Origin of the sequence: Sporosarcina sp. P18a (assembly GCF_002743135.1) — a bacterium.
In the GTDB taxonomy this organism is placed as follows: domain Bacteria; phylum Bacillota; class Bacilli; order Bacillales_A; family Planococcaceae; genus Sporosarcina.
In genome coordinates, this window is sequence record NZ_PDYQ01000001.1 from 518,314 (window position 1) to 575,984 (window position 57,671).

At 39.3% G+C, this 57,671-nt stretch carries 53 protein-coding genes and 3 pseudogenes (2 of these 56 only partly in view); 40 read left to right on the forward strand and 16 right to left on the reverse strand.

The window, feature by feature from the left end; all coding sequences use genetic code 11:
* The 3 genes from CSV75_RS02640 to CSV75_RS16520 form a co-directional block, all read left to right on the forward strand.
* On the forward strand, window positions 1-926 hold the 3' portion of the coding sequence (locus CSV75_RS02640) for an ATP-dependent nuclease (protein WP_099674636.1). It extends 991 nt beyond the left edge of the window; only the last 926 of its 1,917 coding nucleotides appear in the window; the start codon falls outside the window, past its left edge; its stop codon occupies window positions 924-926.
* Window positions 919-2,817 (forward strand): UvrD-helicase domain-containing protein, encoded by a 1,899-nt coding sequence (locus CSV75_RS02645; RefSeq protein ID WP_099674637.1) that lies wholly within the window; start codon window positions 919-921, stop codon window positions 2,815-2,817. The genes CSV75_RS02640 and CSV75_RS02645 overlap by 8 nt, the downstream gene beginning before the upstream one ends.
* Window positions 2,818-3,040: 223 nt before the next feature.
* The gene (locus CSV75_RS16520; protein WP_233191567.1) at window positions 3,041-3,529 is read left to right on the forward strand and encodes a hypothetical protein; all 489 of its coding nucleotides are present in this window, start codon (window positions 3,041-3,043) and stop codon (window positions 3,527-3,529) included.
* Window positions 3,530-4,165: 636 nt separating this feature from the next.
* On the opposite strand, the gene CSV75_RS02655 is transcribed toward CSV75_RS16520, so the two are convergent.
* The 3 genes and pseudogenes from CSV75_RS02655 to CSV75_RS02665 form a co-directional block, all read right to left on the reverse strand.
* The gene (locus CSV75_RS02655) at window positions 4,166-4,363 is read right to left on the reverse strand and encodes a hypothetical protein (RefSeq protein ID WP_099674638.1); all 198 of its coding nucleotides are present in this window, start codon (window positions 4,361-4,363) and stop codon (window positions 4,166-4,168) included.
* A pseudogene (locus tag CSV75_RS02660) lies at window positions 4,360-5,042 on the reverse strand (ATP-binding protein); the annotation flags it as partial. The gene CSV75_RS02655 and the pseudogene CSV75_RS02660, both read right to left, overlap by 4 nt.
* 68 nt (window positions 5,043-5,110) lie before the next feature.
* Window positions 5,111-5,587 (reverse strand): annotated as a pseudogene (locus tag CSV75_RS02665) (LysE/ArgO family amino acid transporter); the annotation flags it as partial.
* Between the two features lie 91 nt (window positions 5,588-5,678).
* Here CSV75_RS02665 and CSV75_RS16530 point away from each other — a divergent pair.
* The 3 genes and pseudogenes from CSV75_RS16530 to CSV75_RS02680 all read left to right on the forward strand — a co-directional run.
* A pseudogene (locus tag CSV75_RS16530) lies at window positions 5,679-5,810 on the forward strand (recombinase family protein); the annotation flags it as partial.
* A 156-nt stretch (window positions 5,811-5,966) separates the two neighbouring features.
* On the forward strand, window positions 5,967-7,076 hold the full coding sequence (locus CSV75_RS02675) for an amidase domain-containing protein (RefSeq protein WP_233191568.1): 1,110 nt from the start codon (window positions 5,967-5,969) through the stop codon (window positions 7,074-7,076).
* A gap of 90 nt (window positions 7,077-7,166) precedes the next feature.
* A complete protein-coding gene (locus tag CSV75_RS02680) occupies window positions 7,167-8,702 on the forward strand; it encodes an oligosaccharide flippase family protein (RefSeq protein WP_099674641.1) in 1,536 nt (511 codons plus the stop codon).
* 258 nt (window positions 8,703-8,960) lie between these two features.
* On the opposite strand, the gene CSV75_RS02685 is transcribed toward CSV75_RS02680, so the two are convergent.
* A complete protein-coding gene (locus tag CSV75_RS02685) occupies window positions 8,961-9,563 on the reverse strand; it encodes a LysE/ArgO family amino acid transporter (RefSeq protein WP_099674642.1) in 603 nt (200 codons plus the stop codon).
* A gap of 114 nt (window positions 9,564-9,677) precedes the next feature.
* Here CSV75_RS02685 and CSV75_RS02690 point away from each other — a divergent pair, with 114 nt between their 5' ends.
* From CSV75_RS02690 to CSV75_RS02705, 4 genes are all read left to right on the forward strand, one after another.
* Window positions 9,678-10,436 carry a hypothetical protein gene (locus CSV75_RS02690; protein WP_199171285.1) on the forward strand — a complete coding sequence of 253 codons (759 nt, stop codon included), beginning with the start codon at window positions 9,678-9,680 and terminating at the stop codon, window positions 10,434-10,436.
* A gap of 44 nt (window positions 10,437-10,480) precedes the next feature.
* Window positions 10,481-11,041, forward strand: coding sequence for a class I SAM-dependent methyltransferase (locus CSV75_RS02695; RefSeq protein WP_099674643.1), 561 nt, complete (start codon window positions 10,481-10,483; stop codon window positions 11,039-11,041).
* 69 nt (window positions 11,042-11,110) lie between these two features.
* Complete coding sequence (locus tag CSV75_RS02700; protein WP_099674644.1) at window positions 11,111-11,416, forward strand: TIGR04104 family putative zinc finger protein; 306 nt, start codon at window positions 11,111-11,113, stop codon at window positions 11,414-11,416.
* A 3-nt stretch (window positions 11,417-11,419) separates the two neighbouring features.
* Window positions 11,420-11,689: a hypothetical protein gene (locus CSV75_RS02705; RefSeq protein ID WP_233191569.1), complete on the forward strand. Its 270-nt coding sequence runs from the start codon at window positions 11,420-11,422 to the stop codon at window positions 11,687-11,689.
* A 564-nt stretch (window positions 11,690-12,253) separates the two neighbouring features.
* Here CSV75_RS02705 and CSV75_RS02710 read toward each other — a convergent pair.
* The 3 genes from CSV75_RS02710 to CSV75_RS02720 form a co-directional block, all read right to left on the reverse strand.
* Entirely contained in the window at window positions 12,254-12,460 is a 207-nt protein-coding gene (locus tag CSV75_RS02710; protein WP_199171286.1) for a tautomerase family protein, read from the reverse strand.
* Window positions 12,461-12,645: 185 nt separating this feature from the next.
* A complete protein-coding gene (locus CSV75_RS02715) occupies window positions 12,646-13,968 on the reverse strand; it encodes a helix-turn-helix domain-containing protein (RefSeq protein ID WP_099674646.1) in 1,323 nt (440 codons plus the stop codon).
* A 2-nt stretch (window positions 13,969-13,970) separates the two neighbouring features.
* Window positions 13,971-15,296, reverse strand: coding sequence for an amidohydrolase (locus CSV75_RS02720; RefSeq protein ID WP_099674647.1), 1,326 nt, complete (start codon window positions 15,294-15,296; stop codon window positions 13,971-13,973).
* 660 nt (window positions 15,297-15,956) lie between these two features.
* Here CSV75_RS02720 and CSV75_RS02725 point away from each other — a divergent pair.
* From CSV75_RS02725 to CSV75_RS02790, 13 genes are all read left to right on the forward strand, one after another.
* Window positions 15,957-17,132, forward strand: coding sequence for a flavin reductase (locus CSV75_RS02725; RefSeq protein ID WP_099674648.1), 1,176 nt, complete (start codon window positions 15,957-15,959; stop codon window positions 17,130-17,132).
* A gap of 37 nt (window positions 17,133-17,169) precedes the next feature.
* Complete coding sequence (locus CSV75_RS02730; protein ID WP_099629887.1) at window positions 17,170-18,630, forward strand: 4-hydroxyphenylacetate 3-hydroxylase family protein; 1,461 nt, start codon at window positions 17,170-17,172, stop codon at window positions 18,628-18,630.
* A gap of 71 nt (window positions 18,631-18,701) precedes the next feature.
* On the forward strand, window positions 18,702-19,277 hold the full coding sequence (locus CSV75_RS02735) for an FAD synthetase (RefSeq protein WP_099674649.1): 576 nt from the start codon (window positions 18,702-18,704) through the stop codon (window positions 19,275-19,277).
* Window positions 19,278-19,301: 24 nt separating this feature from the next.
* On the forward strand, window positions 19,302-19,754 hold the full coding sequence (locus CSV75_RS02740; RefSeq protein WP_099629889.1) for a RidA family protein: 453 nt from the start codon (window positions 19,302-19,304) through the stop codon (window positions 19,752-19,754).
* A 46-nt stretch (window positions 19,755-19,800) separates the two neighbouring features.
* Window positions 19,801-20,484, forward strand: a complete 684-nt coding sequence (locus CSV75_RS02745; RefSeq protein WP_099674650.1) for a DUF1028 domain-containing protein — start codon at window positions 19,801-19,803, stop codon at window positions 20,482-20,484.
* Window positions 20,485-20,900: 416 nt separating this feature from the next.
* Window positions 20,901-22,433 (forward strand): sodium:solute symporter family protein, encoded by a 1,533-nt coding sequence (locus CSV75_RS02755; protein WP_233191570.1) that lies wholly within the window; start codon window positions 20,901-20,903, stop codon window positions 22,431-22,433.
* A 12-nt stretch (window positions 22,434-22,445) separates the two neighbouring features.
* A complete protein-coding gene (locus CSV75_RS02760; RefSeq protein ID WP_233191571.1) occupies window positions 22,446-23,690 on the forward strand; it encodes a Zn-dependent hydrolase in 1,245 nt (414 codons plus the stop codon).
* A gap of 65 nt (window positions 23,691-23,755) precedes the next feature.
* Window positions 23,756-25,174, forward strand: a complete 1,419-nt coding sequence (locus CSV75_RS02765) for an aspartate ammonia-lyase (RefSeq protein ID WP_099674652.1) — start codon at window positions 23,756-23,758, stop codon at window positions 25,172-25,174.
* A gap of 330 nt (window positions 25,175-25,504) precedes the next feature.
* Window positions 25,505-26,665 (forward strand): ABC transporter substrate-binding protein, encoded by a 1,161-nt coding sequence (locus tag CSV75_RS02770; protein WP_099674653.1) that lies wholly within the window; start codon window positions 25,505-25,507, stop codon window positions 26,663-26,665.
* 11 nt (window positions 26,666-26,676) lie between these two features.
* Window positions 26,677-27,543: a branched-chain amino acid ABC transporter permease gene (locus CSV75_RS02775; protein WP_099674654.1), complete on the forward strand. Its 867-nt coding sequence runs from the start codon at window positions 26,677-26,679 to the stop codon at window positions 27,541-27,543.
* Between the two features lie 13 nt (window positions 27,544-27,556).
* Entirely contained in the window at window positions 27,557-28,597 is a 1,041-nt protein-coding gene (locus CSV75_RS02780) for a branched-chain amino acid ABC transporter permease (RefSeq protein WP_099674655.1), read from the forward strand.
* Window positions 28,590-29,384: an ABC transporter ATP-binding protein gene (locus CSV75_RS02785; RefSeq protein ID WP_099674656.1), complete on the forward strand. Its 795-nt coding sequence runs from the start codon at window positions 28,590-28,592 to the stop codon at window positions 29,382-29,384. The genes CSV75_RS02780 and CSV75_RS02785 overlap by 8 nt, the downstream gene beginning before the upstream one ends.
* Window positions 29,377-30,075, forward strand: a complete 699-nt coding sequence (locus tag CSV75_RS02790) for an ABC transporter ATP-binding protein (protein ID WP_099629898.1) — start codon at window positions 29,377-29,379, stop codon at window positions 30,073-30,075. The genes CSV75_RS02785 and CSV75_RS02790 overlap by 8 nt, the downstream gene beginning before the upstream one ends.
* A 314-nt stretch (window positions 30,076-30,389) precedes the next feature.
* On the opposite strand, the gene CSV75_RS02795 is transcribed toward CSV75_RS02790, so the two are convergent.
* The gene (locus CSV75_RS02795; RefSeq protein WP_099674657.1) at window positions 30,390-30,791 is read right to left on the reverse strand and encodes a DUF4181 domain-containing protein; all 402 of its coding nucleotides are present in this window, start codon (window positions 30,789-30,791) and stop codon (window positions 30,390-30,392) included.
* Window positions 30,792-31,307: 516 nt separating this feature from the next.
* Here CSV75_RS02795 and CSV75_RS02800 point away from each other — a divergent pair.
* The 3 genes from CSV75_RS02800 to CSV75_RS02810 are packed head-to-tail and all read left to right on the forward strand — an operon-like array spanning window position 31,308 to window position 33,869.
* Window positions 31,308-32,102: a conserved phage C-terminal domain-containing protein gene (locus tag CSV75_RS02800; RefSeq protein ID WP_099674658.1), complete on the forward strand. Its 795-nt coding sequence runs from the start codon at window positions 31,308-31,310 to the stop codon at window positions 32,100-32,102.
* Window positions 32,099-33,349 carry a replicative DNA helicase gene (locus tag CSV75_RS02805; protein ID WP_099674659.1) on the forward strand — a complete coding sequence of 417 codons (1,251 nt, stop codon included), beginning with the start codon at window positions 32,099-32,101 and terminating at the stop codon, window positions 33,347-33,349. Before CSV75_RS02800 ends, CSV75_RS02805 begins: the two co-directional genes overlap by 4 nt.
* A gap of 40 nt (window positions 33,350-33,389) precedes the next feature.
* Window positions 33,390-33,869, forward strand: a complete 480-nt coding sequence (locus CSV75_RS02810; RefSeq protein ID WP_099674660.1) for a hypothetical protein — start codon at window positions 33,390-33,392, stop codon at window positions 33,867-33,869.
* A gap of 193 nt (window positions 33,870-34,062) precedes the next feature.
* Here the strand turns inward: CSV75_RS02810 and CSV75_RS02815 are convergent, their stop codons facing one another.
* Genes CSV75_RS02815 through CSV75_RS02830 form a run of 4 tightly spaced genes read right to left on the reverse strand, consistent with a single transcriptional unit; the run spans window position 34,063 to window position 38,261 of the window.
* Window positions 34,063-35,184 (reverse strand): GerAB/ArcD/ProY family transporter, encoded by a 1,122-nt coding sequence (locus CSV75_RS02815; protein ID WP_099674661.1) that lies wholly within the window; start codon window positions 35,182-35,184, stop codon window positions 34,063-34,065.
* A gap of 35 nt (window positions 35,185-35,219) precedes the next feature.
* Entirely contained in the window at window positions 35,220-35,450 is a 231-nt protein-coding gene (locus tag CSV75_RS02820; protein ID WP_099674662.1) for a hypothetical protein, read from the reverse strand.
* 6 nt (window positions 35,451-35,456) lie between these two features.
* Window positions 35,457-36,647: a Ger(x)C family spore germination protein gene (locus CSV75_RS02825; RefSeq protein WP_099674663.1), complete on the reverse strand. Its 1,191-nt coding sequence runs from the start codon at window positions 36,645-36,647 to the stop codon at window positions 35,457-35,459.
* Between the two features lie 3 nt (window positions 36,648-36,650).
* Window positions 36,651-38,261, reverse strand: coding sequence for a spore germination protein (locus tag CSV75_RS02830; RefSeq protein ID WP_099674664.1), 1,611 nt, complete (start codon window positions 38,259-38,261; stop codon window positions 36,651-36,653).
* Window positions 38,262-38,799: 538 nt separating this feature from the next.
* On the opposite strand from CSV75_RS02830, the gene CSV75_RS02840 reads away from it, so the two are divergent.
* Window positions 38,800-40,047 carry an S-layer homology domain-containing protein gene (locus CSV75_RS02840; RefSeq protein WP_099674666.1) on the forward strand — a complete coding sequence of 416 codons (1,248 nt, stop codon included), beginning with the start codon at window positions 38,800-38,802 and terminating at the stop codon, window positions 40,045-40,047.
* A 159-nt stretch (window positions 40,048-40,206) separates the two neighbouring features.
* Here CSV75_RS02840 and CSV75_RS02845 read toward each other — a convergent pair whose 3' ends face one another.
* Genes CSV75_RS02845 through madL form a run of 3 tightly spaced genes read right to left on the reverse strand, consistent with a single transcriptional unit; the run spans window position 40,207 to window position 42,244 of the window.
* Window positions 40,207-41,007, reverse strand: coding sequence for a sulfite exporter TauE/SafE family protein (locus CSV75_RS02845; protein WP_158231576.1), 801 nt, complete (start codon window positions 41,005-41,007; stop codon window positions 40,207-40,209).
* Window positions 41,008-41,067: 60 nt separating this feature from the next.
* Window positions 41,068-41,832, reverse strand: coding sequence for a malonate transporter subunit MadM (gene madM / locus CSV75_RS02850; RefSeq protein ID WP_369802780.1), 765 nt, complete (start codon window positions 41,830-41,832; stop codon window positions 41,068-41,070).
* Window position 41,833: 1 nt separating this feature from the next.
* Complete coding sequence (gene madL / locus CSV75_RS02855) at window positions 41,834-42,244, reverse strand: malonate transporter subunit MadL (RefSeq protein WP_099674668.1); 411 nt, start codon at window positions 42,242-42,244, stop codon at window positions 41,834-41,836.
* Window positions 42,245-42,430: 186 nt separating this feature from the next.
* Here madL and CSV75_RS02860 point away from each other — a divergent pair, with 186 nt between their 5' ends.
* The 10 genes from CSV75_RS02860 (at window position 42,431) to CSV75_RS02905 (ending at window position 53,420) form a co-directional block, all read left to right on the forward strand.
* Window positions 42,431-43,081: a GntR family transcriptional regulator gene (locus CSV75_RS02860; RefSeq protein WP_099673905.1), complete on the forward strand. Its 651-nt coding sequence runs from the start codon at window positions 42,431-42,433 to the stop codon at window positions 43,079-43,081.
* Window positions 43,082-43,090: 9 nt separating this feature from the next.
* Window positions 43,091-44,017 (forward strand): ACP S-malonyltransferase, encoded by a 927-nt coding sequence (locus CSV75_RS02865; RefSeq protein WP_099674669.1) that lies wholly within the window; start codon window positions 43,091-43,093, stop codon window positions 44,015-44,017.
* Between the two features lie 2 nt (window positions 44,018-44,019).
* Window positions 44,020-45,666 carry a malonate decarboxylase subunit alpha gene (gene mdcA, locus CSV75_RS02870; RefSeq protein ID WP_099673907.1) on the forward strand — a complete coding sequence of 549 codons (1,647 nt, stop codon included), beginning with the start codon at window positions 44,020-44,022 and terminating at the stop codon, window positions 45,664-45,666.
* A gap of 14 nt (window positions 45,667-45,680) precedes the next feature.
* Window positions 45,681-46,535: a triphosphoribosyl-dephospho-CoA synthase gene (locus CSV75_RS02875; protein ID WP_099674670.1), complete on the forward strand. Its 855-nt coding sequence runs from the start codon at window positions 45,681-45,683 to the stop codon at window positions 46,533-46,535.
* Window positions 46,501-46,797 carry a malonate decarboxylase subunit delta gene (locus tag CSV75_RS02880; RefSeq protein WP_099673940.1) on the forward strand — a complete coding sequence of 99 codons (297 nt, stop codon included), beginning with the start codon at window positions 46,501-46,503 and terminating at the stop codon, window positions 46,795-46,797. The genes CSV75_RS02875 and CSV75_RS02880 overlap by 35 nt, the downstream gene beginning before the upstream one ends.
* On the forward strand, window positions 46,790-48,472 hold the full coding sequence (locus tag CSV75_RS02885; protein WP_099674671.1) for a biotin-independent malonate decarboxylase subunit beta: 1,683 nt from the start codon (window positions 46,790-46,792) through the stop codon (window positions 48,470-48,472). Before CSV75_RS02880 ends, CSV75_RS02885 begins: the two co-directional genes overlap by 8 nt.
* Complete coding sequence (locus tag CSV75_RS02890) at window positions 48,463-49,062, forward strand: malonate decarboxylase holo-ACP synthase (RefSeq protein ID WP_099674672.1); 600 nt, start codon at window positions 48,463-48,465, stop codon at window positions 49,060-49,062. Before CSV75_RS02885 ends, CSV75_RS02890 begins: the two co-directional genes overlap by 10 nt.
* Before the next feature lie 525 nt (window positions 49,063-49,587).
* Window positions 49,588-50,982: an S-layer homology domain-containing protein gene (locus CSV75_RS02895; RefSeq protein WP_158231578.1), complete on the forward strand. Its 1,395-nt coding sequence runs from the start codon at window positions 49,588-49,590 to the stop codon at window positions 50,980-50,982.
* 633 nt (window positions 50,983-51,615) lie between these two features.
* Window positions 51,616-52,686, forward strand: coding sequence for a pyridoxal-phosphate-dependent aminotransferase family protein (locus CSV75_RS02900; RefSeq protein WP_099674674.1), 1,071 nt, complete (start codon window positions 51,616-51,618; stop codon window positions 52,684-52,686).
* Between the two features lie 14 nt (window positions 52,687-52,700).
* Window positions 52,701-53,420, forward strand: a complete 720-nt coding sequence (locus CSV75_RS02905; protein ID WP_099674675.1) for a phosphocholine cytidylyltransferase family protein — start codon at window positions 52,701-52,703, stop codon at window positions 53,418-53,420.
* A gap of 88 nt (window positions 53,421-53,508) precedes the next feature.
* On the opposite strand, the gene CSV75_RS02910 is transcribed toward CSV75_RS02905, so the two are convergent.
* Window positions 53,509-54,309 (reverse strand): arylamine N-acetyltransferase family protein, encoded by an 801-nt coding sequence (locus CSV75_RS02910; protein WP_099674676.1) that lies wholly within the window; start codon window positions 54,307-54,309, stop codon window positions 53,509-53,511.
* A gap of 197 nt (window positions 54,310-54,506) precedes the next feature.
* Here CSV75_RS02910 and CSV75_RS02915 point away from each other — a divergent pair, with 197 nt between their 5' ends.
* The 3 genes from CSV75_RS02915 to CSV75_RS02925 form a co-directional block, all read left to right on the forward strand.
* Window positions 54,507-55,721, forward strand: coding sequence for an S-layer homology domain-containing protein (locus CSV75_RS02915; protein WP_099674677.1), 1,215 nt, complete (start codon window positions 54,507-54,509; stop codon window positions 55,719-55,721).
* Window positions 55,722-56,235: 514 nt separating this feature from the next.
* Complete coding sequence (locus tag CSV75_RS02920; RefSeq protein ID WP_099674678.1) at window positions 56,236-57,585, forward strand: S-layer homology domain-containing protein; 1,350 nt, start codon at window positions 56,236-56,238, stop codon at window positions 57,583-57,585.
* 69 nt (window positions 57,586-57,654) lie between these two features.
* Window positions 57,655-57,671 carry the start of a putative periplasmic lipoprotein gene (locus tag CSV75_RS02925; RefSeq protein ID WP_099674679.1) on the forward strand. 298 nt of this gene lie beyond the right edge of the window, so 17 of the gene's 315 nt are visible here — the first part of the coding sequence; it begins with the start codon at window positions 57,655-57,657; its stop codon lies off the right edge, out of view.

The window sequence follows — 57,671 nt, forward strand, 5'->3', positions numbered from 1 at the left end:
CTACATCAAACATACAATTAATTCTTACGACTCATAGTCCAGTATTGGCGTCAAAAATAAGTTTAAGTAATTTAATTGTATGTAAAAACGAAAATGCCCTACCAATGGGACCATTTCATACTGAGCTGGAACTAGGAGACTATCTTTTCTTGGAAAGATTTTTAGATTCTACAAAGGCTAATTTGTTTTTTGCAGAAGGTGTAATTTTAGTAGAAGGTGATGCTGAAAATCTTCTTATCCCCACTATAGCCCAAATAATAGACAAACCACTATCCAAGTATGGTGTTTCAATAGTTAACGTCGGTAACACAGCATTCCTTCGCTATTCAAGAGTATTTAAAAGGAGAAATCTGGGAGAAGGTATTTTAGATATTCCAGTTTCGTGTATAACGGACAATGACATCAAACCAGATATATATAAATCAGTTGAAAAAGATACCGAAACAAAGTCTGATTTGAATAGGATAAAGACAATTGACCAAAGGAGGAAAGAAAAAGAGGAAAGGATTCAAGGTCAGTTCGTAAAATTATTTATCTCCCCAGAGTGGACTCTTGAATACGATATCGCATTAGGAGGTTTGCAGAAAGAATTATTTACAGCAGTTCTACAAGCCGAGAAAATACAAAATAGTAATAGGTATGGATTAACAGAGAAAAAGATAAACGAAGTTGATCAAACAATTGAAAAACAATATGAAGAATGGACAATGAAAGGGACTTCCACTGAGGAAAAAGCATTCTATATTTATCATGACTTAATGCTTGAAAAAGGTATTTCAAAAGCTATTACTGCTCAGTGTTTAGCTGGGATTTTAAAAAATGCAGATAAAAATGAAATTCAGTCACGTATTTTAGGAGATAAGTATTTAGAGTACTTGGTCAATGCAATATCTTATGTAACAGTTGGGGCAGATAAAGATGATTAAAATAACTCAAGAAGATATACAGTATGCAGAAAGTTTATTGTTACCAAAAGGAAAAACATTCAATGAAGAAAGAAGAAATATTATAACGTGCTTAGAAACGAAGGATATTAAGGCTTGCCCAGGAAGCGGAAAAACAACAACATTATTAGCTAAGTTAGCGATAATTTCTAAAAAATTACCTCTTATTCATAATAGTGGTGTATGTGTTTTAACACATACAAACGTGGCAATCAATGAAATTAAGACAAAGCTCGGAGTGCATGGTTCAAAGCTTTTTAGTTACCCGAACAACTGTAGTACAATCCAGTCATTTGTAAATCAATATTTGGCTATACCTGCATATATAAATTTATATGAAAAACGTCCAGTTAGAATTGATGACGAGATTTATAATGAAACAATCTTAAAGGAATATTATAGCACTGTGCCTAGAAGAATTCGTTTCGGAGTTGAGAAAAGAGACCTTGATATCATCTATAAAATGAGGTTTAGCTTGGAGAATGGTGATTTGATTAATGGGATATACGGTAACTTGATTTACAAAAACAAAGAAACGGATACTTACAAATCTTTGCTCCAATTAAAACTGAAAATGCTTCGTCTTGGGGTCTTATGCTATGATGATGCTTATTTTCTGGCAAATATTTATTTGAAAAGATATCCTCAAATAAAAAAGGTTTTTTCAAAAAGGTTTTCGTATGTATTTATCGATGAAATGCAAGACACAATGAAACATCAAAATGATTTATTGACTAAGCTGTTCGATGAATCAGTAGTATTACAAAGAATCGGTGATCAGAATCAGTCTATTTATGATAATCATAATGCGGATGGTGCATGGAACATAAAAGAGGATTCCTTATCTATTTCTGATAGCAAACGTTTTTCACAGTCGATAGCTAATATTGTAAAAAATATCTGTGTCGCTCCTCAAGAATTGGAGGGGAATCCAAATATCAAGAACATTAAACCTACACTTATCGTTTTTAATAGAGAAGAAATAGACAGAGTTATCCCTTGCTTCGGGGATATGATTATTAGAAATGGATTACATAAAGAGGAAAAGACTATTTTTAAAGCAATTGGTTGGGTTACAAATACTCACCCACAGCATAACACTCTTTTAGACTATTGGAAGAATTTTAATAGAGGTATTAAACAAAGAATCGACTTCAATCATTTAAATTCCTATTTAACGTCCATTTCTACTGAAGATATAAATCAAAAAGGAGCCGCTTTATATAAACAATCTATTATTCGGGGGATATTGAAAGCTTTGAGATTAGTGGGAGAACGGGATGAGCAGAGTAGGTTTTTTACTGAAAAAACATTGCTCGACTTTTTGGAAAGGGAGCATAAAGAAACCTATGAAGAGTTGTTATCCAAACTAGCAAAATGGTGTTTATCTATTCAAAATGGCAAGGATGTATTTAAAGAGGTAAAAGAGTTTATTGAGCTAAACCTAAAAGAAGTATTTAATTGGAGTAGTACTAGCGAGTTGGTTGAATTTTTTGATATGGAATCAGAGAAACAAGAAATATCTACTCCTTTAAATCACAATACTTATACCTATAAAGAAATGGCAACAAATGTAAATATAGAATTAGATAGTATACATGGGGTGAAAGGGGAAACTCATACTGCTACACTTTATCTTGAAACTTTCTATTATAAATACGATGTAGCTAGGATATTAAATTATTTCAAAGGGATCCATGAACCTACAAATCAGAAGCGCACTTTACAAAACTTAAAGATGGCTTATGTTGGTCTAACAAGGCCTACACATTTGCTATGCGTTGCAGTACATCAGGAAACAATTACAGGCCATGAAGAAGATTTAAAAAAGGCTGGATGGAATATTGAATATGTAACAAAGTCAAGTGGATAAGGAATCAACGAGAACTGTCCTGAGTGCGAAAATAGCTATTATCGCACTCTTTATTTTCTTGAAAAACAATCAATAAGATAGATTGCTGCGGCGATTTTTTCTTGTTCGATAACTGTTAGATAATCAGTGGTGTTAAATTGATATGATAATTTGGTGGAGGGGTGTTAATGAATAGATGGTCCATTTCTACTTATCAGATATACTAAAACGAAGTAAATATAACTTGAATAGAACATTACTTATCCGTCATTCGTTGAAACATCAACGATTTATTAACGCATATCGTGATGGCTTTATACGCGAATATACGCAAAAACAATCACCTCATTTTTTTGATGGGTTCGATAAAGTGATTGTCTTTGCTGCGGATGAAGGTACTACAGCGAAGTATTTAAAATCGTATGAATTAAGACATGGTGAGATGCCGTCTATTTCACCAGATTGTTCACCATTTTTGCTAGAGCCGTATAAAGATGAAATTATGCATCCTTTATTCGAAATCGTTGAAGATCCATTAAAGCAATACGAAAATAAATTATTTATTGAATGGGGCAAGGCGGCTGTGAAATGGTATCAAAAAGGAATAAATGAAAAAATCATAACACAGCTAGTGAACACAAGTCAGTTTGTCTTTCCAGGCTACGAAAATGTCATATTAACGTATAACGAGCTGAAACAAATTATCGATGACCGTTCAACGTATGCGGATTAGCACATCGCCCTTAGCTCCATCAATGCGGTTTATCTAATCACGGATTGCTCTAGCGGAAAAAATTATATTGGCTCCTCATACAATAAAAACGGTTTACTTGGCCGTTGGGCGGAGTACGCGGCAACCATACATGGAGGTAATGAAGTATTTAAGCAGCTACTTGTACAAGATTCTAGTGTGCATTTACATTTTCAGTATACAATTTTAAAGGTACTACCGAAAGATATTACAGCAATAGAGGCAGTTGAGGTTGAAAATTTATTTAAACGAAAGTTGCAAACAATTCAGTTCGGATATAACCATAATTAAAGAAAAGAATGTGTAAGTGATTTATGAAGAAAATAAGGATTGGTTAAGATTATGAATAAGTAAAAAAGGGGATTTTTGTGTTAATAACGGGTTCGGTTGACGGGGAGAAAAATGCTATGGATAGTTGCAATGTCATGTTGATCGGCATATATTTTAACAGCAAATCAACAATATAAATAGCAAATAAAAACGCTCAGATCTGAGCGTTTTTTGAGCCACTGAATGCGGATAATAGAGCCAGTAAAAGCGGAAGCGAAAGCCACCAATCGGCTGAAGTGGTTGAAACAGCCCTAGAAACGAGGTTTCTAGGGCTGTTTGCGGTTCTTATCAAAGTAGTGAAGGATCTATTTCATCGTCTATAACGCGAATAGCCCATAACACTAGTTCATCCATATCTATTTCTTCTTCCACTACACCGATACAACGAGTTAGTAAACCAATTTCCACTTTTTCCATAACTTCATCTGGCAGATATCTGTGAAAAAAATAGGTAGCGATGCTATTTTCTACTTCCTCCGGAATCATACTCTAACCCCCAAACCATGACGTTCTCTCATCGAGATTTCCCCATCAACCAGAATTTTTAGTAATCATGCACAATGCGGTCGAGAATTGCGTCTGCTATCTGCGCCTGTCCTAACTTAGAGTGCCATCCCTCAAGTGAGAACTGAGAACAGAATATCGTGGATGTACGCTTTAATCTTGATTCGATGATTTCTAAGACGTGAAGGGCCTGCTCTTCAGAAAGCTCTGTCAGTAACCATTCATCCAAAATCAAGAGATCAATTTTCTTGTATTTTTGAATAATTTTACGGAAACTACCATCAGCTTCATATTTCGCTACAGCTAATTCATCCAATAATTCTGGCAATCGGATATACTTCACTTTATAAAATTGGCGACAGGCATGGATACCAAACGCATCGAATATCCAAGTTTTGCCATTACCTGATGCACCCATTAAAATAATGTTGTGATGATTCTGTAGATAATTCCCTGTAGCTAATTCTAAGATGAGACTCTTATCTAGTCGGCGATCTGGATGGTATTCAATGTCTTCAATGGCTGCCGTTGGATTTTCAAAAGTTGCCTGTTTAATCAATCGTTCCAATCGGTTAGATTTTCGACGATCGTATTCATAGTCAACCAACAGGTTGAAATGATCATCAAAATCCATTGCTTGATAATCTTTGTTCTGGCTCTCATGTCCGCATTCACTGGCTCAATCGTCCGCACTGGGTGGCTCAAAACTCCGCAGAGGTGGCTCAATTCTCATTCAATAATCAAAAGATAAATGGCAATTCCCCAAATAAACAAGGCCAAGCACTTATTTAGTATATTCATCAAGTTTCCTGTTGTATCCAGCTTTTTTAACACTGATCCTGCAATCATTAATCCGAAGAACCAACCCCAAGCTACTATAATACAACCGATTGTAAAATATACTTGTTCCTTTTCCACATATTTTAACGCGCTAGTTCCGATCACTCCTACTGTATCCAAGATGGCATGAGGATTTAATAAAGAAACGGATAAAGCAAACATAATTTGCTGACGGATGGGTAACGCGTTATTCGATTCATTTGCTTTTGGTTTTGTATTCCAAATGGAATGCCCCATATAAAGTAAAAATAATACTCCCACGAGGACTAAGCTAAATCGCAGCCATTCAAATTGCAAGACAATAGTAGATAGTCCAAATACAGCCAATATGATTAAAAAGTGTCCGTTAAAAGTACACTCTAACGATACATTAGTAAGCTGTGATTTATTAGGGTTTTAAGTGTACGATTCGTGTTGTATTATAATTGTCCTTCATAAAGAGATGAATTTATCTTAAATGATTATCGGTTATGCAAGAGTTAGCTCAAAAGATCAAAATTTGGCTAGACAAGTTAAGGCATTAGAAGAAATCGGTTGCGATAGGATTTTTTCTGAAAAACAATCTGGTAAAAACTTCACCTTTGCTCCGAGTATTTTCCGATATTTTCGGATCAAATATCGGAAAAACGGCTTGTTTCCATGTTTGATTAGGAAACGAATAATTTATATTGAAGTGAACCATCATAAGATCGATTGAAAAGTAGGGCACCATCAACAAATATAGGAAAATAAATAAAGAAAGGAGGTGTTTGGCTTGTTCCGCTTGGTTCTATTGTTCGGAATGACTTTATTAGTCGGGTTGATTTCATTGAATGCTTATGAAACTTTTGCTCAAGAGGATTACGACAAAAGGGAGGTTGATTCTTTCCTGACACAGTTGTTTGTTGATCGTAGTGCCTTCCTTGTCAATCGGCTTCCGGAATCCATTGATAAGTATTATATCCATACGGAGAAGGTAAGCCGCTACGCTTATCAAATGGAATTAAGACGTGGAAAGTACATCAATACTTGGGCAGATAAACGTGGCATACAGCTTATAGGAGCAGAACCCACCATTCGTATTACTCGTTTCAAAAAAAATGGGGATGAAGCGTATGTTTCCCTGATACAGATGGCCAAAATATCGTATGACTACAATACAGTTTATCCACCAACCCAATCCTTTGGTGTCGGTACGCGGCATGCTCTCACATTGAAGAAAATAGACGGTAATTGGATGGTATTAAAGGAATGGTATTTGGATCCGCTCGAAGAAAACTCAGAGTTAATAGCGGATTCACCAGTGGGCTTCCCCCATCTTTCTCCCGACAACGAAACTTCGCAGAATAAAGGGCGATATAATCGTGAACGAGCAGTGGCCTATGCCAATAAGTACGCGGGCCTAGCTTGGGGAGCCGGGAATAATAACCGTTACAATTTGAAATATATGGATTACACACCACTTGGCGGAGACTGTACCAACTTTGTATCCCAAGTTCTTGGCGACGAGGAGGAAGGCGGCGGCTTGCAGAAAACGTACAATTGGAGAAGTGGAAGTAAAGCATGGGTACAAACGGATGCTTTTGAACATTTCTTGCTCTCTTCTGGATATGGACGTTTGATTGCAAAGGGGACATTTACAGAAGTTACTGAATCAAGCGACCAACATCCACATGGAGCAATCTCAAGATTAAAGCCAGGTGACGTGATCGGCTACATGCTAGATGGAGATACGGACCATTTTTCGGTTGTGGTAGGGCAAGATGCTAACGGATATCCGTTAGTGAATTCCCATACTGCGGATCGGTATCGTGTACCGTTTGACCTCGGCTGGGATAAAACAACGAAATATATCCTCGTTCATATCAATGATTAATCGAAAAAGGTCTTGGTAAAAAGTCTCCGTAGTCTACCCCTGTGATATTGTTCATATAGTTATTAGGACAAGGTCACTTGAGGTGAAAAGATGAGACTGCCTACCTTTATTAAACAAACAGCGCTGCGTACTGGTGCTATATTTCTCGTTAAAGTCATCGGTCTCGCTGTTCGCATTCCTTTGTTTAGGCTTCTCGGCTCAGAAGGAATGGGAATTTATCAAATTGTTTATTCAGTTTATGGATTCGCACTTACGTTGCTCTCAGGTGGTTTTCCTACATCGTTGGCATTATTGACCGCCAAGGATAAAAAACAGGGTTGGCTTGTTTATAAAAGTCTGTCTATACCCATTTTGTTCCTTGGAATTGTTTCCAGTTTGCTTTGTTTCACCATAGCGCCTAATATTGCACATTTTCTCGGAGATAACAGCTTGACGTTTCCCATCCGCTGCCTATCTCCGGCGCTTTTTATTGTTCCACTGCTTCAGCTATACCGAGGATTCTTACAAGGTGTGGAGTTCTACGGATATGTGGCCGTTTCTGAACTAATAGAACAAACGGTTCGTGTTGGAACAATGCTTTTGCTTGTCGTTCTATGGATGAAACAAGGCACTTATGCTGCCGCAGGTGGTGCCGTTTTCGGTGCATTTACAGGTGCCTGTATCGCATTATTGTTTCTTTGGTTGCTGAAATATAATAAAAGATTGAAGCTGATACCTGCCACCAATAACGGAACATATAATAAATCCGCCCGGTGGCTGATCCTTGGACCTGGAATTTTTTTGTTTTTCAAATCATCCTTTGCTATTACATTAACGCGTATCGTTATGCCTGCGTCCGATTTTCTTGATGCGTTAATCATTCCTAGCCGTCTGCAAGTTTCTGGCCTAAGTCAATCAGAGGCGATTGCCATTTTCGGAGAAGTACTCGGAATCGCGACAGCTATCGTGTATCTACCTACTATTGTTACCGCGGCAATATCATATACGATGGCTGCTAAGTTAACGGCCAATTGGCAAAACGGGAAAAGAAGTAGTTTTGTTGAGCGTTCCAGTCTGTCCTTAGAAATCGGGTGGTTCTGGGGAATCAGTTCCATGTTAATCCTTTTTTTTCATGCGGATGATTTATCTATGCTAATTGTGGGTAGTCAAGAGGCAACCGAAGCAATACGCTACATGTCTTTTGCTCCTCTTATTGCCGGCATGCGGGAGCTAACGACAACGATCCTTTGGGCGGCTGATCAAAAAAAGGCTCCCCTAGTCGGTTTACTAGTAGGCCTCATTTGTTCTGCCATCGCCGCTTATTATTTAACGGCAATACCGGGATTCGGTTATGCAGGTGTTGCGATTAGCGCTTTTATCTTGGAAATAACATCCCTCCTCTGGAATGCGCTCATTATACAAAAAAGATGCAAAGGCGCATTTCCTGTAATGACGTTATTGGCATATTTAATTTTTCTTGCGTCAATAGGCTTTCTTAACGTTCCGTTCAAAAACTTTCTGTTGTATATCGGTATAGAATCAGGAACCATGCAATCGCTCGGCAGCATGCTATTTTTTATAGGATGCATTGCCTTATTCTTGCTGCTACAATTTTGGGGAAGGGGAAGCTTTAGAAGGTATCGCTAACTAAATGGAAATTATATAAACCAACGTTCGCCCCAAACCTCCTTACACTCTTTTTATTAAGATGATAATAAGTAGGTTATACAATTCTCTTATCCCAAAATACCTTATTTTAGAGTAGAGTAAATGACATTGAAGTCGAACTTCTCACTTTGACAGCTTTTTCTTGAGTCCAATAACAACAATCCATTATTCACTTTTTAAATGTCAAAAGATTAACGACATATAAGTCTACTTCTTTTCGGAAACATTAACCAAACTTTACATTAATCCAATCAAAAGATAAATGGCGGTTCCCCAAATGAACAAGGCTGAGCATTTGTTTAGTATATTCATCAAGTTTCCTGTTGTGTCCAGCTTTTTTAATACTGAACCTGCAATCATTAATCCGAAGAACCAACCCCACGCTACTGCAATACAACCGATTGTGAAATATACTTGTTCCTCTCCCACATATTTTAACGCGCTAGTCCCGATCACTCCTACTGTATCCAAAATGGCATGAGGATTTAATAAGGAAACGGATAAAGCAAACATGATTTGCTGGCGGATGGGTAACGCGTTATTCGATTCATTCGCTTTTGGTTTTGTATTCCAAATGGAAAGCCCCATATAAAGTAAGAATAATACTCCCGCGAGGACTAAGCTAAATCGTAGCCATTCAAATTGCAATACAACGGCGGATAGTCCAAATACCGCTAATACGATTAAAAAAGTATCACATAGTGCGGCTGTAATAGTCGCCGGAAATGCTTGAAGAACTCTCGGTTGTGTAGCTCCTTGTGAAAATACAAATACATTCTGAATTCCTAATGGTAAAATTAAACCGAATGCCAAAATAATACCATGAATTGCAGCCTCCATTCACATCACATCCTATCAATTTCTATTCTATTATTATAAGCTAAAAGAAAACGCGCAATTGGAGAGTTTTATATCCGCACAATTTATGCCTGATCCCCGGATAGGAGAGAGTACATGAATTCAGGTGAACTACTATACTTTTTTGCAATGGGATTTGTCATAGTAATGGTGAGTGTAGTTCTTTGGCTTATTTTCAGAAAGCGAAAAAAGCTAGCCATCACGTTATCTAGCACACTTATCATAGGGTATATAGGATATATTCTCTACTATCCTACTTTGAAAACGAACCATCATTCAGAAGCCTATAAGACCGTTAGTGAGTATCTGGAAAAAAGCTATCCGGATAGGGAATTCAGAATTTCCCCAAAACAGTATGAGGCAGGATATGTGGTTGGTGATTTTCAAGTACATGATATAGAAACACCTAAGTTTGGTGTGATGTTGCGTGTTGGTAAAGACGATCAAGTAACACAAATAGGCAGTTGGTCAGATTACGGGTATCCGACACCACGAGAACTTTGGCAAGAAATCGAATTTACGTATGGTGAGGCGTATACGTTAGATAAGGAAAGTATAGACATCGTTAAGCAAGATGAATGGTTGGATGGTCAGCTCATAGCCTTTGCGTTAACAATCAATGACATACCTGCCATTGCACTCTTTAATTACTCAAAAGAAGGGTATGGGTTATTAGAATTACGAGAAGGTGAGCGTGGCAATTTCGTTGCTTTTGAAATAGAGGGTTTTATATTTGTTTATACAGATGAACAGTATCAAGGAAAAACAGTCTCAACCGATTTGGAAAATGGTAAAGAATTCATTGTGAATGTTGATCAGCAAAAAGGACAATTAATTGTCGAGAAACAGCAGTAATTTGTGGTGCCAGGTCGCGCAATAAATGAAATGGAGTGTGAAGTATGGAAACAGAAAAACGAATGGAATTGGTTAACGTGATTGTTGAAAAAGTAAGACCATTATTACAAGGTAGTGAATCAAAAAAATTAGTCGACTATGGTAGTGGTTCTGGTCTAGTTAGTTTGGAACTAACGGATTTAGTAGATTCTATATTGCTCGTAGACACTTCAAAACAAGCATTACAGGATGCAACAGATAAAATTAATGCAAGGGACATTACGAACTGTGAAGTACTGTATTCTGATTTTACTAGAGACATGCCTGAACTTAAAGCGGACATCGTGTTACTATCTTTAGTTCTTCTTCATATTCCTGATACTAAATTAATTTTGCAAAAGCTGTTTAGCATTTTACCTAGTGATGGCCAGCTAATTATTGTTGATTTTGATAAAAATGATCAAGTGAATCATCCGAAAATTCATAGTGGGTTTTCGCATAATGAACTAAAAATCCTATTATCCGAAGTCGGATTTACGTCGACTACATGTAAAACTTTCTATCATGGGAAACAGATTTTTGCGAATCAAGATGCATCGATGTTTATATCCACTAGTAGAAAGTAACATTCTATATAAACCGACTCGATTGCGTATCCCATGCAATCGAGCCAGTTTGAATACAGGAGGAATGTAATGCCTATATGCGAAAATTGCAATCATCAGTGGAGTTGGAAACAAACAATAAAAAAGACGACCACATTGAACCCTGCCATGACTTGCCCATACTGCGGAGAAAAACAGTATCAAACGCAAAAATCCAAAGGGCGCATCGGTATGTTAACTCCGATTGTTTTATTGCCACTGATCATTCAAATGTTCTTTGACGTGCCAGCAGTTATATTACTAAGCTTATTTCCCATTTTATTCGTTCTAGTTTTATTTTTATATCCATTTTTAGTGAAATTAAGTAGCAAAGAGAAATACATAGGAGAACCATAAAATATGTATGCTGAAATTAAGTCGGGCGTGATGGCTTTAAAAGCAATTGCGCTCAGATTACGCAAAAAAGCTATGTACTGGAGGTGTAAAGTAATGAAGACGACGACGGGATTATATCTTTTCTTTATAGCAATACATCTCGTCAATCTAGCAAATATCACATTGTTTAAAGGAGAATGGAACGGCATTACGATGTGGCTTAGTACGGGATTGTTCATAGCGGGTACTGCCTATTACGCATTTAATAAAAGCACGACGCAAAAAGCGGAATAATTATTTCCAAAGAGACTATTTCGAGAGTATCTTTTATTTTTGTACCTAACGTCTAACACCTCGTATTTTTTTACAATGTTACACCCTCCATTCAAAAAATGCTCTTATCAAATAATCCAGTATCGTAAAAGCCATGGCGGCGAAGAAAAACAAGTAAAGTAACCCCTAATCACAAACAACAGCACAGAAAATAGAGTGATTAGGCTAATCATAGAAAAGATCCGCAAAACTTTATCGATTTTTCGATGCGATACATTTATAAGATTAAAAGAAAAAATTTTTGTTTATGTGGGGAAGGATGTAGAAGATAGGTACTTCCTGTATTGAACTGCGGACTCTTCAATAAGAACGATGAGTGGATCTTATATTGATGGGGTTTAATGGAGGTTGCCTGCGCGAAAAAACCGTGATGCATAAAGGTTTTAACAATCATGATAGTTTCGCGAGGGAGTACCATCCATCAAATTCAATTAATTAGAACCTATATATATCTTAAGAACCATAGGTATAGTTTGTAATTGGATATTTTCCCTTAATGGACCGAAATTGAATATAATAAATTATTTATGTCAGGCTTTTTTCAGTTCGTTTTTTAACAGATTCTCCGGCAATACCCCAATCTTCAGGCCGCATTTCTTCCAGTTGAACACGCACCGTTTCTACATCCTGCTCCAAAATACCAGCGATTAAATCAGTGACCTCTTTAATCATGATTTCTTTTTTTTCAGGGGTACAACGCTTCTCAATCATTTTAATGTGGACGAATGGCATACTAAACAACTCCTTATCATTTTTGGTAAATACTTCTTTACTTTATCCTTTGTAATACAATTATCAGGGTACACAAAACATTCTAACTTGTCAAACTATTTTCAAAATCATATGAATTGTTTGGAAAAAAAGAGGAGTATGTGCAAAGATCTTAAACTATTTGCACATGCCCTAGTTACATTCTTCTATTCGGGTGCAGTAGATAAATAATCTAATCCTACCTGATAAATGTTGCGGGGGCGTCCTCTCGTTGCGGGTGCTTCCTGTCCAATGATTTTTGCGATACCAGCATCCGTTAGATTATTTAGAAGCCGGCGGGCATTACGTTCGGTCATTTTCAACCATTCAGCAATATCTGCTGCAGTGACCGCATGCTTTCCCAAGTTTCGTTGAACAGACATAATTTTATTGAAGGACGTAATAGATACACCGCATTCCTTTAGTTTATTTCCGATTTCTTCATCTACATTCCTAAACTCAAAAGAAATACTTTTAGATTTATTAAGTGGTCCTTTTACCGTACCGTTATTTTCGACTAAAAAGGCACTATTCGAATTATAGTTTTGTGCATGCAATAACGCTAATCTTGCGTTTTCTTCTGCAGCTAAAGCGGAATCACCATAGCCTATACCAATGTTCGATGGAAAATCTGTAATTAAGGATAAACTATCCAATAGACGAACACTTTGATCGCCCGCGTTTCGTAGCGAACCCCTAGTGGAAAATATAATAAACGTCCCAGTGCCAATGGATAAAAATGAGCCGGATATAGATTCAGTGAATGTTAAAACTGCCGATTGCAATTCTAAATTCAAACGATGTATATCATAAGAAAATGAATGGGGCTTTTCAATTTTATTAATATTATCAATAGAGATTAACATAACTGTTAACTGAGATTGTTTAAAATTGAGGGCTTCCCATTGCTGTAATGCAGATGTATATGTTGATCGAATGTTTGCCAAAGTTGGCGTAACTCTGTATACAGGTATCCCCTGGGAAGATAATGCTTCATAAACATCACTCAAACTAGTTACACAAACGGATACTTTTCCCTTGTTGTATAGCATGGAATGAAATTCAATGATTTGATTGATAGGTGTAACTCCTTGGTATTCATAAAGATGACATTGTTCATATGAAATATTTAAGAAACGGTATGTTTCGGATATATCATGTTCTTCCATCATATCAAAACTAATGTTACGTAAATCATTTGTACTGTTATACACAATATTTAACAGTGTTTTTGTTAAACTAGAACCATCTAAAGATAAATAGAAAAAGAGCTGATTAGAAGAGCTTTTTTTTGCGAGTGAAAAGGGTGTTTGTCCAGAAAAAATCCAGATATCCATAATATGTTGGTTTTTTTCTACGATTTCTGTTGTTTCAATCGAATTTTTATATTCAAAACAAACAGGGGTCATCTGATCCTCAAATTCCTTCGCGATGTCCTTCATAATTTCTACACTGTCATTTGGTCCGACAATTCCTACTCTAGTTTTCATAGTTATTCTCCTTTGTTTGACGGAACTATTGGTGTATCCAATTGTGTAATACAATATACTAATGTTTTCACTGCTAATGGTATGACTTCTTCATCAATATCGAACTTTTCATTGTGATGACCTGCACTAAGTGTCGTCCCAAACACGACATAAGCTGCTTGCCCGCCGTTTTCTTTCACGCGTGACATCATATAGGTCGCATCCTCAGAACCGCCAGATGTAAAAGTATGTGTGATTTTTTGGATGTCTTTCAATGATGTAGTTTTTTTCCGTAAGACTGCGACTAACTGTTCACTAGGAGTACATGTTGGGGCTGAACCGACTTCTTCTATATGTGTTTCCACTTCATACATCTCACCAGCAGCTTTCACGATTTTTCTCAACCGTTCAACCATGTATTCATTTATTTCTGTTGTAGCGCCACGCGTTTCTACTTGGAGATCAGCCTTATTTGGAATAATATTGCGTCCGGTGCCTGCGTGTAACACCCCCACATTTATTCGCGATTCTCCTGAACTGTGGGGAGAGATCGCATGCAAATTTAAGGTCGCTGTTGCTGCAGCTAATAAAGCATTTTTGCCTTTTTCAGGATTTGCTCCAGCATGTGCAGCTTTGCCTAGAAAACGAACATTCAATTTTGTAGTCGCTAGAAATCCTAGATCACTGCAAACGAATTCACCTAATTCCGCACCTAGACCGACATGTTGAGAAATGAAAATATCTACGTCGTCAACGACCCCAGCCTTCACCATAGACTTTGCACCACGAACACCTTCTTCAGCAGGTTGGAAAATAAGTTTAAATTTGCCGTTTAAACTGTCCTTTAATTCAGCTAAAAGGGAAGCGATTCCAAGGCCAATTGCCATATGTGCATCATGACCGCAAGCGTGCATCATTCGGTCATTGACGGAGGTGAATCTTTCTTTTACTGGAAAATGACTATCATCAGAGGACTCTTGCAAGTCCAAGGCATCCATATCAAAACGTAATCCAATGGTCGGACCTGGTTTACCTGTATCTAAAGTACCGACAACGCCCGTAAAGCCAGAGCGTAATGGTGCAGCCCACTCTGTGTTAGCCCCTTGCTGGATGGCGCGATCAAATTGTTCTTCCAAATACGCCTGATTGGGAACGCCCATTCGAGTACTTTCATCCATTACATCGCGACCCGCACGTACTTCATATCCCCAGCTATAAAGTCGTGAGGCGATAAGGGAGGCTGTCCGAAATTCAACCCATCCTGCTTCCGCATAAGTATGGAAATCTCGACGCCATTCAATCAATAGATCCCTTATGTCCTCTACCATTTCCGAAATTCGGTTATTCATAAATACCCTCCATTCATCATTTTCAAGTGATTCGTATCGATCATTTACTAGTACCTAATAGTTATAAAAAGGACGTTCGTATTAGTACAAGAATACACGTAAGCTACTAGAAGAATCAAATGAAATTTATTGTTTCTACTAGTTCATCTTAGACTAAGAGGTTGGAAGTGACTGTGTGCTCATTCATTAATTGATTTTTCTAAATCTTATAAAAAATCGTTGACATTCAAAATAAGTGCTGTATATTAATAGCAAGGGAGTTCAGTAACTGGTAGGAATTCACTTAGCCAGTATAAAGATTTCCCTATTTCATTACCTATATACGGCCTGCTTACGGACATTGGCTTTTAAGGGGGAGAATATGTAGTAGTGTACACTTATTTTATTATATGAAATGATTTGGATTACTCGAATGATGTCAAAATAAATGTAATCGCTTTCAAAAACGCTAGTCTTGAAATCTGAAAGTAGAAATAAAAAAGCGTTGACAGTATTTTGAACAGTCTGTATATTACATGAGAGACATTATACGGTAATTACTACCGAATAAGCATATCCGATTCGACGTACTTTTATTGGGGAATGCATATTTTATATTTTTTTGTCGAATAAGGGACTTATTTAGGACTATGTCCGTAAAATAGTTTAGGAGGGATTATGATGGGAACAGAAATTAGTGAAAAGGGAAAGCCGGCAAGGGTGGATAACTTAGTCTTTCGGGATGTAATCGGACATTTTACTAGCGGTGTTACGGTTATTACAACAAAGCATGAAGGTGTCAATTATGGGGTGACGGCAAGTGCAGTTTCCTCACTATCGGTTGAACCTCCAATGTTGCTAGTATGTATCAACCAAGCGACCGGGACGTGTAATGCCATTTCCCAAGCAAAGGTTTTTGGTGTGAACATACTGCACGAAGACCAGGGAGACATAGCTTTACAGTTTGCTAGACCTTCTTCTGACAAATTTAAAGGTATTGAAACGGTTGAAGGGAAATTAGGTGAGCCCATCTTAAAAGATACTCTTGCCCATCTGGAGTGCAGGGTCGTACAGGAAGTGACAGGCGGTACGCATTCTGTGTTCCTTGCAGAAGTTATACATGCGGATTCTGAAGAACGTAATCCATTGACGTACTACCGCGGAAAATTCGGACGCTTCATTTCACACAATGATGAAATGGTTTATCTGGATCTACGAAGTAAAGTGTTGAAAAGAGATTTTCAACTAATGGAGCCATTCAGTGTTGCCAGTTTGACAGAAAAACTAGAAGTTCCAAGACAAGTCATCTACTACGCACTCACCAAATTAGAAGGCGAAGGGTTAATCAAACGTAGTGAAAATGGTGATTTCTCCGTTACTCCGTTAAGTATTGAGATGCTAACGGAAGCTTTGGAAACACGTTGTGCACTGGAAGTTGCAGCTATTGAAAAGACAGTGGGCAATCTATCTGACGAAGAACTATCTGATTTCAGGAGTCGTGTAGAAGAAACGTTGGCTGATAAAGAAAAAGGTATTACAGATATCGATCAATATATTGAGGCAAATATTTCGCTCCATGATTATACGATTGCTTTAACGAATAATGCTACGTTACTAGACTCCTATCGTCGCCTGACGGCTGAAGCAGTTATGAGCAGTGCTTTGCGAGTAGCATTTGAAGAAAATAGTAGTACTGCACGCGAAGAGTTGAATAAACTGGCTGATGATCATGTAGCATTATTGAAAGCGTATGAAGCGGGAGATAAGGAAGCTGCTAAGTCTATTGTTAAACAGCATACAGAAGAAGCAAAAAAACTAGGTAAATACATTATTCGTCACGCAGGTGGCAGTATTTAATTTCACTATAAAATCAGATACCCAGGGAGGAATTTACATGGCTTTATTAACAGGAGACGATTACCGCAGATCACTGAATGATGGAAGAGAAGTATATATTGACGGAGAAAGAGTACATGACATTGCAAATCATCCAGCATTCAAGCCAATCATCGATGTAAAAGCACGTATGTATGATATGAATCATGAAGCGAAGTACAAAGACAAATTGACTGTGAAGCTTGCGGACGGTGATGAAATTTGCCGTGCTTTTAAACTACCCAAAACAAAGGATGATCTAAAAGGTATTCGTACGTATGTAGAAACCGTTTTAGATGATTTAGGTGGAGTTGTCTACCGTGTAGGAGATGAAACAATCGGTGAAATGTGGTCATTATATGATGCGCAAGACCGTTTGAATGAAATTGACCCGACCTATGCACAAAATATTAAACATCATGTTGCGCGTGTGGCGAAAGAGGATTTATTTCACGTTTCAGCCAACACGGATCCAAAAGGAGACCGCAGTAAGTTAATCAACGGTGAAGATGGTGGAACACTCCTTCATATCGTTGCGGAAAATGATAAAGGAATTGTAGTGCGTGGTGCAAAATTTGAAACTGCCGCTGCTTATGCACACCAAGCATTCGTAAAGCCTACGATTTCTAACTGGTCAAATTCCAGTGTCAATATGGAAAACTATGCAGTTGGATTCATTTGTGATATGGGATCCCCAGGGCTAAAACATATTTGCCGATCTCCTGTTGGAGCTGGAAAAGATCCAGTAAACTACCCACTGTCTAGTAAGTTTGAAGAGATTGATACATTGTTGATTTTTGATGACGTGTTAATTCCTTGGGAGAATGTGTTATTCCACCGTAATTTAGAGTCAGCGAAATATATTCGTGAAACGGTACACCGTTATTCTTCCTACAACTATGTACTACGAATTTTAAGAAGAGCGGATTATCTAATCGGCGCTGCATTATTAAATGTGGAGCAAACAGGTTTGACAAAGATTCCTGCGGTTCAGCAAAAACTTTCCGAGCTAATCAACTATCGTGAAACGATCAATGCTCATCTGACAGCTGCTGTTTCGGAAGCGCAATTATCACCAGGCGGATTAATGATGCCTAATCAGTCTCTTCTATATACTGGTCGTGTGTTTGCGCTCAAACATTTCCCAGAAATGGCACATTTGGCACGTGAGTTGGTAGGTGGACAATTAGCTGTGACACCTGACATGGAAACTATGAAGGATCCACAAATCAAGGAATATATTGATAGATTTTATTCTGTTGGTGAGTGGAGTGCAGAAGAGCGTGCGAAATTGCTTTACTTCGCACGTGACATGCTGAACTCTTCCTATGCAGGTCACCAAATTACATTTGAATTGTTTGCACAAAGCCCGCCATTCGCGCAACATGCAGCCGTCTTTAATAATTATGATTTGACTCCAAATCGTGAAATGGTGATGAAAGCTGCAAATCTATCGTCTTCGTTAGTATTCCAACCATAATGTGTAGCTGTCCCACTACTGTGGGACGGCGCAACTTATGTAAGAAAAACTAGAGGGAAGAGGTGTCATACATGCAAGTTCATAAATCCAAAACATTAAAGCTTCCGGAGTGTGTTCTAACTATCGGTGCGTTAGATGGACTACATATTGGCCACCAAACAGTAGTGAGGCAAGCTCGTGAGCAGGCTGTGGAATTGGGTGTGCCACTTGTTGTGTATACATTCGACCCGCCACCAAAAGTTTTTTTCCAGCATGTGAAATTACTCACTTCGCTACCTGAGAAATTGGTGATGCTTGAAAAGCTAGGTGTAGATCACGTAGTGGTTGCGCAATTCAATGCGGATTATATATCACAGGGCGTGGAGCGATTTCTGCAGGAATTGACAAATTTGAATCCAGTGGAGATTTTCGAAGGTCATGATTTTCGCTTTGGAAGAGGACGAGAAGGTGATGTAAATACATTACGTAAGTATTTTGATGTGTGTATTTTGGATCCGGTGCTGTGTAGCGCAGGAAAAACCATTTCATCCACACGCATTCGTGAATTATTCTCAAAAGGAGAAGTTGATGAAGCCAATGGGTTACTAGGTTGGAATCATCTTACACCAGTTGTTCAACAGAACGAGAAAAGATTAATGAAAAAATAACATAACAAGTGGAGGAATATACAAATGACAATTTATGAAAACACACAAAAAGTGGAGATCCAACGTTTCAGAAAGTTTAAGACGGATGAATTTTACCCTTCAGAACTAGGAAAGCCGGAACACCATATTGTGAATGAGCTAAGTATGGCTGTCCGCGCTGGTAATCGCATTTTCCTTCGTGGTCAAACAGGTTTCGATTTAGAAGGTAACTTCCACGGCGTTGATGATGTAGCTGCACAAACAGATATGGCTTGCCGTTGCGTAAAACAGTTAATTGAAGAGGCTGGCGGATCCGTTAAAGATATTTGTAAGATGACAGTGTATATTTTGAAGCGTGAGGACCGCAGTAAAGTATATCCAGTAATTGCTGAACATTTTAAAGATGTCTATCCATGCAGTACGGGATTAATTGTAAGCGGATTTGCAATGCCTGAAATGTTGATGGAAATTGACGTTGAAGCCGTAATTAGCGAATAACTACAAGATAAGAAAACTATTGAACAAGCAGTAATGGAGGGTAATTATGAAATTTACGAATACTTTTTCAGTCGCAGGACGATGTGAAGAAACAGGTGCACTGGGAGTTATTGTTACATCAAGCAGTCCTTCAGTAGGCGCAAGGTGTCCGTGGGCGAAGCAAGGCGTTGGGGCGATTTTAACGCAAAACGTGACGGACCCAAGACTTGCCAATATCGGATTGAATGTCTTAGAAAATGGTTTTGACGCGGAATCGGCAATCAATGCCATGAAGGAAACAACACCCTTCAGAGAATATCGTCAATTAGCCGTCGTGGATGCAAACGGGAACTCAGCCGTCTTTACAGGGAATAAAGCCCTAGGCGTCCATGGAGAATTTTCCGCTAAAAACGTTGCAAGTATCGGGAATTTATTAAGTGATCCTGACATTCCAGAACAGATGGGAAAAACCTTTTTGGATGCAAAAGGCACGTTGGCTGATCGGTTAATTGCTGCTATTTCTAAAGGATTTGAGATGGGTGGAGAGCTGGATCAAGAACATTCCATCGGATTATTAGTGTATCAAGAGGATGCTTTCCCATTTGTAGATTTACGAGTGGATTACAGTGACCAACCACTTGAAGATTTGAAAAGGGCGTGGGAAGTTTATGGCCCACAAGCTGAAGAGTATCGAATACGAGCCATCACACCTGAAGTTGCTCCGTCATATGGAGTGCTGGGCGACGAATAATTCACGATACTCAAAGTAAATACCATATGTAGTCATAGACATAACAATCTACGGCTACATATTTTTTTAAACAGATGTCCGTAATAGCGTAGAAAGAATCAACTTACGTAGCATACGATCAGCGACAATTCATGTTGTATTAGGATTACGTCAAATGACTCTACTATAACAGTCAATACGTTAAAAAGAGGTGGCATATATGAGTGTTCGAAGTTTTCGTACGTACTACATCATTATTAGCACATTGTTGTTTTCAACAGTTCTATTCCCGATATTTACCTTTGGTAATAAAGCCTATCCATTAATACTGGGGCTTCCATACAGTTTTTTCTGGATCATATTATGGATTGTCATTACTTTTATAGCAGTCCTCATTCTATATTTCATTGACCCAGATAAAGAGGAGGTATAAGTAGATGGAACATTGGCAGATATCGATGTTAATCATGGTGTTGTATTTAGTTATTGCACTTATTGTTGGTGTAATGGCCGGTAGAGGTACGAACAAAGCCTCATTAGAAGAATTTACTACTGCAGGTAGAGGTTTAGGATTATTCTTAACTTGGTTTTTAATGGGTGGAGCGATTTTTAGTGCCTTTTCATTTTTAGGTGCACCAGGATGGGCATTTACACGCGGAGCTCCTGCGTTTTACATACTGGCATATTTAGCATTTTCACTTTTGCCTTGGTATATTATCGGTCCAAAGATCGGAAGAATTGGACGTAAATTCAATCTATATTCATTGGTCGGATTTCTACAGACGCGCTTTCGAAGTAAAGCACTTGGGATCCTTGTTGGGTTCATTGCCTTCTTTGCTTGTATTCAGTATTTAGCTACACAGTTACGTGGAATGGCTATAATTTTTAATCTTATGACGGAAGGAAGAATTGCTTTTTGGTTCGGCGCTTTGGTTGCTTATGCAATTGTCGTTACGTATGTGGCGACAGGCGGATTACGCGCAGCAGCTTGGTCTGACGTGTTCCAAGGAGCATTAATGATCACGGTGTCTTGGGTTATAGGCATCATGATCGTAAAGAAAATGCACGGCACGACAACTGAAATGTTTTCAAAAATTGCAGCAGCCGATCCTGATTTCCTTCGAATTGGAGTAGAGGGTTCAACCATGTCAACTACTGCCTTTACTTCAGTCATATTAGTTTCCGTCATAGGGTTTCTCATGTGGCCGCATATGTTTGCAAGATCCTATTCATCCAATGCAGTAACGATAAAAAAGACGGTTATCGCTTATCCGTTATTTGCCTTATTAATCATCCCGTTATTACTTGCAGGATTCGCTGCGGTTGGGGTTGTGAATGTGAGTGCTGTCGGTGAATCCGATCAAATATTACCCTATCTCATTACGACATTTTTACACTTGCCAGGCTGGTTATATGGTCTAGTAGGTGCAGCAGCATTAGCCGCAGCCATGTCGAGCGCTGATGTCATTACACATAGTGCATCCATGGAATTTACAGATGGTGTGATTAAAAATATGTTTCCGAATTTATCGGATAAAGTGACGCTATTGATTATGCGAAGTGCTGTAGTACTGATTGGAGCTCTTGCCTATTGTATCGCGGTATTCGGCGGGCAAGGCGTAGTCGCTTTATTATTAGGGGCTTATGGTTCAATCATTCAGTTTACGCCAGGTGTGCTGAGTGCACTGTATTGGAAACGCGTGACAACTCAAGGTGTGTTTACAGGAATAGTGGCGGGCTTTGTGGTCAACCTCTACTTCCAACTATTTGCAACGACAACACCGTTTGAAATACATCCTGGTCTCATTGGTTTAATTGCCAATACGATTGTAATGATTGGGGTCAGCTATATGACAAAACCAGATACAAGTTCTGTAGTTGAAAGTTATGTAAATGATCAAAAAAAGACAAAACCAATTAAAGATCACAATACGACACCTGAAACATCGATAGATACTTATCAGTCATAAGGAGGATAAATCATGTTGCAGATTCAGTTGCCGCGCTTACTTGACGATCTGGATAGCTATGCGGAATATGGTCGTGATGAACGTGGGGGGATTACACGGCCAAGTTTCTCACCCGCGGATTTAGAAGTTCGGATACGCTTCATTAAAGAATTACAGGATCTAGGTTTAGACATAACCATTGATGGCATTGCGAATATCTGGGGGAAGCTAAGAGGCAATGGAAAGAAAAAAGGGAGTATAGTCATCGGATCCCATTTGGACACCGTTCCAAACGGAGGGAAATATGATGGGGCCTTAGGGACACTTGTTGCAAAAGAAATTATTCGAACCGTAATCGAAAACGATATACCCTTAGATCACGACTTGGAAATCGTTTCTTTCACTGCAGAAGAGTCAAATGACTTCGGTTTGTCCACGCTAGGAAGCCGTGCTTTTGTTGGTAAATTGACGGAAGATGAACTACGAATGGCCACTGACTCTACAGGTCTTCTATTACGTGATGCTTTGGAGAAAGTAAATGGAGATATCGAGCGGATACATGAAATGGCGTCAATGCATGAAGAGAAGAGAATCTTTGTGGAGATGCATATTGAACAAGGAAAGCGCTTAGAGTCAAATGATAAATCCGTAGCGATTATTAACAGTCTGGTTGGCGTCTACAGAAGTAAGGTAACGGTATTTGGGGAAGCAAATCATTCGGGAACGACGATGATGTCACATCGCTTCGATGCACTCGCTGCTGTTAGTGAGATGATTCTTGTAGTGGAACAAATTTGCGGGGAAGATGAAACGGATCTGGTGGGTACAGTAGGGAAATTGGAGGTATTGCCGAATGCCGTAAATATCGTTCCTGGGCAAGTAGAGTTCGTGCTGGAGATTAGAGGAGAATGCCAAGAGCGTATGGACCAAGTAGTAGAGAAGATTGAAACGAAGTGGAAGGAAGTGACACAACGCCGTAACGTGCAAATGAGTCAATCCATTTTACAGCAACAAAAACCTACTACGTTGAATGAAGAAATTGTCTCCATTTTACAAGGCTCCGCGGAACGAATATCCGTTCCGTATATGACGTTGCCGAGCATGGCGGTACATGATGCTGCTCATATGTCCCTTATTTCAAAATCTGCGATGATTTTTGTGAAAAGTATCGATGGCAAAAGTCATTGTCCTGAAGAATACAGTACACCTGAAGATATTAAAATTGCGAGTGATGTCATGTTGAATGGTATTCTCGCAATTGATCAGCAGATGGATTAACTGATCTGATTGCGCTTGATTGTTTAGGGTCTCGTTGATATCAGTCTAGAAAGGGATGGGTAGATGTGAAGTATCGTATAGAAAGTGACGCTTTAGGAGAGAAGCAGATTCCTACAAATGCTTATTATGGTATACAAACAGCTAGAGCTCTTGATAACTTTCCGATTACGGGGGAGAAACCACACCCAGAATTGATTAGATCTATAGCCATCATTAAAAAAGTTGCGGCCAAAGCCAATGCCGAGATAGGACTGTTGGATAAATCCATCTCATTAGCCATCATAAAGTCCGCTCAGGAAATGAAATTGGGTTTGTGGAATAACCAGATTGTAGTGGATACGATTCAGGGAGGTGCTGGCACTTCATTAAATATGAATGTGAATGAAGTACTTGCCAATCGCGCAATGGAGATATTGAACAATTCCAACGTCACTGTTAGCCCAAACTCTCATGTCAATATGTCCCAGTCAACAAATGATGTAATCCCGACAGCCGTCCATCTTACCTTGCTAAAATTAGCAAATGACTTAGGCACAGGTTTGAATGCCTTGCATAAACAGTTAGTCATTAAAGAGAAGGAATTTGAAAGCGTTATCAAAATGGGGCGCACACATTTGCAAGATGCCATCCCGATACGACTTGGTCAAGAGTTTGGTGCGTATGCCTGTGTCATTCGACGGGATATAGATCGGATTGAACAATCTGTACGGCAGTTAAATAAAATTAGTATTGGAGCAACTGCGATAGGAACGGGTCTGAATGCTAGAATTGATTACCGCGAAAAGATGATGGAATATTTAATAGAAGAAACAACCTATCCATTGGAAACAGCTGAGAACTTAGTGGATATTACACAAAATACAGATCGTTATACAGAAATCTCTTCTGCGTTGAAAATCTTAGCTATCAACCTATCCAAAATGGCAAATGATTTACGGTTACTATCATCCGGTCCGTTAACCGGATTCAATGAAATTAACTTACCTGCCAGACAACCCGGTTCATCCATCATGCCAGGAAAAGTGAACCCTGTTATTCCGGAAGTTATTAATCAGATATCATTCCAGGTTATCGGAAATGACCATACCATTTCGCTTGCCTCTGAAGCAGGTCAATTAGAACTTAATGTGATGGGGCCAGTGATAGTATCTAATTTATTAAAATCCTTTACGATGCTAACAAATGGTGTAGATGTACTGTCGGAGTTTGCAATTAAAGGAATTACGGCAAATGTTGAACATTGCAGAGAGTTAGTGGAATCAAGTGTCGGAATCGTAACTGCGATCAATCCGCACGTCAGTTATGAAATTGCATCTAAAGTTGCAAAGGAAGCACTTGTCACGGGACAGTCCGTCCGTTCAATTTGTATACGTCACGGATATCTGACCTCAGAAGAACTCGACATCATTTTAGATACGAAGGAAATGACTGAACCCGGTATTGCCGGTTCAGCGCTTCTAAAAAAAGCAGTAGGATCATCATAAAAAAAGTATGCCCCGCAAAACGATTTGAAATTGCTTTGTGGGGATATTTTTACAATAGCTGAAGTAACTACATGGTCAATTATTAAAGAAGGCAATGTATTCAACGTTGCGAGTGTAACTTAGGATTATTTGAGGATAATTTCCTACTTGATTGTGAGACAACAGTAGAAAGCTCATACAATTCAAGGGAATTATCTTCAATTTTAATAAACAATATTCCATAGGTAAATAAGGAGGGATTTCACAATACTAGCGATGTTACCACTTGCTTCGGCTCAAGTTATTCTTTTGCTAACCAAATTGTTTTAAATAATTCTAGGGGGAATGAAAATGACATTCGGTAAAATCAAATTCAATGGATGTATTGCTTTCTTCATGGCACTCACGCTAATTCTAGCAGGATGTTCATCCGAAGATGGATCATCATCAAAAGCAGAAGCATCTGACAAAAGTGAATCCATTCGAGTAGGTCTGCAAGCACCAATGACCGGGGACAATGCCCAATACGGACAAGATATGAAAAATGGGGTTGATCTGGCTTTTAAAAAGATTAATGCAGAAGGTGGAGTAAACGGAAAGAAGTTGGAGTTAGTCGTTGGGGATGATAAAGCGACACCATCTGAGGCAGTTGCGGTGGTGAACAAAATGATTATGAATGACAATGTCAAAGCAATAATTGGCGGTTATAATTCATCACCAACTTTAGCGGCTCAAGAGGTTTCGAAAAATGCCAAGGCACTTCACGTCCACATGGGAGCAAGTCCGGAATTTACTACTTTAGATAATGACTATTTATACCGCATCATCCTAACTGGTCAAGTGTACGTTCCAGCAGTATTACAATATATGGCTGAAGAAAAGGGAATCAAGAAAATCGCATCTATATATGAAAATACTGATTACGGAATCACCATGTCCGACTCTGCGAAAAAAGCAGCGGAATCTATAGGTGTTGAGTTTATTGCAACGGAAACATATAACCCAGGAGATAAAAACTTCTCTTCCCAATTATCTAAAATTAAAAAAATGAAACCAGATGCCGTGATGATTGTAGGTCTCTACAACGAAGTGGCTTTAATTGCACAACAAGCAAAACAAGCAGGATTAGATGTTCAGTTTTTCTCACCTGACGACTCCATGTATTCCGAACAGTTAATTGAATTAGGTGGAGATGCAGTGGAAAATCATATCTTTGCATCTATGATTAACATGGAAATGGATACAGAGGCAATGAATGAATTTATAAAATTGAGTGAAGAGAATAATATCGAGCCTGAAGCGAATACAGCAATCGCCTATGATGCTGCTTTGACACTTGCAAAAGCCTTTGAAGAGGGCGGAGATTCACCAGAGAAAGTCCGTGACGCAATGGCGAAAATTCAGATGGAAGGGACAACAGGATTAATTCAATTTGACGAAGATGGCGAACGTTCAAATGCCCCAATGATCATGCAAGTGAAAGACCAGAAGTTTATAATAATCCAAGAATAGGGTGATGATTTATGATTGTCGACCAACTAATAAATGGGATTGTCTTGGGAAGCGTTTATGCATTAATGGCAATCGGATATACGATGGTTTGGAATGTCCTGCGATTCATCAACTTTGCACATGGTGAGGTATATATGGGAGGGGCATTTGTTGCCCTTACCACTATGTACCTAGGAGCCCCAGTTTGGTTGGCTTATTCATGTGGTATGTTATCAGGTGCACTATTAGGTTATTTAATGGAGAAGCTTGTTTATAAGAAAATGCGTACTGCTCCAAAATTGAACTTGCTTATAGCGGCTATCGGTATTGCGATTGTTTTACAAAACTCCGCACAACTTATCTGGGGAGCGTCACCTGAAAGGTTGGCCTCACCTTTCCTAGCAAACAATGTTAATATCGGTGGAATGATGGTCAATCAACATTATATTTTCATCATTATTGTGACGATTATTGTCATGTTCCTACTTGAGTTTTTCATGAATCGTACATTAATGGGGAAAGCAGTGCAAGCGGCTTCCCAAAACATTCAAGCGACCGAATTAATGGGCATAAATGCAAACAAAGTCATTTCGATTACATTTGCAATTGGATCGGGCGTTGGTGCGCTTGCTGGTATACTTGTCGGTCCTGTATTCCTTGTCTACCCAACAATGGGTGTATTTGCCGGACTAAAGGGTTTTACCGCATCCGTTATGGGTGGAATGGGTAATATACCTGGTGCGATGGTGGCGGGTTTGATGCTCGGTGTGCTTGAGAGTTTCGCTGCTGGCTTTATTTCTTCCGGTTATCGAGATGCGGTTGCGATGGTCATTTTATTAGTCATTTTACTGCTTCGTCCACAAGGAATCTTTGGTAAAGTCGTAGCAGAAAAAGTATAAAGGAGTAGATGACATGGAACATATCAGAAAGTTGGGATATCGTCGGCTTGGATTGCTCATCGGAGTAATCGCCTTACTTATGATCCCCCTCGGAATAACGAATCCATACTTTATGTATGTCATTAATCTAATCCTAATTTATATACTTCTTGTACTAGGATTAGATTTAATAGTAGGTTATACAGGTCAAGTATCCATAGGTCATGGGGCATTTTTTGGAGTAGGTGCATATATAGCGGCTATATTTTCAACAAAACTTGGTCTGTCTTTTTGGTTTACATTACCCATCGCGATTTTGGCAACTGCCATCATCGGTTTCATCATCGGATTTATCGGACTAAAACTGATTGAAGAATACTTGGTAATGGCTACGCTCGCATTTGGAACAATCATTTGGCTAGTTTTTCTAAATTGGACAGATGTTACAGGGGGTCCGATGGGAATTGCATTGATTCCTTCACCACCCGCAATGAATTTTGGTATTTTCCAGCTTTCATTTACTCAGTACGCTGATTATTACCCATTGTTACTGTTCTTTGTAGTTGTAGCCATCATATTTACAAAATTGCTGATCAATTCCGGTTTCGGACGGGCTTGTACTGCAATTCGAGATGATGAATTAGCTGCACAGTCCATGGGGATTCCAGTATTTAGAACGAAAGTGGTCATGTTTACTATTTCAGCTGCCTATTGTGGGGCCGCGGGTACTTTATACGCTCACTTCATTCACGTTGTCAGTCCTGAGACATTCAATTTCACCATGTCCGTCACGATCTTAACCATGGTCATGATCGGTGGACAAGGATCCATCATCGGTGCGGTATTAGGGGCATCACTGCTCACAATCTTTTCTGAAGCATTGCGAGCAACACCAGAATTGCGCATGCTGATCTATGGATTGCTAATTGTCATCATGATGATGTTTTTCCCGAGAGGTATTATGGGGATTATCCATTATTATAGAAAACAAATTGAAAAACGAGCCTTACTTAAGAAGATGAAAGGAGCAAAAGCAACTGTAGATGTAAAGAAGGAGGGGTTAGGCTATGAATAAAGAGAATCTGACAGATACAGCTATCTTAACCGTAGCGGGCCTTTCCAAATCTTTTGGAGGGGTCAAGGCAGTAAATGACCTTTCCTTCTCAGTGAAAAAAAACCATATACATGCCATCATAGGTCCAAATGGGGCGGGTAAGAGTACGTTATTTAACTTGATTACTGGAATAATACCTCCTGATAAAGGTGAGGTACGTTTTTCTACAACGGATATTACTTCATTGAGCTCGGATCAGATTGCCAAGTATGGTGTATCTAGAACGTTTCAAAATATACGTCTCTTTCCGGACATGACGGTTTCCGAGACCGTTTTGATTGGAACCTATTTATTAACTGGCGCAAAGCTAGCTCCTGCCTTATTGCGAACGAAAGCATTTAGGGAGAAAGAACAGGCTGCAAAACAACGTGTGGAAGAGATCTTGAAATTCGTTGGGCTATGGGATGTGCGAGATGAGTATGCAGCGCAGTTGTCATATGGTAATCAAAGAAGGGTTGAAATTGCTAGGGCGTTAGCGACGCAACCACAACTCTTACTGCTCGATGAACCGACAGCTGGGATGAATCCAAAAGAAACAAAGGAATTAATGGAATTATTTACGGCTGTAAATAATGAGGGCATTACGATTCTGATTATTGCACATGATATGAACTTAGTGAACACATTGTCTGACCATATTACAGTAATTAACTTTGGGGAGAAACTAGTAGAAGGAACTGCCGATGTGATTCAAAAACACCCTGCAGTTATTGAAGCATATATGGGGAAGGTGAAGGTAGATGCTTAAAGTACAAGGGTTAAACACGTATTATGGTCAAGTGTGTGCCATAGAAGATATGAACATTCATGTGAAAGAACGGGAAGCGGTTTCTGTCATTGGTGCAAATGGGGCAGGTAAGAGCACTCTGTTAAAAAGTATCATGGGAGAGGTTCGTCCTAAAAGCGGGAAAATTACATTGTCCGATAAAACGATTACGAACTCCAGAACTTTTCGTTTAGTCAATCATGGGATGACGTTAGTTCCTGAGGGAAGGCAAGTATTTCCGTATTTATCTGTTTGGGATAATCTACTTTTAGGCGGCTATACGCTAAGTACTAAAGAACGATTACAAATGGCCGAAGAAGTGTCGGAGCCATTTCCGATTTTAAGAGACCGAAAAAATCAGGCGGCAGGTTTATTATCCGGTGGAGAACAACAAATGCTGGCGATTGCCCGGGCAATGATGGTGAGTCCAAAACTATTATTACTCGATGAGCCATCTATGGGATTATCTCCGAGGCTCGTGTACGAAGTGTATGAAAAAATAACAGAACTACACCAGCGAGGAACGACCATATTATTAGTTGACCAAAACGCTGAAATGGCAATTGATTTCTGTGATCGTGCATATGTCCTGATGGCGGGACGCCTCGTTGGTGAAGGAACAAAGGATGAATTGAAAGATACTGAAATTGTGCAAAAATCCTACTTAGGTTAAATTAGAACATGCCGAAATAGCAGAAGGAATATTTTATAGAACGCCAACCTCACAAGCCGATTTGACATCGGTATGTGAGGTTATTTTTTTGGAAGCGGATTACAAGTTTACTAATGGATAGTACGTATTTTACCCTCTACATTACTATTGGCTAAAGGGGTAGACCTTTAGTGAAATGGAAGTGGAATGATTGCCCGGGGAATGGTATAAGGTGAAAGGATTTCATACGTAATGGATGGTTATAAAAACAGTGGAGTAGCACTTTCTGAATGGTGTGAAAGTGCAGGGGTTGCCGTCCATAATATGAAGTATTGCTACGCAGGTAGTAACCAGTTAATCATGACAGTGGCCGCCACAACTATTATTAGCATTTCGGTTACAGTCAAAATAGATTGTTTTGGATCGTGTGTATACTTCCATTCGAAAAAGGCTCTGATCAGATAATCCAATATCGCAAAAGCTATGACGGCGAAGAAAACCAAGTAAAGTAACTCCTCATCATGAAACAACAGCACAGAATATAAAGTGATGAGACTGATTGTAGAAAACATCCGCAAAATTTTATCGATTTTTCGATGCGATTCATTTATATGATTAAAAGAAAAAAACTCTTTCTTTACTTTTTCAATTTTAAGAAGCTTTCTCAAAAGAAACTTAACTAGTGAAATAAGAGCAAGAACCAATACGACAATCAGAATAAATTTTATCCAAAACATACAACTCCCCCTCTTTCATTAAACATTTGTGATTTTCCTTACTCTTTCTATAAATTGCTGTGTAGGTTGACTACTATTCTTTTATACTTCATCACAATTATACCAAGGATATCCAAAAGGAGTATTGGAAATTAAAAAGCTCCAGCAAATATGATATCTAGATCAACCATATACTAGTAGTTTTCGATAGTTGTGTAACTACCAAATAGCTACAAAGTAATACTTGAAAACAACAACATGATGGATGGAATAAAACGATTTGCATGATCGAGGACCATCTTGAAGTCATGACTGGCAGACCTGATTCTATTTCGACATGCTACCAATTAATTATGAAATATACGTGTAAATAATCAATAATTAACAGGGGTGGAGGGCTATACTTCCACTCCTGTTTTAGCGTATGTAAAATTTATTTTTAAAATCAGTATCCTTTTCTGAAAAACTCTCTATATGGAGTATGAGAAGTGCAAAGTGAGCACTCTACTATAACTTTTTTACAGGGGGAGAAATAACATGAAATTATTAATTGATGAAGAGTCGATACCGCTACTACCGTCGCTCGTACACTTGGTGGGAATTAACGGAGCATTATTTATGCAACAAGTGCATTTCCGCTCGCTAATATCCAAAAATGTTCGAGATGGCCATAGGTGGATTCATAAAACCTATAAAGACTGGACAAAAGAATTTACATTCTGGTCTTCGAACACGATTAGACGCATTATTTATGATCTTGAAAATAAAGGCTATCTCATTTCGACAGATCACCATAACCGCATGAAAATCGACAACACGAAATGGTACCGAATCGACTATACTCGATTGCCTGCAAGTGCGTTCGAACATGAGCAAGTCACTTGTTCAGAACCGACACGTGCACCTGTCGAAGTTGAGCAAGTCCACGTGGCGGAATTGGGCAAGCCAATAACTAAAGAACTTAAAGAATCTTTAAAAATAAAGAATAAAGACCAAGTCGAGATGAATCTCGACGTCGCACGTGTTGTCATTAATTATCTGAATGAGAAAACCGGAAAGCAATTCAAAGCGACCTCAACAACTACCAAGAAGTTCATCACTGGCAGAGTGAAAGAGGGCTATACACAAGTGGACTTCATGAAAGTCGTCGATCTTAAAGTATCTGAGTGGATCCACCATGCTGAATTCAACCGCTTCTTGCGGCCATCGACGTTATTTAGCGCAACCAACTTCGAAAACTATGTCAATGAACTAGCTGCGGTACAGAAGCCGAAAAAGCGTATGCTCGCTCTGCCAGTGCTAGATTTCAGTAAAGGGGATGAACACGTATGAATAGTGAACTAATGGAAAAAAGTCTTCTCGGTACCATGATGGAGGAAAATTATTTAGTACTTGACAGCGGAGTACAGGCAGCATTCTTTGAGACACAGCTTCACAGCAATATTTATCTGTCCATGAAAGAATTGGCCAATAATGGACGGTCGATTGACTTCATCACATTGCTGACGACACGCGAACCGACAGAACTCGGTGGTGCCAATTATGTTTCGGAACTACGTCGTTTTGCCAATCCCGCACGCTTTGACGAGTATTTAGAAATCATCATTTCCAAGTGGAAGAAACTTGAGACAGCGAGAATCCTACAGTTGGCACAGAACGAACAATGGGAGAACAGTGAGATTGTCAAAGCGTTAGAAGAGTTAGATACCGATCATAGGTCAGATGAATTATTGTTACTTGACGATTACCTCGTGAGTCAGTACGAACGCCCATTCATCCAAGGACCGGACATGACAGGAATTAGCACAGGCTTACAGCCGATGGATTATCTGTTGAATGGATTCCAAGACAGTGAATTCATTGTCATCGCTGCTAGGCCCTCTATGGGGAAGACGGATACACTCAATCATCTCGCGTTAACTGCCGGATTAAACGATCATTTACCGATCGTCTTTTCTCTCGAAATGAGCCGTAACACGATGACCGACCGTCTAATATCTACAGCGGGTGGATACAGTCGGTTAAAGATGCGCAATCCATATAAACATTTTGATAACACACAGAAGAATACATGGACGACAGCACTTGAGCATTTGCAAAGCGCTAAAATCCGTATCGACGACAGAAGCGGAATAAAAGTGAGTCAAATCAAAGCAACTGCTCGCAGAGTCATTAAAGCACAACCGGACAAGCGACCGATTATTTTCATTGATTACTTGCAAATCATCCGACCGGAGGAAAGAACGAATAACCAAAACCAGGCAATTGGCCAAATTAGCGCAGATTTAAAAGCGATGGCAAAAGAATTTAACTGCCCCGTTGTCGTCCTGTCTCAGCTTTCCAGAGCAGTCGAACAACGACAGGACAAACAACCGATGATGAGCGACCTACGGGACTCCGGCAACATCGAACAAGACGCCGATGTCGTGTGCTTCCTTTACAGAGACGATTACTACAATCAAGAATCGGAACTCAAGAACCATCTCGAAATCATGGTCGCTAAGCATCGTAACGGCCCAGTCGGTGGCTTCACTGTTTACTACAACAAAGACAACGGCCGACTCGCTGCAATGTCGTGAACCGTTTTAAATAATTTGCCTAAAAAAGGAGAGTGTACCTATGATTACAGTTGAAGAATTATTTGATTACGCAGTAGATACCGATATGTCATTAACCGCTCACAGCATTTTCTGGGCAATCACGAATCATAAAGTCCGAATGGACGAAGATTGCGAGAAACTAAAAGAGATCGAGTTCGACCAGGAAGCCATCCAGCAGCCGATGAAAAAGAACACGTTACGTATTGGTGAAATCAAGCTCTTTGTGGTGAAAAGTACACAACCAAATTGGTATGCATTTTACCTTGGCAAGAAAGAGGCGGACGCGTATCGATTACATAGCGAAACGTTTCGTGAGACCGGTGTCAAGGTCACGCACGCTGATCGGTTGATGCCGAATTTATTAACATTTGCGGAATCGGGAAGAGAGGAAAGTTTGTACGAGTACCGAAAAAGGGTCATGCAGTTTCCGGTGTATGTCGGGCATGTAGAGGCAGGGAAGCGGTTGGTGCATCGTGTGTTAGAGGCAAGAGAAAGGTAGATGTGAACATCGCGGATATAGCGTTGATGGATGAAAAGCGAGGGTAGTAAAGCGGTTCGAGAGTGGTTTAAAGCGCCCACCGTACGTAGTGTCTGTTCTGTATTTCACAAGTAATGGTGATCCAGCTATCTTTAAAGGAGAAGATGAGCTGGATCACTACATAATTTATTGCCAAGTACTAAGTAAATTCAATTTAAGGGCTTTCAGGTTCAGGACTCTTTTTTAACTTATTCTTTCGAAAGGCATATACGATAACTAGTAAAAGAGGCAAGAAAAGTCCAATGAAGAGAGAAAAGTATACTTCAGTCGATTGTTGTATTTCTTTTTGGTAGACGACGTTCGGATAGATCACAAGGGAGACGATTACAGCAATCATTCCTAAAGGTAAGGTTAAGGGGCGGTAGTCTTTCAAATGTAAAATTTGCGCGATTCCTAAAACGGTAGCGTAAAAATAAAGTACCGTTTTAAAATAAAGGGCGATAAACCAAAGGAAACCCATTAATCCTTCAATACGCTGTACAAAATCTCCAATATTGATTCGTTTAGCCAATTCATAGCCTGGATAAATCTCTCTCGCTGTATCCTCAGCCCCTAATATTGACACACTCAAAAATGAAAGGATGATGATCATGATTCCGCCTATTAAGTTTCCAATTAGAAAGGACTTTCTAGCTTGTTTCATTTTGTTCATAAGGGCGGGGAAGATCATTAATAAAACAATTGCATTGACAGATGATGAAGCGACAAAATATGTACTGGATTGAACGAGCGTTATGGTTCCTTCCGCAAAAACTGGCTCTAAATTTTCAAATTTGATTTGAGATGAAATACACACCCCTAAAATGAGGAAAAGGACAAAGAAAACGACAATGAGAATTTCTGCAGAACGAGCGATCGTTTCCAATCCGAGCCGGACTGCCATCACAACGATTCCCATCATGAGAATATTTAGGGCTACCATGGGAGTAGTGGGCAACATATTGGTTGAGATAAATGTCGCGGAATAATACAAAAGGCTAGACGTGTAAAGTGCTGCCATGGATACAAATAATACGGAAACCGCTTTCCCTATCCATTTACCAAAAATCTTTTCATTGATTTGAATATAGGTCAGGTGAGGGAACCACAGGGCTATAGTCGTGAATAGCCATATGATCAATAAGCCGATTCCTGTACCAATTATTGCGGCAATCCATGCATCGTGCTTCACTTCGGCAGCTAAAACGGATGGGACAATTAAAATGCCTGTACCTATTGTAAAGAAAATAACCAACACTAGAAATTGGTACGGATTAATTTTAATATTTTCTATCATTTCATATCCTACCTTTCTTTCTGCGTGGTTATTCACTATAGTAAAGGAGCCATTAGGTCAGTAAGCAGTGTAAACAAAAAAGTGAGTAATTCCATTGGGGATGGAAGTGTTTTTCCGAATCCGAGTACCATGCCTAGCGCTACTCCAATCGTAAGAAGAATAGAAAACACAAGCAATTCTTTTTTGTGTTTTTTATCCAAGAGAGAGGGGACTTCAAACCACGCAATGGCAGCTGCTATCAAAAGTATTCCTATACTTTTTATCATGATGAGTTAGTCCTTTATCTTTTCTAAGAAAGAATTATTTACTGTACCGGTCCGACGTATTTTTATATCAATCTGCGTATTGACGGTTACTTCAGAAAAATTTTCATCCCAATGGTCTTTCATCTTTTCCCACACTTTCGGATTGGATCGAGAAATGGCATCACCGAACCCGAAAATATCCGAATTATATTGATTGCGTAGGGTATCTACTGTCCGATGAATAATTTCTTCCACTTCTTTTTCATAAATTTTCTCTAATTCGTCAATGGTCTTAGGTTTCGTTAGGTCAATTGAACATTGTACTTCTCCTAAATCGCCTTCTGCTTGAATTTTGATATTCACCTCGGGTTTACCTTTGTTGATAGCGCCTGTAACTTTGGAATTGTTGTGAAGAATATTTAAAGTGATCTTCCCCTTTTTGGGACAAGGAATAGCTGTTACGGTTGATTTTATGGAGTTGGTGATTTCAGCGTATCCTCTGCTTTCCTCTTCATTTAACCAGCCGACTAGCCGATCCGCTTTAAAGACAGCTAAATGATCATATTTTATTTCGGCGGATGAAGTGATCGTTTCCACATTCTGTTTGCTTGATCCTATTTCTTTGTCTCCTATTACTTCAATCCCTGTTAACACCGCTTCCTTACCGTCAGTTAAAAGATCTTTTATTAGCTCATCTAATATAATGCCTTTTGTTCCAGCCCAGTTTCTTTCCGATACTTGAAGAGAGTTATACATTTTGTTGGCTGGAATACTTTCTATTGGGGTATTCACATTCAATACTTCAGAAGCGGTAGTATTCTTCGCCACTACTACATAGAAGTCCGGTCGCAGCTCCCAATCCCTTGAGAGTAAATCTAATGATTCGGCTATTCCTTCTTTCGCTAGATCCTCACTGATGACCAATATAAGAAGATGTCCGGGATACATTTTTCGGGGAGAATTCTTTGTCATTTTTCGAAAAGCCTCATATACCGATTCTCCACTTGCTTGAAAGAGAGTGACTGCTGAACGCCCCTGGCTATTTGTTTTCATAGATACCTCTGAAGGTACGACCACTTGGGCACTGATTACGTATTGATTTTCTGATTTGTCGATTCCCATTGCCATTGTGATGCCGAGCTCATTTAACTCCCTCCGATCCCAACAACCCGAGAGAAAGAAGGTGAGAATCAAGAGTACCAATAGACTTTTTTTCATCACTTACTCCCTCGATTCCTCATTTTTTGGTGGTTGCGGTTTTGCAGAAGCTGGATCTTGTTGCCTCACCACATTGGTTTGATTGATTAGGCGAGGCCTGGTAAACATTTTCCATATAGGGACAACAATCAACGTATCTTTTTGATCGGAAACATTAAATGGAGCGAATGGTGCCATATAGGGTACACCAAAAGAACGTAAACTGCACAAATGGAGAATAAGAGCGACTAAACCTATAGCAAGACCGTATAAACCAAACGATGCAGCCAACCCCATAAAACCAAAACGTAGTATTCGTACCGAAATCGCCATGTTGTAAGTAGGCGAAACGAAACTAGATATGGCGGTTATGGAAACGACGATTACCATAGCAGCAGATATAATGCCGGCTTCAACCGCTGCGGTCCCAATTACAAATGCGCCTACAATCGACATGGCGGAACCGATAGAGCGGGGCATTCGTATGCCTGCTTCCCTCAATATTTCAAAAGTGACTTCCATAATGATGGCTTCAACAAATGCCGGAAATGGTACACCTTCTCGTTGGGCTGTCAGGCTAATGAGCAATGCAGGTGGTAACATGACTTGATGAAAAGTAGTGATGGCAACAAATAATGCGGGTGCAAGCAACGCAATCATAAATGCAAAAAAGCGAAGGAGTCGAATCAGACTCCCAATACCCGTATGCACATAGTAATCTTCAGGAGACTGAAAAAATTGGACGAACAGTGCCGGCACGATCAGCACAAATGGGGTTCCATCTACTAAAATGGCTATGCGACCTTCGAGAAGTGCCGCGGCTACAATATCCGGACGTTCCGTATTGAAAACAGTAGGAAAAGGGGAATACGTTGAATCTTCAATAAATCCCTCAATATTCCCACTTTCAAGAATCCCATCAATATCTATGCGATCCAAACGTAAACGGACTTCTTTCACAATCTTGTCATTTGCAACGCCATGAATATACATGAGGGAAACATTCGTTTTCGTGCGTGTTCCAATAACCTTTGACTCCATCCAAAGGTTCGGGTCTTTAATTTTCCGACGAATTAATGCCGTATTCACACGCAGATTTTCGGAAAACCCTTCGCGTGGTCCTCTGACTACTGTCTGAGACGCAGGCTCTGTTATCCCGCGCTCAACCCAGTGCTTATTACCCATCACCAGACCTTCAGAATATCCATCGATCAACAGAATAGTATCTCCTGATAAAAGAGAAGTGAAAAGATCATCAAAATTGGTTAGATCTTTAATCTCTCCTACCGTCATAGCAAAATCCTTTAAGGCGGTTAAAAGATTATGTCCTGGCGTCAACTTCTTTTCTAATCCGGTACCTTTTATATCCAACATCAACGATTCCATTATGAAATTTTGCAATGAAGGTGTATCGGTCAATCCATCAGTATAGAAAATACCCGCTTTCACCGATCCGCCTTGACCAATTCGGATTTCTCGAATGACAATATCCGAGCTTTCGCCCAAGCTATCTTTTACAAATTGTATATTGTCTTGAAGACTTGTCTTTAAATCGTTTGGTGAACTGGTTTCCTTCGTTTGGTTAGGGGAAGTGGATTGTTCTTTCGTATTATTTTTCTTTTTAAAAAAGCCCATACACTACCTCTTTTACTGTTTGGTATTTTGAAAAGTTATGCATGATTTGTACTATTTCTTTGCTGTTTAATTCATCTTGTCCTTATTTTTCTTCTTTTATGCGAGTTGTATTGCTGTTTTGGGTGGGATTGGTGAATGAAAGGGACTTTGTAGTGTGCTGGGGTGTCTGCTAGTGACTAAAATAATAGATATAAATTTTTTAGAGGATTTAATAGTTTCCTGAATGTACATTCTATTTAGATATTGAATTGATTCTATTAACCCTGTACTATAGTACTATATAAAGGAGGAGATTGAATGATGTAACTCATTTTCAATTTGCTACCTCGACTTCTACTAGTACACTGTTGAAATGGAATACTTGGTTACTAGAGATAGCAGTAAAGGATAAAGATGAAAAATCTAGGATTCAACGAAATTATGGATTAAAGATTTTACAGCACCGAATTTACACTTTATTAATGTTAAATCAGGGCATCACAGTCACGAACAAATTATCCGAAAGAGCATTTACTACTAACATACAAGGAGTGAAGACATGAGTAAATTACTGCAAACTGTTCTGTGGACTGCATTACTATTCATCTTATCCATTACCTTCATTAATACAGGACAGGCATACGCAAAAGAATTTACAGACGTGCCGAAGAAGCATCCGAACTACACAGCGATCCAAGAGATGGAGAAGAAAGGATTTATTGGCGGCTATCCGGACGGCAAATTCCGGCCGAATGAGCCGATTAGCCGAAAGCATGTAGCGGCATTGCTCGATCAGGCACTGAAGCTACCAAAAGCAAGTAAAAAGCTGATCTATAAAGATGTGCAGATGAGTCACCCGTACTATCAGCCCATCATGAATTTGACACAAGCGGGTATCGTGAGCGGGGGATTAAATCAGAAATTTAATCCGAATGCGCCGGTTACACGAATTCAGATGGCGAAAATTTTAGATTTGGCATTCCGTTTTCGTTTTGATGAGCGGCCAGGTGGCTTCCATGACTTATATCAAGATCATTGGGGCTTTGTGCATGCGCACGCACTGCTGGTGAATGGCGTAGCAAAAGGCGACCAGGATCATTTTTATCCGAACCGCCCGGTGACACGGGCGCATTACGCGGAGTTTTTGAGTCGTGCGTTGAAAGTGGGCGTCACACCTGTGGAAACAGGAACGGTGAGCAAAGAGCAAGTGCTGGACCTTATACACCGTAAATCGGCTGAAGTAGAAGGTGTCATGATCAGAGGAATGCTAGCGAAGCAAAAGTTCAGTGAAATTCGTTCCCAGCTACTACCTTATGCCACTGCAAGATTCACAGATGTTCAAATGAAGCCAGATTATCCATATGTTTGTTTACAATGCGATACGTCTTTCTTCCCGTTCTATATGTCAGAGTTGTCGTTCCGCCTACAGTATTCGCAGCCGAGCAACGACACACTGAACATTCACACGATTTTGCTGGATTCAGATGGACCGGTATCAGGTGGATTATTCGTGGATTATATGTTTAAGAAGGAAAGCGGTAAATGGAAAATACATGATTTGAAGTACACTCGGATTGGCAAGCGGAATTTTGAGCTAACGAAGGAGGAAGTGGAGCAGATTTTGCGTTATGATTATTCTTATCAAAAACCTGTCTACATTCAGTTCATCTCCCAGTCAGAGGCAAGAGATCGAGATGTGAAGAGCGGTGAAGTGTATACGTACAAAAAATATCGATTCACCGTTCAGACGAATGACGGTCGTCATACAGTCGACGTGCGCTCAGACAGCGGCTATTACGGATATTGAGAAAGATAGAAATGCCCGGCGGATTGCCGGGCATTTTTATCGTATTAGACGTTGTGGTAGAAGATTGCGTGAATGGATAAACATTTCCTTTTATTTAATAAAAAACAGTCTTAAAAGTCAGTAGGATATGACTTTCAAGACTGTTTTTAACTTTATATATTATTCGAAGATCATTGTCATTACAACAATCGAGAGTAATAATAAATAGATTCTAGAAAATAATCGATCGGGAAGGATGTGAGAAATCCATATTCCGATTGGCACACCTATAAATCCTCCAAATACAATACCTAGAAATGCTGGAATATAAACGAAACCAAGAGACCATGGAGGAAGATCAGGGTGGTTAAAACCGTTAAATATAGCAGTGATCGTTCCAAAAATTGCTATGGGCAGACTTAAAGGGGTGGCTAACGAAACGGCATTGACCATTTTTAAGTGACAAGTACGTAAAAATGGTATGGTCATTAAACCTCCGCCAACTCCAAGTAAAGTAGAAATAAACCCAATTATTCCTCCGGCGAGTGATGTTTTCAAGCGACTAGGCATCTGTATAGAATCCGTTTTAATATGGATAAAGCTTTTCGTAATAAGAGATGAAAAAATTGTATACACGACTAGAGTAATAAATAAATATCTAAGAATATCTCCTTCAATTAAAGGGGAAACTAACCCTCCAATTATTGCACCAACAGCGATTGTCGGTGCAAGTTGTAAAAAGATAAACCACAAGATATGTTTTTTGCGATGATGAGATATTGTAGAATTAGTGGAATTTACAATCATAATGGCTAATGACGTTCCTATTGCTACATACATTACTAGAGTATCAGGAAACCCTAATGTTGGTAATACTATATATAACATTGGCACTACAACAAAACCACCACCAAATCCAAACAGACTAGACAGTAAGCCTGTCAACACCCCAAATGTCAAAAAGATAATAAATAGATACATGAAACTCCTCATTTAACATAGTATTGAATGGGAAAGATGTAAATTAAGTAAATAAAACTATTACCAAATCGAGTTTGTAATCAAGTAAAGTATAGTAGGACAAAGTAAACAACCCAAACCCGTGTAGAAGGTTGCAGTGACGGCTCCATAAGGGACTAACCGGATATCTGTAGCAGCTAAGCCACCTGCTACACCAGAGGTAGTACCCATCAACCCACCGTATATCATAGCTGATAAAGGATTATTCAATCCAATGAATCTAGCAACAAACGGTGTTCCTACCATAACCAGAACTGATTTCACTAAACCAGCTGCTATACTGATAGCGATTACTTCAGAACTTGCATTTAATGCCGCACCTGTTATTGGACCCACAATATACGTAACGGCGCCCGCGCCAATAGTTGTAAGGCTAACTGCATCAGTATAACCAAACACTAACGCTATGACTACACCGATAAAGAACGATAGGAATACACCGAAAAATAGAGAGAGTACACCTTGAATACCCGCTTTCTTAATTTCATCAAAGTTTGCACCAAAAGCGGTAGCTACAATTGCGAAATCTCTCAACATACTTCCGCCTAAAAAACCAATTCCAGCAAATAGGGAAATATCGGACAAACCTTTTGTGCCCTCTGAAAAAAGTCCACCAAAATAGGCGAGTATCAAACCGAGAACGATTGCAATAGCGGATCCATGCACGAGCCCCCTTGTTAGCTTGCTAGATATTAGATAAGCAATGTACATTGTAATACCTACAACTATAAAACCTGTAATCAATCCATTTGATTCGAGTGCATTTGTAACCGCTTCCATGAACATGTTAATTTGCCCCCTTTGGTTTTAGTGGATTAGTTCTATTGAATTCAATCTCAGATTCCTTTGCTTTCTTACCGCCTAAGATAGGAACGAAGAACCAACTTATAACGACTGTAACCCCACCAGCGACAATAGCCAAAGGTCCACCTGTTAAAGCGCCTAACACATTCTGACTAGCTGCCATGGCAATGACGATAGGTATATACATGGCATTCCAAAAAGCTAAACCAGACTGAGCTGGCATACTTAACATGTCTTTCTTTTGTAGTCTATCTATTACGACAATAAGCAAAAGCATGGCGATTCCTACACCGCCTACATTGGAATCAACACCCATTAGGCTTCCAATAATTTCACCACAAAACATCCCTACTAAAAAACAAGCAGCTAAAATTGCAACACCGTAAATTACCATTCGTTCACTCCTCTAAAATTATTTAGTCGACTGTACTCTAAATTTAGGATAATCAATAAATTGGAAATATGCAAGCTAAATTTTTAATATTATTAGAATATTCAACATTTACTATTGAATAAATTATCCAACTTGTATAATATGATAGTATACAGTCGACTATGTGACTTAAATTGAGGTGAGCCAATGGAATATTTTGAGAAGTCATTAGATAACGCTTTATCAGTAATGGTAGCGAATCAATTACTAGGGCAAGTATTAAACAATGAGTTAAAACCTGGCGATCAAGTTGTTGAAAGTAATTACGCTGAACAGTTTCAAATTAGCCGATCTCCGGTTCGAGAAGCAATCTATTTACTCACTATGGAAGGAATTATTGAACGCGTACCTCGAAAAGGTGCCTATATCAAAGGGTACACAATAGATGAGATGAAAGATTTATTGGATGTCCGCAATTCATTGGAGTTATTAGCAGTAGAACGCTTGACTAAACCTAGTCAAGAAAAAATGTTATTAGACGAGATGAAGACACTTGTCCATCACATGACTATAGTAGATGACATTACAGAATATGCTCACTTAAACTATCAATTTCATTACTTAATCTTGAAGTTGAGTAAGAGTAGTGTATTGACTGATATGTACAGCAAAATATCATTACCGTTATTACGTATTCAGGTTATTCATTTTTCCAGCAATAAAATGATTGAGAAGTCAGTGAGAGAACATAAGCAAATTTACAGCTGTTTAGTGAAGGATGATATTGTTCAAGTGAAATCCATTCTACGTAAACACACCGAAGATGTAATATTTAGCGTGAAAAGTAAATTATTGTAGGTGATTCATATGAAAAGCGCATGGTTATTTCCTGGGCAAGGTTCACAGTATCCACTATTTTTAGATGATCTAACTCAATATTCTGGTGTGATCAAAACAATAAATACAGCTTCGGAAATACTAAATGAGCCCATCCGCGCATTACAAACTAAAGAAAAATTGAACAGTACAAAAAATGTGCAGATGACTATGTTGACCGCGGGTGTGGCAGCAGCAAGGTATTTTATGGATGAAGGAGCAGAGCCACAATTTGTTGCCGGCCATTCGGTTGGAGCCTTTGCAGCTGCTGTTATAGCAAATGTCTTGAAATTTGAAGACGCTTTGTCGTTAGTGAAAGAACGTGGAGAATTAATGGAAGAGCTTCAAGACGAGAATTATGGAATGGCTGTCATTGTTGGGTTAACAGAAGTTCAATTAGAAAAAGTGGTTTCGACTATCCATACGAAAGAATTTCCTGTATATGTTTCTAACCGTAATTCGCCAACACAGCTAACATTATCTGGACATAAAAGTGCCATGAGACAAGTGATTAGAGAAGTAGATGGAAAGGGAGCGAGTTCGGCGAAAATGTTACGTGTCACGACTCCTTCTCATTCTCCATTATTTCTTCCAGTTCAGAAAAAGTTGAAGGAACGATTGAGTTCTTTAGAATTGAGACGTCCAACTATTCCTGTAATAGCCAATAGAAATGCTCGAGTTTTAAGACGAGCTGAAGATATTTCAGATGACTTGGCAGAAAGTATTGCGTTACCTGTTCGATGGCATGATGTCACCACTGTTTTACATGAAAATGGTGTACGTCAATTTATTGAAATGCCACCTGGTGATGTATTGAAGCGGCTAGCAAATCAAGCCTATCCTGATATTCATAGTTATGCGGTTACTACAAATGGAGTAGATGATTGTCTGTACGTAGAGAAAAACAAAGGAGTGTAGATATGACAAATACTACTATAAGTTCGTGGAATAAGAGATTTGAAAAAAAACAACAAATTATTGAAAGCGTTAACAAGGTGGTTGATGGTCTGATCATTCCTACGGATAGAATTATAGAAGCTTTAGAGTTATTAATTAAACCAGGAGACCGTGTAGTGCTCGAAGGAAATAATCAAAAACAAGCGTCATTTCTATCTCAATCATTAGTAATGGTGAATCCAGAAAAAATTCATGATTTGCATATGATTATGTCAAGTGTATCTCGACCGGAACATTTAGATATTTTCGAAGAAGGCATTGCGAAGCGAATTGATATGAGCTATGCAGGACCGCAAAGCATGAGAATTGCGCAAATGCTAGAAGACGGTAAATTGGAACTTGGCGATCTACATACGTATGTGGAACTATATGGGAGACTATTTGTGGATTTAATACCTAACGTGGTACTAGTCGCTGCAGATAAAGCCGATAGACAAGGTAATTTATATACGGGACCTAATACTGAAGAAACACCTACGATTGTAGAGGCAGCCGCGTTTAGTGATGGCATTGTCATTGTCCAGGTGAACGAAATTGTCGATGAATTACCTCGTGTCGACATCCCGAGTTCTTGGGTAGACTTCATTGTAGAAGCCGATAAGCCTTACGAATTGGAGCCATTATTTACACGTGATCCACGACATATAACGGATATTCAAGTGTTACAAGGCATGATGTGCATTAGAGGAATTTATGAAAAACATGGAGTTCAATCGTTAAATCACGGAATTGGTTTTAATACAGCAGCTATTGAATTATTATTGCCAACTTACGGAGAAAGTCTAGGTTTAAGGGGAAAGATCTGTAAAAACTGGATTCTCAATCCTCACCCTACATTGATACCCGCTATAGAGTCCGGTTGGGCAGAAAGTATTTATTGTTTTGGTGGAGAACTTGGAATGGAAAAGTACGTTCAAGCAAGAAGAGATGTGTTCTTCACGGGTAAGGATGGTAGTATGCGATCTAATCGAACATTGGCCCAACTAGCAGGTCAGTACGCAGCAGATCTATTTATTGGATCTACTTTACAGATGGATGCGTATGGAAATTCATCTACCGTAACGAAAGGTCGTTTAGCCGGCTATGGTGGAGCACCCAATATGGGCCATAATCCAGGAGGCAGACGCCATTCCACAGAGGCTTGGTATAATATGATGACTTCCACGGATGAACTTGCGCGAGGTAAAAAGTTGGTAGTTCAGGTCGCGGAAACTTATCAAGATGCAAATACGCCTGTTTTTGTGGAGCGATTAGACGCAATTGATGTGAAAAAGCAAGCTGATTTAGCAGTTGCACCAGTCATGATTTATGCGGAAGACATTACACACGTAGTAACAGAAGAGGGAATTGCCTATTTATATAAAACAGATAGTCCTGCTGAGCGAAGAGAAATGATTGCATCAATCGCTGGAGTAACACCACTTGGAATGGAACATGATCTTGAGAAAACACAGCAATTGCGAGATCGTGGAATGATAGCGATGCCTGAAGATATGAATATTCAAAGAGGGCAAGCCAATCGATCATTACTAGCTGCAAAAAGTATTGATGATTTGGTTCAGTGGTCAGGCGGTTTATATGAGCCCCCTGCGAGATTCAAGAGTTGGTAAGGAGTGAATGTCACATGCGTCAAAAGATTTGCAAGGTCATTGCAGATGAAGCAGTAGCTGCTTTGTTTGAAGAAGTGGAATTAACACCTAAACCTGGATTGGTCGATTTGCACAATAACGGCTCTCATGTAGACTTGAACCACTCATTAATGTGTGAATCGGCATTAAGTTTGCATGAAACATTTTACAACATAGCACTGCTACATTATGGGGAAACACCTACTACTCGTTTACGTGAGCAGTTCGGTGAAATCGGACGAACCGGTGAGCAACTTATGTTTACCGTGACAAATGATGTCAACACACATAAGGGAGCCATTTGGTCTATTGGATTGATCTGTGCGGCGATTGCGCGTAGAAAAGGAAATATCTCTTTTCCACAAGTTCTTGAAGATGCAGGAGAATTGGCAAAACTACCAGACCGAATGATACCAAATCAGCCAACGAACGGATTAAATGTTAAGAAAAAATATGGAATGCCAGGTGCGAAAGAAGAGGCACAATATGGCTTTCCACATATTCGCAAGTATAGCTATCCAACTTATGAGAAAGCGCGTTTCAATCACAATCCGCTAGAAGCGAAGTTACTAACATTGCTAGCCCTTATATCAAATCTTAATGATACATGTTTAGTTCATCGAGGTGGATTGGATGCATTAGAATTTGCTAAAACGGAAGCTGAAAACATTATGAATAACTTCTCTATTGAAGCAGTCGAACGTCTGGATAGAGAATTTCAGCAGTCTTGGATTTCACCAGGCGGATCTGCAGATTTATTAGCAACTACATTTTTTATTTCGAATTGGATAACAAAACAACAAAGGAGGTTTTCATATGGAGAAGTTAGTGTACAAGTTTCCAGCAAGTAAACCTATTCAAAGTAAGACGCATATTGGAGTCGTAGGATCAGGTGATTTAGAAATTTTGATGGAACCAATAGAGGGTAACGAAGCGATTGTTGAAATTCGGACGGGCATTACAGGATATGCCGATACATGGGAGCGAGTCATTGAACGCTTTATGGCTCAACAACAAATTTTAGCATCTATCAAAATTAATGATTTTGGTGCTACGCCAGGTGTCGTATCGATTCGATTGGCTCAAGCTGCGGAGGTGAGTACCCATGTCTAACATGTTGCAAGTTAGTTTAGTTGAAAGTAAGGCGAGAGAACGTGCGCAGATTTTGCTTGATGAAGGATCAATGGTAGAGTTGTTAGGACCATTTGATGGCTTTGAATCACCCCATTTGGAAGCGCAAAACATAGTTCCACAAAGCGATGACGGAATGGTCATTGCAAAAGGAACTATTGCCGGCAAGTCGACTCTTATTATTTCTATAGAAGGAAATTTCCAGGGTGGAGGAATTGGAGAAGTTTCAGGTGCTAAATTTGCAGGTGCTCTAGAGAGGGCGCTAGAAGACTGTGAAAATGGTCACTTGATCTATCCAATCATCATATACGATACAGGTGGAGTTCGATTACAAGAAGCGAACTATGGATTACTATCTATCGCTGAAATCAGCTCTGCGATTGTTGCTATTAAAAAACATGTACCAGTGATTGGTATAATTCCAGGTAAAATTGGTTCATTCGGAGGAATGTCACTAACAGCTGGATTATGTTCAGCCCTTATCATGACAAGAGAGGGTAGATTGGGAATGAACGGCCCTGAAGTAGTAGAGCAAGAAGCGGGTGTTAGAGAGCTTAACTCGAAAAATAAGCAATTTATTTGGAAGATGATTGGCGGAACTGGCCGTTTTGAAAGTGCGTTGATCGATAAGGTTGTGGAAGATGACTTACCGAACTATATAGAAGCAATTGAATCGATTTGGAGCGAAAATAAGTATGCCGAACGAACGCAGCAGTATACAGAATTTTTGAGCATGCTCGATGAACTATCTGTAAAGGAAAAAATTGAACCTACAGAGGCGCAAAGTTATTTAAAGCATCGTGCAAAATATATAGGAACGAAGGAGAATAAACAAGATAGTCAGCAAGAAAGTCGTGGGCGTTCATGGTTTAATAAACTGACCGATAATGCACCATCCATATCACCAACTCCATCTGTATTAGTTGCAGATAAAGAACAAGACGGAAGAAAAGTACGTTATATTGCAGTCGTACCAAATGAAGAATCAAAGTTTTATAGAGCGAGAAACGGGGAGTTTGGTCTTGAAGAAGCATGGACAGTTGCGAAGTATGTACGTGAAGCGATTGAAGAAGATGCTGAGATGGATGAAAAGAGGGTCATTGTTCCGATCGTGGATGTACCAGGACAAGCGTTTGGATACCACGAGGAACTATTTGGTATTTATTTAGCTTGTGCTGCAAGTGTAGAAGCGTATGCCGTTGCACGTCAGAATGGCCATCCACTAGTCACTCTAATTGTCGGAAAAGCTATTTCAGGTGCGTTTTTATCACATGGTATGCAAAGTAATAGAATCTTATCGTTTGATGATGAAGCAATTCAAGTACATGTCATGTCAAAGAAATCAGCTGCTCTCGTGACGATGCGTACAGTTGAAGAACTAGATGAATTTGCAAAAACCGTTCCATCGATGGCTTATGATATTCAATCATTCCAATCACTAGGCGCGATACATGAATTACTTCAAGATATAGACGCTGATCAACCGTCAGATGAGCAAGTCATTCGAGTGAAAAGCTCAATTGAAGCCGCAACTACTGACATATTACAATCAAAAGATGATTCATTACGTGTTCGTCTAACATCAGAAAAAGCTGTTGAAAAAGGCCGCAAAGCTTCAATTGCTGTGCGGGATGCTATTAAATCACAATGGAAGTAAATGTTCATGACATTGTCTATTTGGAGTCAAATCAAACAATTAAGAGTAGTGAAACGATACCAAACTGGGTACTGAATGAAAAAACAGCAAACACGATAGCTGTCGTGCGACGAATGAAAACAATGAATCATATCGTGCCGATTGGATTTAGAGGCGCGAATCGTTCTGAACGGTTTGCTGCCTTCACAACGAAAGACAGTATTCGCAAAGTCATTACAGCCGAAGAAGCGACACATGGTGTTCCCCCAATCAGTCATGAAGGGACAATCGAATATCTTAGAGATCTATTTAAAGATATTCGCTGGGGGATCGGTGGAAGTATAGGTTTTACGATGGCAACAGGAATTCAAGCGTGTACAGAATACAGTGATGTGGATATTATTTTGTACAAGGAAAGGTTTACAGCTCTTCAGCCACTTCAACTTTTACATGAAAAAATACAAATGTCAGCGCATCCAATAGATGTTCAAGTAGAAATTACAAATCTCGGAGCATGTATGCTGAGTGAACTAGTTACGTCAACCACTGTTTTATTGCGTACAAGTACTGGCGTTTTATTAATGGATAGAAACCGATTAGTTAGTAATTAGAAAATATTTGCCTGCTTAGTTACATGTGTTGTGAAGAGAACTTTTCAAACACAATATGGCACCTATGAAGTGAAATTCTTACCTATGGAAGCGTTTGTAGCTGACGGTTTGCCTTTTAAAATTATATTGATGTACTTCGGCTACTTATTAGCCTCATTAACGCGTCAACTCCAAGGACAGGAGTTGACGCTTTCCGCATTTAGATAACTGAATAGTAAGTGACTTTTGACATTTAGTAAATAAAGGGTTGTGGTGTTACTAAGGATGTGAATTAACTAGAAATATGTTGCTAAGTCGTATGGAGTGGGCACTTAGGGAGTCTCTCAAAGTATAATTAATATTGCAATCTATAGAGGTATCTGTGCAAGCAACTGATGTGAAAGTTCAAACATTCATGTTAGATAATACAATCTTGAAATCTTCAAGAGCAGATACATTTCTAACCATTACAAATTCCCCTAAAAATTTTGAAACCTTTTCAAAGATTCTCCGTCTATACGGAAAATTGAAATGAGGCGTTACGTCATGAGAAAAATTTATACATCCTTGCTAACGATAGCACTGTCATTTTCACTGTTTTCTGTTGTGTTAGCCGAAACTGAATATCCGCCATACTCTTACGATTCACCATTCAAAGACACTAGGCACGGTGTGGGTGCCGGCAATGATATTACATTTCTATATAAAAAGAATATTATTGGCGGTTATCCAGACGGTACGTTTAGGCCGAATGAAGCCGTAACCCGGGCGCAGGTGGCGTCAATGCTTCTGAAAGCGCTGGATATTCCATTGCTCGATCATCCGACCGTTACCTTTAAAGATGTGTCGAAACAATCGATTCATTATAAAGCGCTGGCGACGGTCAATGAGAAAGGAATTCTTCGTGGAGATCATGGCTATATGCGTGCAGGTGAAGCGATGACTCGCGCACAGATGGCAGCAGTGTTGCGCCGTGCGTATAATCTAAAGCTGGAAGAGGAAGCGATTTTCATTGATGTAACGCCATTGCACTGGGCTTATGGAGACATTAGCAGTGTGACGAAGAATGGTATTGCAGGCGGTTACCGTAATGGTACGTTCAAACCAGGAAATCCGGTAACGCGAGGTCAGTTTTCTTCGTTTCTTACACGCGCTTTGGATGACAAGATGAAGTTGTCTGGTTATGCGACGCATGTAAGCCAGAAAGGAACCATGGTCGAATACCAGGGCTTTTCGTATACGATTAAAGGTGATCGGCTCATTAGGACAGATTTGAAGACGAAGAAAGAAACGGTAGTACTTGCTGACAAGGATTTCTTGAAAAAAGAAGGGGTAAAGCAAGTTCATCTTGCAGAAGGTTTTCCGATTAGTATAAAGGGCGGATCGCTTTATGTTCCGTATTGGGCAGAAGTCGACAAAGCGGGTATGCCGATCCGTTATGGCGTGTGGATGGTTGGCAACGCAGGGCCGGGGTGGAATGGCATCTATCTGGAGGAATACTTTGCCGATGAAAGCCATACGGATACCATGCGAAATGTCAGTCTGCATGGGTTTGATTTTTATTACACGGTAGAGAAGAAAAAGAAGAAATTTGATTCATCGTTTACAAATACCGTGGGCGAAGATCAAACACTCGTTTTGTATCATAAAGATGCAGATGTTTTTAAACCGAAAAAAGTAATGGAATTTGATGCACGTGTCTTATTTGAACCATTGGCAGCTTCTTCGCCACACAAATCAAAAGTGACGCAGAATAATAAATCCGTCAAATTTGATACGAATACGATGTATTATTTCAATAAGAATGGCGTGTATTCGTACGGTTTATTGACTGGAGAGACGAAAAGACTGTCTACTGTACTTGCAAAAGAGATGGAAGTATCTTTACGAACTGTGGAAGTGGTTGATCTCAATGGCAAGAATCATTCATTGAAGAAGTGATTTTTAGATACCAGGTCCCGACGCTACATACCATCGTGTCGAGATCTGGTGTTTTTTTAACTAAAAAATATGAAAGATGAAGTTCATATATGAAAACTATTAGCCAAGAAGTTGAAGAATTGTAAATTACATCTTTATTTGCTAAACCTTCGAATGTTTATAAAGGTATGACGGAAAAAGGCTCCAATACTACTCATGTAGAAAAAAGACGCGATGCTATAGAAGTGGGCTTGGAGAGCTTAAAATACGTTTGGCGGGTTGCAGATCTTTTCTGTGCCGGAGAAGTGATCACGCAATCTAAAGATCTTCTACAAAGCATTATTCCATCTATTGAAAAACAAGTAACCAAAAGAAGTAGCATATATTAATATTGAGTTCGTCTTCGAGTCAGAGGCGACTGCCAGAGATGGTAGAACGTAGAAAAGTATACGTATAAAAAATATCAGTTTACCATTCAAACCAATGACAGATATGATCCGGTCGTGGTGGATTCAGGCAGCAGCTATTACAAATATTGAGTACGATGTGAAAGCCTAATGGATTGTGGGCTGTTTCTGTTCTACTTGGAATAGATACCTTTCTGCCAACGGGTCAAACAGTTATACATCAAAATATATAGTGGGAGGAATTACATTGTTAAATTTCACAGTCGGCCCTGTCACACTTGATAAGGAAGTGCTGAAAATAGGGTCCAAACAAATGCCTTACTTTAGGAATGCGGAATTCTCTACTATAACATTAGAAAGTGAAGAGTTGTTAAAGCAAAGTATGAACTCTCCTATAGATTCTAAAGTTGTTTTTTTAACTGCCTCAGGTACAGCTGCAATGGAAGCAACCGTTTTAAATTTGTTTGATAAAGAAGATAAGTTGCTTGTTGTAAATGGAGGAGTTTTTGGTTCTAGGTTCTCAGAGATTTGCCAAGTCCATAGTCTAAATTATAAAGAGATTAAATTAAACTTCTTTGAAGATTTAACTAATGGCGATTTAATTCCTTACGATAAAAAAGGTTTTACCGGCCTTCTCATTAATTTACATGAAACTTCTACAGGTGTACTCTATGATATAAACTTGGTTAAGGAGTTTTGTGAAAAAAATCATTTACTACTAGTAATAGACGCAATTAGTACATATTTAGCCGATCCTTTTGACATGGAAGGATGTAATGCTAATGCAGTTATTATTAGCTCCCAGAAAGCATTAGGGCTCCCGCCGGGTATGTCCTATGTTGTTCTCGACAAAAAATCACAAGATCGTGTGAGAGAAATTTCCTTTAAAAGCGTATACTTTAACTTCAACAAATACTTGTCTGACGGTGAAAGAGGGCAGACTCCCTATACTCCAGCCGTAAGTAATTTGTTACAATTGAATAAAAAATTGAAGTATGTTGATAAAAAGAGTGTTCCAAAAATAATTCAAGAAACTAGAGAACTAGCAGTGCATTTTAGAAATGAAATTATCAAGTTGCCTTTTGAAATTCCAACTAAAAGTCCTTCAAACGCATTAACAGCTTTACGTCCACTTAGATCAATAAGTCCTGAATCAGTTGTTCAATCGCTTAAGATGAATAGTGATATATATGTAATGCCTAACGGAGGAGAATTAAGTTGTAAGATATTTAGAGTTGGACATCTCGGTGCTATTACTATTGAAAATAACCAATATCTACTAGATGAAATAAAGAAAAATTTAAAAACCATTTCATAAGGGGAGGGTTATATTTGAAAGCTATATTATTGGCTGGTGGAAGAGGAACAAGAATTAGCGAATATATTGGCGACGTACCCAAATGTTCACTTGATATAGGAGGGAGGTCATTAATCCGTCATACTGTTGAATTATTCCAACGAAATAATATTGAAGTTATAATTGTTGTTGGATATAAAGCGGATATTATTAAGGATCTTCTATGCGATCTCGATGTTAAATATTATTTCAATCCATTTTATAGTGTTACAAATAGTGTAGCCTCTTTATGGTTTTCGAGAAACGAACTTAATGACGAAGATATTATCATAGCGAATGCAGATGTATACTTTGAGCAGAATATGTTAGACATACTACTAAGCTCTAGGCATGAACAAACGTTACTAATGGATTCAAATAGTAAACTAGATTATCTTTTCTATTGTAATGATAATCAGCTAATCGGGCATGGTAAAGACTTAAAAGAATATAGTGGAGAATATGTCGGCCTAGCAAAAATCAAGAAATTATTTTTGGGAAAGTTTGTAGAGAGACTGGATGAACTAATAAAAGAGCAAAATCACAATTTTTGGTGGGAAAACGTTTTATATTCATTTATAAATGAGATAACTATAAATGTTGTAGACGTTAGCGGTATGTTTTGGTCAGAAATAGACGTCATAGAAGATTATCAAAGAATCCTTGAATTTCGGAGAAACACTGATTTTGGGTACCAGGTTCCGACACTATTATGATCCGTAAAAATCTGTATATATAGGACCAATCAGACTAGTGTTGAGACTTGGCACCATTTTACATACAAAAAAACTTCCACGACCAAAATCAGTCGCAGGAGGTTTTTCGCTGGTTTATATACTTAACAGTCGCTTCATAAACAGCTGGAGCGGCATGCTGTCTGACTTGTTCGAGTAATTCGTCGTGATCTTGGAACGGCAGTGTTTCTTCGTTGCCGTTACACTTGCGATGGTAACGATCTTCATTAATCGAGTACGTGCCGTCATTTGTTACTTTGGCGATGAGCAACGCTTTGTTAAATGAAGATTCGGGGCTGTGGTGGATCTGTTGTTTGACATGATCCAAGTGCACCCAGTCGATCGCGTCAGGATAGAGGCCATAGCGACGTTCCCAGCCATTGTCCGTTTGTTGTTCAAATACCAAAGTGCCTTTTTCGGTCGTTTCACTCCGCAACCGGAATGTACCAGCAGGCGAAGTGACGGGATCACCATCCAATGCGACGGGTTGCATGACGAGGTTGCTGCCGAAACCACTGTCAATTAAGTACAATGTATCTTCGTAATGGAACAAATTCACAACATGTGTACGATCGAGGACATAGTGATCGCGTGGTGGCGGTGCCCAAATAGTAGCCGCTGCTAGTTGTACGGGAAAACCTAAATCTCTGAGTACGATATACAGCAGACCATTAAGCTCATAGCACAAACCACCGCGTCCCTGTTTAATCATTTTATTTTGCAGGTATTGCTCGGTAATAGGTTCTTCATTCGCCAGTAGAACATCCAGGTTTTCAAATGCGAATTGCTGAGCGAAGAGCGTCTGAACTTGGCTGATTTGCTCTAGCGGTGTGCCGTTAAGTGTCAGTTGGTTCGAAATCCATTGCAGCATATCTATCCATCCTTTCTTTAGTAGTGATAACTCCATCATAGCAAATTTTCTTGCGATGATAAAAGTATGGTATTTTTTTACGATTGTGAATAAACTTGCTTTTGGCTACAAATATAGTATACATATTATGAAACTATTTACGGATTTCCCCGTCTGTACGTTGATCTATGATTACATAATAGAGAGGAAGGAACACGATGAAAAAGATTTGGATAACATTTGGCACAGTAGCTCTTGCCCTCAGCCTGCCATTATCGAGTATTGCTGCAAGCAACCAAAAGTTTACGGATGTTCCCGAAACAAAGCACTTTGCGGAGGCGGTCAATGAATTGGCCGAACGCCATATTATTACAGGATATGCGGACGGCCTATTTAAGCCAGGCAATCCAATCACGCGCGGACAGGCGGCGGCAATTATTGCGAAGTTGATGAAACTGAATCCGGATTACATGGTGAAGGATCCTGGATTCAAGGACGTCTCGAAAGCGAATGGCTATCATAATGCCATTGCCAAACTTGCGGAGCTCGAAGTGATTGGGGGCTATGAAGACGGAAGTTTCGGGCCGAATGATCCCGTCAAACGGGGACAATTGGCTTCCATCCTCGTGAAAGCGTTCGATTTGCCGCGCTTTGCTTTTAACGCGGAAGAAAATCCATTCCATGACGTCAAGCCCAACACGTCGCATGGCGCGAATGTCTTAATTCTGCACAAACTCGGCATTACGACAGGCGTAACGGCCGACAGATTTGGCATCAATGAATGGGTGACGAGAGGACAAGCAGCGAAGTTGATGCAACTAACGGAGCGTGTCCATCCCGAGTCCTATTCATTAAAAACATGGGGCCCGATGCTGCGTTTCTCCGAAATAATGACCGATGAGGACACGGATGAATTTGCGGTTAACTCGGAGGTGTACCACGCAGCCATCATAAAAGGCAGACAGACACCGTCAGGATATACCGGCGATCGCGTACAAGTGACGCCGTTAAAAGAAGGAAGAGGAACGCTGCAGCTAGGCGGTAATTATGGTATGGAAAATCAAAATATCAAACGCTACTATCATAAATACTATGTAGATGTGAAGAAGGTCGACGGCAGATTGAAGGCTCAGTTAGTATACGCAAGCGATATATTGAAGACGCGGGCGCGACTGAAACTTACGGCGGATGATGAGGTTGAAAACATTCGTTTCGTACGGACGGACGGGGAAGTTTTGTCCAGCAACCTGCCGTTTGAAGGGTATACCGATTCGCCGGATGTGTTCATTCGCGTCAACAAGCCGGGCAATTTCATCGCGACAGTCCGCTTTACTGACGGAAAAGAAGCGCGTTACGCGGTGGAAGTGAAAGTTCCGGATGCACATATGTTGTATTATAAAGTGAAGACGTCAAAGATGTTAGACGCCAACTGAACTTGATTTTTGAAAATGGGTTATAAAAGTATTGAGACTAGAAACTGAAAAAGCAACTTAACATACCTGCAGCCAACTTGAGTGAAAGTTGGCTGCAGGTGTTTTTCATTTACACCCGAACACATCTCACATACAGCGAGGTGAAGAAACTTATACTAACGGTTGCTACGATGAAGTAGAATACATGTTTTGTATACGCATTCATTAAATCAACAGTATACGTACCATGTGCAACTTTTAGTAGCATGTTTTGACCTGAACTCATCAATGTAATTGTCAAAGCCGTTCCTGTAATATTTTCTAGTAGTCGAATTGGATGAATAGCATGCCGATCAATGGAGATAACGCGGCATTTTCAGCGCTCCTTGGTAACAACATTAGTCCTGCCACCGTGGCGTGTACGAGTAATGAATTTCACAAACATTTTTTGAAACTTTTTCTAAATATTACCGTCTGTACGGTGCGTAAGTGATACAAGTACACAGCGCGTATTACGAATAAAGGAGAGAAACAATTGAAGAGTAAAATTACAGCTTCGTTCATCGCATTACTGCTTATAGTTGCAGCGATGCCGTTTCAAGCACATGCGACTGAGTTTACGGACATGAATGAGCATTGGGCGCAAAAGGAGATCAAGTATTTATATGAACGCAATATTATTGGTGGATACCCAGACGGAACATTTAAACCAAACGAACCGATCACACGTGCACAAGCATCTGCCATGCTCATTAAAGCTTTGAAGATTCCACTCCTGGAAAATCCTAAAGTGGTGTTTAAAGATGTTTCAAAAAAGTCATCGTATTATAAAATTCTTGCGACGGTGAATGAAAAAGGAATTCTTCGCGGGGATAATGGATTAATGCGGCCAGGTGAAAAGACATCACGAGCGCAAATGGCAGCAATTTTGCGTCGTTCATTCGATATACCGTTTGGTAAGCAACCTACATTTGTCGATGTGGTACCGGCGCACTGGGCATATGCGGACATTAATGGGATTGCCAAACAACGAATTGCTGGCGGGTCGGAAGGCAAGTATATGCCATCTCAATCGGTGACCCGTGCGCAGTTCTCTGCTTTTCTGGCAAGAGCGCTTAATGATTCGATGAAACTCAGTCGATATCATTCATATGTCAGCCAAAAAGGAAAAACGGTTGAGCAGAATGGCTTTTCTTACAGTATAAATAATGGATTGATGAAAAAAGATTTGAAAACGGATAAAGATGAAAAGATCTTGAGTAAGCAAGATTTCGAATCTAATGATGGGTTATGGATTAGTTACATGGAAGACAGGTTTGATTTGATTGTCTACAATGATGAAGTGTTCATCCCATATTTAAGTGCAATTAGCCAAGCTTCAGATTTGCCAATGAGGTATGGTGTCATTCGAACACCAACTAAACGTTTTACAGGACCGAGAGATTCTGCCATCATGGAGTCTCTTTCCGGTGAAACTATGCGAAATTTATTTATTTGGAATGACCGTATTTTTTATACAACCGAAGCAGTGAAAAGAGATTATTACGTAACGCCTAACATACCGAAAGATAGTAAATTGACACTAAACTCCGTAGCTATGGACGGATCGGATAGAAAAAAAGAACGTGATTTTGATGCAAGAATTCTTTTCTATGAAGATCCATCAGAAAAATCATTTATCCTGTTAGAAAACCAAAACAATGCATCTGTGTTGTTTGATCATTCGACGATGTATTACTTTAATAAAACTGGTTTGTATAAGTATAGTTTACTTGATAAGAAGGTGAGTAAATTATCGAGCATCCAAGGGAAACGCATGTCGGTTACTGACACACAGCTGATCGTAACTGGACAAGATGGGAAGAAATATACATTTAAGAAGTGAATGGATAGATGTACAACGAGACATCAGGTACAGGTGCTTCTAATTCATATCTAATAGGAGGAAATTATATTGAAAAAAATAGCATC

Coding starts and splice junctions, on each gene's coding strand:
- CSV75_RS02760 (WP_233191571.1), top strand. CDS start 22,446: ATGTTGCAGATTCAGTTGCCGCGCTTACTTGACGATCTGGATAGCTAT.
- CSV75_RS02700 (WP_099674644.1), top strand. CDS start 11,111: ATGCCTATATGCGAAAATTGCAATCATCAGTGGAGTTGGAAACAAACA.
- CSV75_RS02745 (WP_099674650.1), top strand. CDS start 19,801: ATGAAATTTACGAATACTTTTTCAGTCGCAGGACGATGTGAAGAAACA.
- CSV75_RS02690 (WP_199171285.1), top strand. CDS start 9,678: ATGAATTCAGGTGAACTACTATACTTTTTTGCAATGGGATTTGTCATA.
- CSV75_RS02785 (WP_099674656.1), top strand. CDS start 28,590: ATGAATAAAGAGAATCTGACAGATACAGCTATCTTAACCGTAGCGGGC.
- CSV75_RS02890 (WP_099674672.1), top strand. CDS start 48,463: ATGGAAGTAAATGTTCATGACATTGTCTATTTGGAGTCAAATCAAACA.
- CSV75_RS02875 (WP_099674670.1), top strand. CDS start 45,681: ATGCGTCAAAAGATTTGCAAGGTCATTGCAGATGAAGCAGTAGCTGCT.
- CSV75_RS02915 (WP_099674677.1), top strand. CDS start 54,507: ATGAAAAAGATTTGGATAACATTTGGCACAGTAGCTCTTGCCCTCAGC.
- CSV75_RS02845 (WP_158231576.1), bottom strand. CDS start 41,007: ATGTATCTATTTATTATCTTTTTGACATTTGGGGTGTTGACAGGCTTA.
- CSV75_RS02800 (WP_099674658.1), top strand. CDS start 31,308: ATGAAATTATTAATTGATGAAGAGTCGATACCGCTACTACCGTCGCTC.
- CSV75_RS02810 (WP_099674660.1), top strand. CDS start 33,390: ATGATTACAGTTGAAGAATTATTTGATTACGCAGTAGATACCGATATG.
- CSV75_RS02775 (WP_099674654.1), top strand. CDS start 26,677: ATGATTGTCGACCAACTAATAAATGGGATTGTCTTGGGAAGCGTTTAT.
- CSV75_RS02730 (WP_099629887.1), top strand. CDS start 17,170: ATGGCTTTATTAACAGGAGACGATTACCGCAGATCACTGAATGATGGA.
- CSV75_RS02720 (WP_099674647.1), bottom strand. CDS start 15,296: ATGAATAACCGAATTTCGGAAATGGTAGAGGACATAAGGGATCTATTG.
- CSV75_RS02755 (WP_233191570.1), top strand. CDS start 20,901: ATGGAACATTGGCAGATATCGATGTTAATCATGGTGTTGTATTTAGTT.
- CSV75_RS02805 (WP_099674659.1), top strand. CDS start 32,099: ATGAATAGTGAACTAATGGAAAAAAGTCTTCTCGGTACCATGATGGAG.
- CSV75_RS02710 (WP_199171286.1), bottom strand. CDS start 12,460: ATGCCATTCGTCCACATTAAAATGATTGAGAAGCGTTGTACCCCTGAA.
- CSV75_RS02735 (WP_099674649.1), top strand. CDS start 18,702: ATGCAAGTTCATAAATCCAAAACATTAAAGCTTCCGGAGTGTGTTCTA.
- CSV75_RS02740 (WP_099629889.1), top strand. CDS start 19,302: ATGACAATTTATGAAAACACACAAAAAGTGGAGATCCAACGTTTCAGA.
- CSV75_RS02770 (WP_099674653.1), top strand. CDS start 25,505: ATGACATTCGGTAAAATCAAATTCAATGGATGTATTGCTTTCTTCATG.
- CSV75_RS02865 (WP_099674669.1), top strand. CDS start 43,091: ATGAAAAGCGCATGGTTATTTCCTGGGCAAGGTTCACAGTATCCACTA.
- CSV75_RS02685 (WP_099674642.1), bottom strand. CDS start 9,563: ATGGAGGCTGCAATTCATGGTATTATTTTGGCATTCGGTTTAATTTTA.
- CSV75_RS02815 (WP_099674661.1), bottom strand. CDS start 35,184: ATGATAGAAAATATTAAAATTAATCCGTACCAATTTCTAGTGTTGGTT.
- CSV75_RS02695 (WP_099674643.1), top strand. CDS start 10,481: ATGGAAACAGAAAAACGAATGGAATTGGTTAACGTGATTGTTGAAAAA.
- CSV75_RS02825 (WP_099674663.1), bottom strand. CDS start 36,647: ATGAAAAAAAGTCTATTGGTACTCTTGATTCTCACCTTCTTTCTCTCG.
- CSV75_RS02705 (WP_233191569.1), top strand. CDS start 11,420: ATGTATGCTGAAATTAAGTCGGGCGTGATGGCTTTAAAAGCAATTGCG.
- CSV75_RS02655 (WP_099674638.1), bottom strand. CDS start 4,363: ATGATTCCGGAGGAAGTAGAAAATAGCATCGCTACCTATTTTTTTCAC.
- CSV75_RS02795 (WP_099674657.1), bottom strand. CDS start 30,791: ATGTTTTGGATAAAATTTATTCTGATTGTCGTATTGGTTCTTGCTCTT.
- CSV75_RS02895 (WP_158231578.1), top strand. CDS start 49,588: ATGAGAAAAATTTATACATCCTTGCTAACGATAGCACTGTCATTTTCA.
- CSV75_RS02780 (WP_099674655.1), top strand. CDS start 27,557: ATGGAACATATCAGAAAGTTGGGATATCGTCGGCTTGGATTGCTCATC.
- CSV75_RS02840 (WP_099674666.1), top strand. CDS start 38,800: ATGAGTAAATTACTGCAAACTGTTCTGTGGACTGCATTACTATTCATC.
- madL (WP_099674668.1), bottom strand. CDS start 42,244: ATGGTAATTTACGGTGTTGCAATTTTAGCTGCTTGTTTTTTAGTAGGG.
- CSV75_RS02880 (WP_099673940.1), top strand. CDS start 46,501: ATGGAGAAGTTAGTGTACAAGTTTCCAGCAAGTAAACCTATTCAAAGT.
- CSV75_RS02910 (WP_099674676.1), bottom strand. CDS start 54,309: ATGCTGCAATGGATTTCGAACCAACTGACACTTAACGGCACACCGCTA.
- CSV75_RS02830 (WP_099674664.1), bottom strand. CDS start 38,261: ATGGGCTTTTTTAAAAAGAAAAATAATACGAAAGAACAATCCACTTCC.
- CSV75_RS02725 (WP_099674648.1), top strand. CDS start 15,957: ATGGGAACAGAAATTAGTGAAAAGGGAAAGCCGGCAAGGGTGGATAAC.
- CSV75_RS02790 (WP_099629898.1), top strand. CDS start 29,377: ATGCTTAAAGTACAAGGGTTAAACACGTATTATGGTCAAGTGTGTGCC.
- mdcA (WP_099673907.1), top strand. CDS start 44,020: ATGACAAATACTACTATAAGTTCGTGGAATAAGAGATTTGAAAAAAAA.
- CSV75_RS02820 (WP_099674662.1), bottom strand. CDS start 35,450: ATGATAAAAAGTATAGGAATACTTTTGATAGCAGCTGCCATTGCGTGG.
- CSV75_RS02860 (WP_099673905.1), top strand. CDS start 42,431: ATGGAATATTTTGAGAAGTCATTAGATAACGCTTTATCAGTAATGGTA.
- CSV75_RS02885 (WP_099674671.1), top strand. CDS start 46,790: ATGTCTAACATGTTGCAAGTTAGTTTAGTTGAAAGTAAGGCGAGAGAA.
- CSV75_RS02680 (WP_099674641.1), top strand. CDS start 7,167: ATGAGACTGCCTACCTTTATTAAACAAACAGCGCTGCGTACTGGTGCT.
- CSV75_RS02715 (WP_099674646.1), bottom strand. CDS start 13,968: ATGAAAACTAGAGTAGGAATTGTCGGACCAAATGACAGTGTAGAAATT.
- madM (WP_369802780.1), bottom strand. CDS start 41,832: ATGTTCATGGAAGCGGTTACAAATGCACTCGAATCAAATGGATTGATT.
- CSV75_RS02645 (WP_099674637.1), top strand. CDS start 919: ATGATTAAAATAACTCAAGAAGATATACAGTATGCAGAAAGTTTATTG.